Raw genomic sequence first — 42220 nt, 5'->3', positions numbered from 1 at the left:
CCTGCACTCAGGCGGCATAGCCATGCACGTCAACAAAGTTCATGCCGTCTTCACAATCGGTCGCGTCGCAAACGACCTCGGCGAAGACGAGGACTGGCTCTGGGACGTGGCCAACGGAATGGACACAGAGGACGGCGTTATCTGGGTTTATGGCATAGGTGACGACGGCGTCATGGCGTTCACCGACTTCGGCATCGAGAACCTGATCGAGCTCATCAGGATACACAAGGAAAACCCCGAGCCCCAATAGGTGATCCGCTCTCCGCGGCTTAGCTCGGATGGATACCCGCCGCCTGCGCCTTGTTCCTTTGCATTCAAAGAGCGCAATGCCCGCTACGGTTGAAGAACCGTGCTATCTGCCTAAAGAGGGCCGCGGCGTCGCGTCGGTACGTGTGGGCAATTTCGGATACTGAATCTTAGGCAGCTGACCAGTCAGCGAATTCAGAAACGCAACAATATCGTTCTTTTCCTTATCGCTGAGCTCGATGCCAAGCTGGGTTTCACCCATCACGCCAACCGCTTGCTTAAGGCTCCAAACCTGGCCTGAATGGAAGTATGGGGCCCGCAACGCGACGTTGCGCAACGGCGCGGCGCGGAAAACGTACTCGTCGCTGGCCGCCTTGGTGACCGCGTATCGGCCCTTGTCAGACGCCGGAAGCAGGGTTGCTCCCGGTCTTTCGATCACGCCGAACGGGAAGTAATCCTGTCCGCCGACGTTGATTCCGTTGTGACAAGAGGAGCACCCCGTTTGAATGAAGAGCTTCAATCCTGCCTTCTGCTGATCATTGAGAGCAGTCGTATCGCCTTCAAGGTACTGATCGAATGGAGCAGCGGGTGTAATCAGAGTCGCTTCAAAGGCCTCGATCGCCTTCGCGAAGTTGTCAAAGGTGACCGGCGACGCCTCGTTCGGGAACGCCTTCTTGAACATGACCACATAGTCACTCATCGAATTCAACGTATCGAGCACATGATCTGGGGTCGCGTTCATTTCGACACGCGCCTGCACGGGTCCCTTAGCTTGCGCCTTGAGGTCTGCGGCGCGTCCATCCCAGAACTGCGCCAGATTGAATACCGCGTTATAAACAGTTGGCGCCCGACGTGGACCCTGCTGCCAGCCGTGCCCGACCGAGGTCGGACCGGCATCGACTCCGCCCGTACCAAGATTATGGCAGCTATTGCAGCTGATGATCCCGCTGGCTGACAGCCGCGGATCGAAGAACAGCATCTTGCCGAGTTCGACTTTGTCGTGGGTGACCGGATTGTCCTTCACAGCAGGCACGATCGAGGGGATCGGTTTGAAAATCTGCCTAGCAGCTCTCATCCAATCATCTTCGGGGCTAGCCTGTGATGAGGCCAACATTGCAACGGCCGCAACGGATAGCTTGCGTACAAGGTGAAGCTCCCACGCTAACTTTTTCACAATACCTCTCATCGGCACCAAACAGGACGGCATCGTCCCTGTTCATGTCACGCACTCACGCTTGCCCGAGTGATGGCTGCATCTACTAGCAACCGCCGTGCCAGTGGCGCTCGGCAAAAACTAAGCTGCTGATTTAACCTTCAAAGCAATTGCACCAGCGGATAATGTTAAGCGTCTTGAACCTGACAGAAGCCGTGCGGTCCCAGAAATGCGACAGCCCACGAACCAGCGGCGGCCAATTCGTGGGCGATGGCGCAGGCCTTTTGTCATTATTATCGATGCGTCATCCAGCTCGCTGCTATTCTCAACGAGATTGGATCGTCATGCCATGGAGAAACCTGCGAGCGGACGCCATACGCTCAGGTCAGTTAGCATCCAATTGCCAGCGCTGGCGCCGCCTAGAATTCAAATGAGATTGAGGCTAATCGCCTTTACGGCGGCCTGGGTGCGATTCGTCGTACCCAGTTTGCGTATCGCGTTCTTAAGATGAAAATTGACTGTATTCTCGCTGACCTTCAGGATCTTCCCAATTTCCCAAGACGATTTTCCCTCTGCCACCCAGCGCAGGCAGTCTTTTTCGCGCTCAGACAGGGTAAGTTTCCCGTTACAGCCGCTATCGGAGGGCGGCGCGATCTCCGCAAGGGCATTATGAAAGTGCCAGGCCAGTGTTCTGAGGTGACTCATACGATACTGAGGATCGGCCTCGTCGAATGGGGATGCAAAAGATACCACCGATATTCGGCCCAATGCCCCAAACAATGGCACACTCATGCCATGCTTCAGACCTGCCTCTTTGGCCTCGTCTAGTACGCGCTTCTCGCCGGGTTCCAGTTTGGCGAGTTCGTCCCAAACAAACGGCCCCGGAAGCGTTGGTGTCCGCCTGACCACCGGGTCGATGATACGGTAATTGCGTTCAAAATAACGGCGGCACCAGTCTGGCGGGAAGTTCACGGTCCCCGTAGGCGGTAGGTACCACGGTAGACGAGGCGGCTCCGCGAAGGTAAGCGCTCCGTAAGCGACTTCACTGAAGCCTTCCTCGCTCGCACAGGTCACAAGAAGATCGAACAGCGCTTTAATAGAGCGCGTTTGCTTCGCGCATTCGATGAAGCTGAATAAGTCCATGTGGCGACTCACGAGGGCAGCCAAGAGGCCGCTATTGCGCCGTTCGATTGAGTGTCTTAAGCGGAGTCTAGTTTTATTCGCTCAGCGAAGCCATTGCTCCGCTCTTCATCCAGCCTGAACACTCGCGCGCTTCGGCAAATGCTATTCCCGAATTCGTTGACCTCTCCCAGCAGGCTCCCAGAAGGGACAGGTCAATCCAAACCGTCAGCTGCAGCGCCACTCTCACTTAAGTTAGAACAGCACACCATAACCGTGGCACTGATAGCTCCACTTCATGTCGCCAGAGGGCTCGCCAACGACGCGGTGGGTATCGCATTCGATGCAGCCGTTGAGGGTGATCTCCACGTCGCACTTGGCCTTCGGCTCGAAGCGACGCGCGGGGCCGACTTTCACGAGCGTAAGCAGCTGCGGTGACGGCATTGTGCGCGCGGACCCCGGTATGGGAACGACCGAGATCGATGTGATTGCGGTTGTAGAACAGCTTCTCTTCGAGGCTCACTGAGGGCTCGATATGCATCTTTCAGTCTCCGTAGTTGGTGTCCACGATTAGAGCGCAAGGCTTCAGTCTCTTGCTTATGCATGATCCCCTTCGAAAACCGGTGGCCACGGATCGTGCAGCGGCACTGGGCGCTGGCGAATATTCGCCGCGCTTGGGCCGAAACGCCTTCATGTCCAACTTGGCCATAGGTAGCCAGGCATGCCGGCTATCCCGGCGCCGACCACGATGGCGTCGAACCTTACCTCGATCGCGACAGCTTCCTCTAGCTCGCGATCTGAACGCACGAATACGGCCGCAGACGCGCGCGAAGGCGGCCATCATCGGCGCTCCCAGCAGCCGGTTCGCGTCACTACCAACATGGGCGAGTTCGAAGATCGGCGCGTTCTTCTCGATGCTAATGGCGACGATCAGGTCGGCGCCCTTAACGTCGACCCGATGCAGGATCGCGCCGGAAAAGCCGGCCGCGATAAAGAGCTTTGGCCGGATGATCTTGCCGGCGTGACCGATCTGCCGGGCGGAGGTGATCCAGGCCTTCTGCGCCAGCGGACCTGAGCAGCCATATTCGGCGCGAAGGAAAGCGGCAAACTGGCGCACCATTTGAAACTTTTTGGCCGATCGGAGCCCAAGACCCTCGGCGACCACGACATCGGCATACGCGAGATTGACGTTTGCGGATTCGCAGTCCGGCACGAATGGAGTGCTGCTCCGCCTTAATGGTGGGTATAGCGACGCAAGTGAGCTGCAGCAGGCCGGGCCGCTTCGCAATGCCGAATTCGACCTTTGCGGTGTCGCCGTCGATCGTCTGCTTGTCAGTGAAAGTGACACCAGCCGGACCATCCTCCCTCCCAGTCTTGCGGATTGCGGTCGCCAACGCATAACTGCCCGCCAGTGTGCCGTCCTGGCGAATACGCAATCAATGACCGCACGATGTAGTCGCCGTCGAAGGTCAGTGCCTTGCGTAGGGCTCGGCGGCCATCGATGAGCACGGTTATCTCGCCGCCGCACTCGGCGCTTAGCTCCGGCACTGCTCGCCGCGCGAACAGATCGTAGACGTTGATAATGGTCGGCCTCCCGGTGGCACATGGAGTCGTTGGCCACGACGCGCACGCGGATCTGAGCGAAATTGGAAGCCTGCTTAATGCAGACGATACCGTGCATGCCCTACTCCACAAGTTCCGAGAACCTGGGATCGGAACAGCAAGGCTCGTACCAGTTGCGGCGCTCGCGAGAATCTGGCGTTGAGACAAATGCTTGAGAGAATTGGCGATCGATTGGGCACGATAGGCGATCAGATGCAATTACGACATGGTCGCAAATGCGACATCGCCGTTTGCAGCAGCCGCGACATTAGTTGATGTAGATCAAGAAGACCGCGGGCTACGATGCGATAGTTCTTCCCTTATCTGCGTGAGAGCGTGGCGCGTAACACAAGGTGAGCGGCCGCAGCGTTCACGAGGACCAAAACCATTTCCCCACTCGCCTTGGATAACGCTTCGCATCGCCAGGAGCAGGTGGAGATGGAGATGTCGGATCGTACTCGACGTCGAGCAGCCAAGAAGTGCTGATCTGATGAGGTTTGCCGATGGTTTAGCGAGTGCGCTTTGAATTTCCGCCACCAACGATCGAACATCTTGTGATTGTTAAGGCTTAGCTTAGCCTCGACTCCCGCGGCATCCTATTGCGACGTGCAACACGTTGCGACCCCAGTCAACTACCAACGCTAGTAGTTGATCGAGATGACAGAAGCATGTCACCTATCGGTTGGGCTGCGGATTGCCGGAGCGGCTTGCCTCGATCAAGAACTGAACGAAGCAGCCCTGAACGTCCGGCCGGTCCAACGCACCTGCAAGGAGTGGCATGCAAGATCAATCACAATCTTTTCTCGCCAACGGCCCTGATCGATGCGCTGCCTCCTCACTTGCGGAAATGCTGCGCCATGAGATTTGCTCCAACCGCGAGCTCTCCTTCCTCATGGAAGCTCATGATGCGCTCTCCGGCGTAATCGCCAAGCGGGCAGGCTTTAAAGGTCTGTGGGCGTCGGGCCTGTCGATTGCCTGCTCTCTCGGCTACCGCGATGCCAACGAAGCGTCTTGGAACCAACTCGTCGACGTGGTTGAGCGCATCGTGGACTCGACGGAGCTGCCCGTGCTCGTTGATGGCGATGGCGGCTTCGGGAATTTCAACAATGCGCGTCTCTTGGCGCGCAAACTCCGTCAGCGTGGCGCTGCCGGGATTGCGCTGGAGGACAGCTGTTTTCCGAAGATGAACTCGTTTGTTGGCGATCGACATCCCCTAGCCGATATCGACGAATTCTCCGGCCGTCTGCGGGCAGTGAAGGATACAGTCGCGGACGACTTGGTTCTCGTAGCCCGAATCGAAGCGCTGATCGCCGGCCATGGAATGGACGAAGCAGTTTTACGCGCTAGCGCGTACGCGGCCGCGGGTGCCGACGCGATCCTCATTCACTCACGCAAGAGCACCGCGGACGAGATCCTCTCGTTCGCGAGTTCCTGGCAGAACTGCCTGCCTGTCGTAATCGTTCCAACGAAATACTATCGAACACCGGTCTCTGCATATCGTGATGCCGGCATCTCCACAGTGATTTGGGCCAACCACTCCATGCGAGCTGCAATAGCGGCAATGCGGCACGTCTGCGGCCGCATTATCGCCGAGGACGGCGTTGCTGGCATTGAGCCAGATATCGCGCCCCTCGACGAAGTCTTCGATTTATTGAGGTACGACGAACTCGCCCGTGCGGAAGCGCGCTATCTCCACCTCCCTGACCCATGGCAATAGTGTCACCCACACAACAACATAGTCGTTCTCGAAGGACTGCTGCGATGCGACCGCCTGCGCTATCGTCACGCTCCACTGCAATCTATCGAGGCATTCTTTGCTTCGCTACTATTGGAACGTCGTCAAATGGCGTAACAGACCTTACGCGGCCGCACTGTGTAGTCCTGCCCTCTCTTGGCTCGATCTGTTCATCTATCCCTATGACCAGGCACCGAAGAACAACCACGAGCTCATTTCTTTTTCAGAACGACCGACGAACACCATGATTTATGTCCTTTGAACCGTAGGCTCGCATTTCCAAGGACTCCGGCAGCCTTCACGCCACCGCAGCAACCATAGAGACGGCCTGAGGCTGCTCATCGACTCCTCAGCGCCTCGGAATGACTTGGCGGGAATCCCGCGACGATGGAAGGGAATGAAATGACTACCAATGCTCCCAAGAATGCCGTTATTCTCGCGGCCGGCTTGGGCTCCCGCCTGCGTCCGCTGACCAATCTGCGCCCGAAGCCGCTGGTCAAAGTCAACGGCACTCCGATCCTTCACAACGCTCTGCGCAATCTGCAAGCCGTCGGAGTGGAAGAGGTGACGATCGTCGTCGGTTACCGGAAGGACGCGATTCAATATGCCTGCGGCAGCCGCTTTGGCGAGCTCGAAATCAAGTATGTCGAGTCGACCGTCTTCGGCAGGACCGGCAGCGCCTATTCCCTGTGGCTGGCGCGCGACGCGCTTCTTTCCGGAGACTGCTTTCTTCTCGAGGGCGATGTTTTTTTCGAGAGGGATGTGTTGCGCTATCTGATGATCGGAGAGGCCACCGATGTGGCTGCAGTAGCTCCCTTCAATGAATCGATGGAAGGCTCAGCAGTTCTGTTGTCGGATAGCGGTTTGATCTCAGGTTTCCGCATGAAGCAAACCGCAGCAAACCTTGTTGGGGATGATCCTAGACTATTCAAGACGATGAACCTGCTACGATTCTCGGCGCGGACTCTCAGGGCAACGATCGTTCCAGGGCTGGACGATATCATCGGCTCCGGAGCTACTCAGGCCTACATCGAGGAGCTTCTTGCATATCTGGTGGAAAGGCGCGGCCTAAAGCTCGCAGCGGCGCGTTGCGACGCTCTCAGATGGTACGAGATCGACAGCCCCGAAGATCTGCGCATCGCAGAGCGCATTTTGGCAAGATGAATGCCTTCGGCGGGCCGTATGACCTGCAGAGTAGTTGAGGCTCCAATGCTGAAATACCTTTGGTACTCAGCGAACGCCCGGAGTTCTTCATTCCTCACCGCACGTATTCCTCTCTCTTCAAGGGACCTGGGCTGGCCGCGGCGGCGGCCCTTTCGGCTGTCTATTCGATCCCTCGACGGGTTGCTGCAGCTCGCACAACGAACTTCACTGCAATGAACACTGCATATAGGCGCAATTGACTGCGCGAACGCGCGTTCTTGTGCATTTGTGACAGCAACGGCCAAACCGTCCCCTATTGGCGCCTAGCAGCACCGCCGCCTCAATTCTATAGCGGCACGCAGTTGGCGCCCGGCCAACTACCAACGTTGGTAATTGATCTAGGTGATAGAAGCATGCCACCTATCGCTTGATGAAGGTCGGGCTGGCACACCGCACCTGCAAGGAGTTCGGCATGCGTTTTCCGAAGATGAACTCATTTGTTGGCGATCGGCATCCCCTCGCCGAGATAGGTGAATTCTCCGGCAGACTGCGAGCAGCAGGGGTGGACTCTCCTGCGGCATCAATCTCGAATACGGGCCGCATTCAATCGGAAGAAGACATTGCCGGTGTTGAGAAAGGGGTCTCCGGTCTCGGTGAACTCTTCACCTCCTCGGCTAGGATGGGCTTTCCCAGGCGGAAGAGCGATATCTGCCGAAGCAGATCGCATACCGACGGCCACGCGGCGCGGATCACCTCCACAAACCCGACAATCAACTCAGGATGAGCGCACATGTTGGCGCAACGAATTTCTTTAGTTTCAAGTTCGGGCACTGCCGCCGCCCGTGAGGCAGCCAAGAAAGCTTCCGCGGCCGGCCATCAGATCATCGACTTGGCGGCCGGCGAAATCATCACGGAGCCACCATCATCCGTGCGCGAGGGAGCGATTGCCGCCATCAATGCGGGGATGAACCGATACACCGATTCCATCGGCCTAACGCCGCTTCGCACGGCTGTCGCCGAAAAGCTGTCGGCGGAAACAGGGATCCGTTGGAATATGGATGACATCGTAATCACTGCGGGTGCAAAGCAAGGACTGCTCGACGCTGCCTTGGCCGTACTCGATCCAGGTGACGAGGTTATTATTATTCGCCCCTGCTGGCCGACATTCCCGTCCCAGGTTCTTCTCGCCGGCGCAACGCCCGTGTTCGTTGATGCTGGCCCCCCGACATATATTCCCGATATCGGCGCAATCCGCGCCGCCGTCACGCCGCATACCAAAGCCATTATCATCAACTCGCCAAACAATCCTACCGGCGCAGTCTATGACCGAACGACTCTTCAAGCTATCGGCGATCTCGCAATCAACTATCAGCTCTGGATCGTTTCCGACGAATGTTACTCTACCTTCGTATTCACCGGTTCGCGCCACGAGTCGATCGTCATGGCGCATCCGGACGTACGTTCACGGACGATCCTGGTTAACGCCTTCTCAAAAGAGCTGGCGATCACGGGTTGGCGACTGGGCTATTTCGCGGCACCGCCGGAGATCGTTTCTGCGGCCAAGAAGCTGCAGAGCCATACGACCTCGAATGCCAATGTGATCGCGCAGTACGCGATCCTGCACCACCTTCAAGTCAGCGATGGCAGCTTTGAACGGGAGATGCATCAGCGCCTGGCACAGGCTCGTAACGCTGGTCTTCTCATTCTCTCTGGTCTGCACGACGTCGCCACGCCGGGAGCAAAGGGCTCATTCTTCTTCTATCTTGATTTGAGTAGGCTTGTCTCCGCTCTGCCCGATCGAAGCCCCATTCGATCAACCGACGATATTGCACGAGTGCTCCTGGAGGAAACCGATGTGGCATCCGTTGCCGGTAGCACCTTTGGCGACGTGAACGGCCTGCGTCTCTCCTTCGGCGCTCCACCAGACCTGCTGGAGTCGGGGCTGAGACGTGTCGTTGACGCACTGAACAGCCTGAAGATCAAGTACGCAGCGGCCTAACCAGAAGGAAATGTTGGATGCTCAATGGTACACGGGCCGCGATTCTTGCTGCAGGAATCGCCTCAAGGCTGCGCCCCCTATACGGTATTCGTCCAAAACAATTGGTGGAGGTGAACGGAAGCGCGATGCTGCACTACGCGCGGCATCAGCTCTCCGCACTTGGAATCGTGAAGCAACCATCGTCGTGGGTCATCGCAAGTAAGCCCTCGAGCAGTCCTGTGGCCACCATTTCGCGAATGTCGCCATCGAATATGCCCACAATCCGATGTCCGATTGAACCGGCAGCGGCTATTTTCTATGGCTAGCGCGATTCCAATGCTTGCCGGCGATACCGCCTTTTTCGAAGGCGATGTGCTCTCCGTGCGCAAAGTCCTCAAAAGAACACTTGAACCCACCTCATCTACCAAGCGGAGCGTGGCGACGGTTGCGATGTTCAAAGCATCGATGAGCGGTTCGGCGGTCGAGCTGGAAGAAGGTTCTTCCAAGTCCGTCATGAACGAGACCCCTGTTGAGGCGCAGGCTAGGCATTTCTTCAATACGATCGACCTAAAGCGTTTTTTGGCAGACGCGTTCCGCGAACAGCTCGTGCCGGCACTGCACCGGCCTGTGAAGAGCGGGCTTCCCGCAGCGCATGTCCTGGTGCCCCCTCGTTGGCAGCCGAGAGCTCCAGCTTTCGACGACGGATTGCAGCAATACACGCCGGTTCAAACTCGACAGCAAAGGTGCTTGGCGGAAAGGACATTCGCACTGACGGTGGGTCGCGCACTTCCCACCGCAACTTACATGTCACCGGCACCGGGAGCGAGGCGGTGATCGGGTATCTGCGAGACTATGCAAATGCCATCACCGCCCTCGCCTATCTGTTTGCCGTCGTCGGGTTGTTCCTGGCCCTCAACGGTAGGATCGAGCTTGGCAGCGCAGCAATGCTCTGGACTTGGTTTTTGGATCATTGGGATGGGCATGTCGCTCGCATAACGAGCCACCTTCGCCATCCAGGCGTCGCGGAATTCGGAAAAAGCTTTGATGGCTTTGCTGACCTCATTCATGGTGTGATTTTCCCGGCTACGGTGATCATGCTTATCAATCAAGGCACTGCCCTGTCGCTCGTCGCAAGTATACTTCTCATTTTAGCAGGTGCCATCAGGCTCAGCTACTTCGAGAACGTCGGTCTTACTGCCGACGCTAGGTTCACGGGCGTCCCCGTCTCGTATGATACCCCACTTCTTGCGATCCTGCTGCTCGCACGGCCGCAATTCGCTGACGATGTCTTTCCGACAATCCTGGCGATCGCCTTTATGATATTGGCACTGCTTCATGTGACGACTTCGATCCGGGTTCCGGCTATTCGGGGGGCAGCAGTGCCGATCGCCACCGGCTTCGCGCTCGCGGGATCTATTGCTTTGGTGATGATCTCCCAATCCGGCGTTCAACCATAGGCTCAGTGGCAAACCCTAAGATTGTGGCTGGGGAGAACGAAATGAACGATGTGAGCAAGATTACCCAAACGTACCCCGTACCACCCAAAGCTACGCCGATCGATTTTGGGCGGAATTTTCCACCTCCCAGCCCTATGGTTCAACGCGCTTTAACGGACACATTCGCCGACCTTGGAGGTGCAAAAATTGCCGATGCCATTCGCTTTCCGCGCTTCATGGGAACGGTAAGCGATAGAGAGGCGGGAGCAACTTGGCTTAGTCAACGGCTTGGGCGGAAGCCGGACATGGAGCGTGTCGTACTCGCAAACGGCTCACAGAGTATTTTGGCAATGTTGATGGCTCGCTTCGTCAAACCCGGCGGTGTCCTTCTAACTGAAGAGCTGACTTATCCAGCAATCAAGCCACTTTCAGCGTTGTTCGGAATCGAGCTCCGCGCTGTGTCGATGGATGCTGAGGGCATTGATCCGGCAAGTCTTGATAGAGCCTGCGTCGAGCAGGGCGACAATGCTCGGGCCCTCTATTGTATGCCCACACTGCATAACCCAACGTCCGCAACAATGTCTGAGGCAAGGCGCGCGGACATTGCGACGGTGGCTCGCCGATACGGCATTTGGCTCTTTGAAGACGACATATACGGCGTCCTGCCGGAAGAGGCTCCTCCCCCACTTGCTCTCTATGCGCCCGAGCGCAGCTGGTACATTTTAGGGCTGAGCAAATCTCTCGCTGCGCAACTTCGGGTAGCGTATGTCGTCGGACCCAATCCGAACATCTCGCGAGATGCTTTTTGGCCTGGAGTGCGGACCACGAATTGGATGGTGGCACCGCTGGTGGCGGAGGTTGCATCGCGTTGGCTCGCAAATGGGATCGGCTCGGCAATACTGCAATCGGTACGAGCAGAAACCTTGAGACGCCGGGCCCTTGCTGCGTCGATTCTGCCCTACATTCAGACATCCCCAAGCGCGTTCAACTATCATCTTTGGATCGAGTTGCCGAAAGGATGGCAGCTCAACGCCTTTGTCAAGGCGGCCCTTGATGCTGGAGTGGTTGTTGGATCCGGCGATTCATTTGCCATTAACAGTCAAGAGGGCGACCGGAAGTTTCGGATTGGCCTGGGCGTGCCGCCGGATCACGATGAACTTGTTCGCGGGTTGAAGACAATTGCATCTCTTCTTGATGCAGCCAGCGGGTCCGGGATTGGACCAATGGAGAGGCGGTCACTGCGTAGTGCAGCAATAGATCAGTCCCCGACGAGCGATACCGACTTACACGTTCGTTTTATTTCCGAAGCAGCAGGCCTTGACCTTCGCACTTCGGAATTGGCACCCGCACCTGCGAAACCAGTCCCGGCCTATCCTTACGCCAAGGTCTTATTTCACGTTGGCGCCTACTGTGGATCGATCCTGGCTTCCGTCGCTACGTTTATTCTCGAAGATATGGAGCCTGATCAAGAAAGTCAGTCATCAGGGCGCAGCTGGCGAATTCGTGGAATGGCAACGGCCAAAGATTTCCGCCGCCTAGGTTTTGCCAGTGCCGTACTCGACCATGGTCTACGTGAAATCCGTAGGCGTGGTGGGCTCCTGGTGTGGTGTAACGGGCGAAGAACGGCTGGCTCGTTCTATCGACATCATAGGTTCGAACAGATTGGCGACGAGCGGCATGTGCCCGGCCTTCTACCCCATTACCGTTTTAGGAGAGCTATCGAACGGCCGCATCACTCTTAGGCCTTAACGCTAACTCCGGCCTCGCTTCTAAAGTTAGCTCAACTCAAAAGGTATGCCTAAACTCTGCCCAACACCTCTTTGTCTCGATGTGGAGTCGAAGCTTTGGAGAAATCTCATGTCGACACAGATTTCGGCGAAATCCGTTGGATGGGAGCATTATCAGACGCTTGGTGAACACTACGACAAGGAACGACCCGGATATCCCATCAGAGTAGTTCATGAGATTGCGTGGCGGGCTTTGTCTTTGCCTCACTCCTCCCGCCGAGTAGTCGACGTAGGCTGCGGGACGGGTATCTTCACGCGAATGTTGGCCGATGCTCTTGATCGCTCGTTTGAAGTCCGTGGTCTAGAGCCAAGTCCGAAGATGATTGAACGGGGAATTGAAGCGACAAAGACGCTTCGGCCAATTCGCTTCGTCCAATCTCCGGCGGAGACACTTCCGTTCAGCGATCGAACCATCGGGGTAATAACGGCCGCTGGTGCCGCACAACTCTTCAACCGGCTACTTTTCTACGCAGAAGCGCACCGCGTCCTGGTAGATAATGGTCTTCTCGCGATATTGCAGAATAAGCGCCGGCATGAGAGCGGCTTCTTCCAATCATTCGAGCTATTCCTCGAGAAGTTCGTTCCCGGCTATCGAACAGGCACCTACGCGGATGCTCGGGGCGCACATTCGCCCGCCAACTTCGAGGCTGAGCTTGCCTCAGACGATCGATTTTCGAACGTGATGGTCCAGAGATACGACTGGCCAAGAACGTTTACTATCGAGAGCTTTGAGGCGTTCGCCTTGTCAACAATCCAACTCAAAATGGCGATAACAGCGCACGGCAATGACATAACCATGAAAGAGTTACGGTCGATCCTGTCCGAGCACTGTGACGCTGCTGGCAGTATCAATGTGACCTACAGCACCGAACTGACAACTGCAGTGCGGACCGTGCAGTAATTAGTCCTATAGGTGAGGTGGAAACACCATGCAGCCGTCAAGAATCTGGTCGGAACTCGACTTTCAGAAGGAAGGCAAGGCCACCGGCTATCTCCGTGTGCCGATCTCAAGTAATGCCTCAGCATACGGATGGATCCCAGTTCCCATTGCCAGCATCAAAAATGGATCGGGCCCTCGGGTATTGTTGATTGCGGGTAGCCACGGCGATGAGTGGGAAGGCCAGATCATGCTCATAAAGCTGATCCAGTCCCTACAGGCACAGGATGTTACGGGGCATTTGATAATCCTACCCGGGGCGAATGCGCCAGCGGTTGAAGCTGGCCAAAGAGTCTCTCCTTTGGATGGCGGAAACCTGACTCGCAGCTTTCCGGGGGATCCGAATGGGACCCCGACGATGATGATCGCCCATTTCATCGAAACGGTCCTGTTGCCGGGCTGCGATCTGGTTTGTGATTTTCATTCGGGAGGCAGTTCGCTGGAATACCTGCCATCTACTGTGATTATTGCTCCGAAGTCCGCTTCACATCTCCGCCAAGGTCTAGCTCTCCTTCGAATTTTCGGCTTACCTGTTGGGTTCGCAACAGATGCATCCACAGGCGGCGATCGCAGCTTGACCGGTGCTTGCGATCGGCTTGGGAGCGTCCCTTGTCTTTCGACCGAGCTGGGCGGTGGGGGCACCGCTTCACGCACTCTGCTACGCGCTGCAGAGGATGGTCTTGCGCGCGTTTTGCATCATATCGGTGTCCTGAACGCTGCTCCGAAGGAGCCCAATTCTTGTTCGACCCAACTCCTCTATCGCGTTCGACCAAACGACTTCGTTTACTCCCCTGCAAAGGGCCTATTCGAGCCCTTTGTAAATCTCGGAGATACCGTCAGCGATGGTCAGGAGGCGGGGCGCATTCACTTTACCGAAGAGCCTTGGCGGAAGCCTGTCACAGTTCACTTTGGGGTGGGTGGCATTATTTTGTGCCGGCGTTTTCTGGCGCGAGCAAACCTTGGTGATTGTCTGTTTAATGTTGGGACAATATGGACCCCGGAATAGCACAATTGACCTGGCAGCCATGACTTCAAGCCCTCAATTTCATTCGTTGGGCGATCAACTTGGGTCCAACGGGAAGCACCGCCGTGGCTGGATCTACGACGCGTTGGGCGTTCAACCGATCATCAATTGCGCTGGAACGAGGTCGAGCTTTGGCGGCAGCAATCCGATGCCGATAGTGGAGCAAGCCATGAAAGCTGCCGGCGAAGCTTTCGTCGACATGGATGAACTCGCCGAAGGGGTCGGTAGATACATCGCTCAGCTCACTGGGGCGGAATGGGGCGTCGTTACGGCCGGCAGCGTCGCGGCGCTTGCGCTGGCAACCGCCGCATGCATTGCCGGCAACGAACCGATTGCAATGACCCGGTTGCCCAAATCCGACGGTTTGAAAAACCGGGTCCTAATTCCGCGTGCGCATCGGTTCCCCTACGACTCAGTCATAGGCGCTGTCGGGGCCGAACTTATTCCGTTCGATAGTCTTGAAGACCTCACCGCGCTGGCTGAATCAGCTTGCATGATCTGTTTGCTCGGAAGGGCGGAGAGCGCTGACAGCGAGATATCCTTGGAGGCGATACGTGAACGCGTTGGGCATATCCCGATTGTGGTGGATGCAGCTGGACTGTCCCCCGGCAAGCCTGACCCCTGGTTGTCACGGGGCGCAACATTAGCTATCTACTCAGGGGGAAAATATCTGCGCGGCCCACAATCAACCGGCCTGTTGATCGGGTCAGAACAACTGGCGCGGGCGGCCTGGGCGAATGGTCCACCCCACCTTTCGTTTGGCCGCGCGATGAAAGTCGGCAAAGAGGAGATTGTAGGCGCGGTCGTTGCCCTCGAGGCTTGGCTTACTCCGTCTTTACGTACGAAAGATGAAAACCAATGGCTTCAGCTCTTAAGGACGATCGCGTCAAACCTTTCTCCCGATCTGTTCCGTGTTTCAATGCAGCCATCAACTTGGTCGGTCCTCACGCCACGCCTGAGGGTTCATTGGGTTGACGAGCGGATATTCGCGGACGAAATCATTGCCCGGATGCTCCGCGATTTTCGGATTCAACTTCCGGACTTTTGCTCAGGCGAGAACGTTGTCCTTATTGATCCTTTCAACATTCTCGATGATGAGCAGGCCCGCCTAGTTGCTCGATCACTCAATACCCTACTGAGAGAGCTGCAATCTGAGATTGAGAACGCCCCTGACGGTCCAAACGTTAACGAATTTTTCTCGGGACTCTGGAGTAGTGTTATGAATTTCGCCGGTCGGGTGGAAGAGCATGCCATGGAGCTAATGCAAGAGGGGGCTACCATTTCGGGTCACTACCGAGGCAATGTCTTTGACGGTTCGATAACTGGATTTGCCATAGGCAATGAACTTTGCCTCGTTGCAAAGCACCAAGCTGACCAAATAGAAGTCTATTATTGCTTTGAAGGCCGGCTCCGCGAGGGCGTCATTGCAGGGCTTGCTCGCTTAGGAGCCGCGACACCGGAGCTGCGAAGTCCGTCTCTTTGTAAGCAGTTCGGAAATGCGGCGTGGACCGCAAGGAGCCGGTCGAAGCCGCAGCGCTCAGCCTGAATGGGCTGCCGGAGGGCTACCTCGTCCATGTGCTGGGCAACCCGGCGCGGACCTATCGTGGACCCCTTGCGAAACAATCCGGCGCGGCACATTCGGTGCATGCGGCGGCGCCGGGACAATGGTTTATCGTCGGGATGCGCCGCTAGATCCGGGATAGTGGCCCCCCCAAACAAAGTCCCCATACGCCGTTCCTGCCTTCCTGCCGCATGCGTTTTGACGAAGCCGTTCCATTGAATGCTCAGACACGAGAGGCCTCCACTGAGTCCGCTTTTTTCGTACTCTTTTCCCGGGTATCGCCACTGCACTCGCTAGGCGCTTCCTTGATGTCGATGATTAGATTGAGATAGCTGTCGACCTCGACAGTGCTGCCAGGGCCGATGACTGTCGTGGACTCGCGCTCTTCCACGACGGCAGGCCCCTCGAACCTGCTTCCTGCGCGCAGACGATAGCGATCAAAAACATTCGTTGTCACAAAGCCGACCTCGGGGAAATAGACGCTTCTGGAGCCCTTTAGAGGTCCGCCTTCGGCGCCTTGGGATCTCGAGAACCTGAGGGGCACGTCGGGGGCGGGACCTATGGCCGAGAGCCGCCACGTCAGCGCTTCGATCGGCACCCCGGGAATGCTGCGTCCAAAGCGCCGTTCATAGGCAGCCCCGAACCGCTGCGCTAGTTCTTCCCGCGCACCGGCATCTAACGATCCATTGGGAATTTCGACTGGTATCTCGAATCCCTGACCTAGATAGCGCATATCTACACTGCGCCGGAGGATGACGGCTTCAGATGAAATGCCGGCCTTTGCGAGAAATTGTCCGGCCTCTTGCTCCATCGCCTTCAGCAACTCATCGACGCGTTGCCAATCGAGGTCCGCAAGGCGCCCGCCATGGCTTTTTGCGAGATCGATTGCCGGCGCTGCGACCAGAAAGCCCAGCGCGGATATCACGCCAGCGCCAAGTGGAACGATCAGCCGTCTCAGTCCGAGCAGCTGAGCCAAGGAATGCGCATGCACTGGTCCGGCTCCGCCGAACGCCAGCATGGCGTATTGACGGGGATCGCGCCCTTTCTCCGCGATATACATCCGTGTTGCCGCCGCCATGTTTTCATCAACGATCCGGCGAATTCCAATCGCAGCCTTGACAACATCGATGCCCAGGGGCCCGGCGACATGCTCCTGGAGCGCGCGCCGCACCACTGCCATGTCCAGCTCCATTTCTCCGCCAAGGAAGTAGGTGGGCGAGAGGTACCCGAGGATTAGGTCCGCGTCGGTCACCGTTGGCCGGCTGCCGCCACGTCCATAGCACACCGGCCCCGGCTCGGACCCCGCGCTCTGAGGACCGACCTTGAGCAGGCCCATCTGATCGATCCGCGCAATTGATCCACCTCCGGCTCCAATTTCGATCAAGTCAATCACTGGTATCTTCAGTGGCAGCCCGGATCCCTTCTGGAAACGGCTCACTCTGGCAGCCTCGAACTGGTTTGATCGTTCCGGTTGGCCACCCTCTATCAGGCACATCTTGGCGGTCGTGCCGCCCATGTCGAACGAAATCAGATCCGGTGTTTTAGTTATCCGGCTATACAAGGTAGCAGCAGTTGCACCCGCGGCGGGCCCTGATTCGATGAGGTGGATAGGGTGCGATTGCGCCGCATCGACGGTTGTGAGGCCGCCTCCGGACAGCATTACATAAAGCGCCCCACGAAAACCTGTGCGACGCAGCTTGTCGTCGAGACGCGTCAGGTAGCGGTTCATCATTGGTTGAACGTAGGCGTTGGCGCATGCAGTGTTGCCTCGTTCATACTCGCGTATCTCCGGAGCGATCTCGTGCGAAAGTGTAATGGGTACTCCCGGTAGTTCGGACTGTAGAATCTCCCGAGCATGCCATTCATGTGTCCCGTTTGCGTAGCTGTGGAGGAAGCAAACGGCGACCGCTTCAACACCCTCAGCCCTGAGTTGCCGCGCGGCAGCACGAACGTCGGCCTCAGCGAGTTCTATGAGAATGTCGCCCACAGCGTTGATTCGCTCGCCAAGCTCATGGCGAAAGCGTCGTGCGACCAGCGGTTCCGGCCGGCGCAGAAACAAATCGTGACGATCGTGGCGAATTTCCTTGCCGAGTTCAAGTGAGTCACGGAAACCTCGTGTGGTCAGAAGACCAATCTTGGCACCATTTCTTTCGATTATCGTATTTGTGACAAGCGTCGTACCGTGCACGATATCATTTACGTCCTCGATCGCGCAGCCGGACTCCTGCAGAAGTCGCTCGACGCCTTCGAAAATCGCTCGACTTGGGTCCGCATGCGTCGTCAGGCGTTTGCCTAGAAAAATCTTGCCGCTCGAACCATCAATGAGAACGACATCAGTGAACGTACCGCCTACATCGACCCCTATCCTGACGACGCGGTTTCCTGCTGCCAGTTTGCTCACTTCCCCATCCCTTCCAATTGTGCTCCATAGTCGCGCTGCAATCCGGAGGCTGTCACGTAACCGTCCATTAGATCGCGAAGCATGTCCTCGCGCCTGCGCTTTGAAGGATCTCCAAAGCCCCCAGCTCCCGCGTACCGTAAGATCAGTTTCTGTCCTGGCGAGAGCAGACTGCGCGATTTCGGATGCGGCTTCGATCCATCGCTCAAATGGATCGCGACCGGTGCTCCGGCCTTTCCCTCGATGAGGCCCTCGGGTGGGTTCTTCTGTCGGTCGGCCATGAGCGAAAGCTGAACATCCCGATCGGAAACCACCTCGACCTCAATCTCTTGCCCCAGGCCCCCTCGGAACTGTCCAGCTCCTCCGGAGTCCGGAACAAGCTCCTTGCGCCAGACGATCAGCGGCGCTGCCGCCTCGAATGCCTCGATGCTTCCCGAACCGGTATTGGTCGGAAACGGCGTGCAAGAATGGCCGTCAGATGATGCGCTTGCTCCCATTCCGCCGCTCCCAAACAGGACTTGCGAGAAGCGGTTTCCACAGCGATCGGTACCACTGTAGACACTGCGCAAGGTTGGCGCCGTCCCAGACTCAGCGATGACCTTCTCCGGTACGATCTGCGCCAGACACTTGTAGATCGCTCCGGCAAGGAGGTGACCAGTGAGCTGTCGCGCATTGCAAGCTGCGGGCTGAATGGGATTGAGGATGCTTCCTTCGGGGGCTGTGACTGTGATCGATCGGTACGACCCTTCATTGCGCGGAGTGGTTGGATCAAGAGCGCATTTCAGCGGATAAACCGAGAGCGCGTAGGTGAAATTCATCACAGAGTTCAGCCCGCGCCCGATCTGCTTTGAGCTACCGGTATAGTCCACGTGAAGCTTCGAACCAACGACCGTGACGGCACAGACGATCCGCGTCTCCTCGTCATCGTAGCCGTCGGCGACCAGAACTGAGCTATATGTACCGTCCGGGATCGCCTCGATGGCGAACCTCATCGCCTTGTCAGCGCGATCCTGCAGTGCTGCCGATAGGTCGGTCAGATCTTGAAGGCCTGAGGCCTCGAGAAATTCGCCAAGCTTGCGTGCGCAAACCGCGTGCGCGGTCACTTGCGCATAGACATCACCCAGCACCTGCTCTGGCACCCTCACATTGGCGCGGATAAGGGCGGCAAGGTCTCGATTCTCCCGTCCACCTTCAAGGAACTTGGTTGGGGGGATGCGTATCCCTTCCTCAAACACCTCTTGGCAGTCAGCTGAAAATAGGGCGCCACCGATATCCGGAAGATGCGCAATGGATCCGGAGAATCCGACCAGTTGTCCATGATGGAAAACGGGCGCAAGCATCGCCAGGTCCAAGAGGTGCCCAGCGGTCATCCACGGATCATTGGTGACTATGCAATCACCCGGCTGCCATTCCTCAATCGGTATCTTGACCAAGCATTGGCTGAGGGTCCTGGGGAGGATGCCGACAAAGGACGGAGTACCGACGTTGGTGTCCGCAATACTAGCGCCGTCGGCGTCCATGAGGACCATCGTGAAATCGTTGGATTCGCGGACAACCGTAGAGAACGCAGTCCGAAGAAGCGCGACGGCCGCCTCATCCACCACCGAGACAAGTCGGTTCCAAAGAATTTCGAGTTCGATTGGATCGAAGTCGCTGTGGACTTTCATGATGAACTCCCGGTGCAATTGAGTGTGCCGAAGAAGGCTTCAAGACGTTGCACCTCGTCACGAAGCTCAATGAGGTGAGCCACGGTTGCTCTCGCACCACGGGCGCCGAGAAAGAAGAAATGCCCGCCCGGCAGATGTCTGGTCAGACGTCGCGGTGCGTCGAGAACGCAGGCGCGCAAACGTACCCAGTCATGAGTAGGGAGTTGCGATGATGCCAACTTGGGCATGACCGTGTGCAGCAGGCCCTTGACCGTGATGCCTCCCCAGATCGCCTCATCCGCCAAAGCGTGTCGATAGTCCCGCGCATCCAGCGGAACGATTGCCGCGCATATCGGATAGTCGTCACCCGAAAAGACACGTGCCGCGCGAAGCGCACGAGAAAGGTCTTGCGGCTGTTCGCCTTCGAAATAAGGGTCGAGCTCGGGTCCCCACAATCCCGGGGGCGCATTCGTGCGATAAAGATTCCGGAAGGCTTCAGGCTCGATGATGCTGCGCCCTTCCAGTCCTGCGATCGCGAAAAGTTCTTCCAGCCAGCGCTCATCCCTCGTGGAACCATCCCGCTTTCCAGCCGAAAGATTCCAAAGCCCATTGGACAGAAGGCTCTCGGGTGGCGTCAACCCGCCGTCGATCCGCGGGAATGGCGGCGTTGCGCAGAAGGAGACGAAGCATTCAAGCGCGTGACCGCGAAGGCGCAGCGCGCGGCTCAGGGCAAAAACCAGCTTGCCGCCCATGCTCCAACCACAGGCGATAATCGGACGCTTGCCGCCTTCGCCCACCGTCTCTGTTACAAGTTCTGCGAGCGCCGATGCCCATTCCTCTAGTTTGAGGTCCGGCTTAGGTGCCGCGAACACGGGATGATCGCCGGGATAGGTTGCGGTGAGCAGCCCCCAACCTCGTTTGTCGAGCCAGTAGTCGAGGAAATCGCTCGCCTCGCCTTGTGGATGACCGTACGCAATGCGCGCCACGATGCCGCCGCCTGTGAGGAAAAGCACGAGCGGCTTCTTGAGATCTCCCGGTCTGCAATACGCCAAGAGCTGAACGTCTTGGATCTTCAAGCAACGCTCACCTGCGAAAAGAGCGGATCGATCCTGTATAGACTGGTGCTGGGCATTCATGCAGTGCGCCCCAGCGGCGGGTCGATATCCTTGGACGCTGCATCGAGGTATTGCTCCAGGGGAATTCCTGTATGAGTCATTGTTTGTTGCAGCGTCGTTCGAGGAGAGGCGGACCTATTTAAGGCCGGGTCTAGCTTCGACCGAGAGCGAAGACGCAGTTCCGAGCCGATTCGCGCGGGGATCCGGCGACATATGATGCCTTCCGCCGCTGCCGTAACTGGCTCCGCCTCTTTCCAAGGCGCGGTCGGGAAAATTGATCGAGCCGACGATCTGTCCGGCGGTGATCTCCCGCCGACGGGAATGCCTTCCCACCTGTAGGCCGCATCCTCGCCGGATCTGTCGTGCGTAGCCAAAGCTAGACGCACATAGCCGATTACCCTGCCGTTAGAGTCCAAGGCGACGTCAGTCCAGATGTTGCACCGGTTGCCTCGCCTTGGAGGGCTGGTCTTATGCATCGAATGCCCTAACGATGGCATCAAGCCCGCACTCGAACGCCTCACGATCCGGCGCCGTGCCGGTGCCGAACCGGATAGCGTTCGGCGGCTCATCCTTGCCAAAAAAGTAGGTGTCGCTCGCGCTGATCTCCACGCCGCGGGAGCGAACCCGTGCAACGAACTCTGCACGCGGTTGGCTGGCTGGAAGCTTCAACCAGACATGCAACCCCTCCGCTATGGCATTGAACTCGCGGTGCCGCAGCCGCTCCATCACAAGAGCCTGACGAGCCTGTGTTTCTCGGCGTACAGCAGCAATGATCCTGTCGGCAGCATCGTTCTCGATAAGCGCCGTTACAGTGGCGGCGTTGATGGGCGCGCACATCCAATAGGTGGCTCGCACGCCCGGCCAAAACCGAGACTGAGCCGCCTCGGCGGACGGCGCCACCAAGTAGGCGACTTTCAATGCCGCCGCCATGCTTTTTGCTGTACCCAGGATGTACCAGGATATTTCTGGCGCGAACGCCGAAAGCGGTGGTGGGAGATCAAAGGGAAGGAGGCTATATATGTCGTCCTCGATGATTGCGACGCCGTATTTGCGGGAAATCTCCGCAATATTCCGACGGCGATCGACGCTCATGATTGCGGTCGTCGGGTTCTGCAGCGTCGGCAGGGCATAGACGGCGGCAGGACTCTTGATCCTACACGCCGCCTCGTAGGCATCGGGCAGCATACCCTCCTTGTCCATTGGAATGCTGCAAAGGCCTATGCCCAACATGTCCGCGAACTGCCGCATCGTCGGGTAGCTGAGTTCTTCGATCGCCAAGGTCCCTCCCCGGCCAATGAGGCCGGCCATCAGCATGGTGATCGCACCTTGCGTGCCGTTGGTGACTATCAGCTGATCTGGATTAGGCGCGACAGGCAGGCGCCTGCCGACAAAGTGTGCCCCTGCTATCCTGTCACGCCGCTCCCCTCGGAACTGATGCGCCCCGATCAAGTCGTTGGGCGACTGCCTCGATAACACGGTCTGAACTGCTGCGAGATATTCGGCATCAAAGGCATGGGGAACTTTTGGCGGTAGATTGCCGCTCATGTTGAGCAGCGAAAGGGCGGTGGTATGTCTGTCAGCGGAATAGGCTGCAGTTGTTGTTGCCTGGGCGGCCATGATCTATTTCCCGTGGATGGCGTTGTCGCGGATAGCTGGGCTCTAGAGCAGCCTTCGAGTCTGTTCGGCTATTTCAGCCAGTGCTCGTTTCGGTTCTGACCGTTGGGTGACGACCTTACGCATCTCATCCGCCATCATATCTGCGATCTTCACCGTGTTATCGGTTGGAAAAGAAAACTGATCGCCGGTGATGGGGAGCCGCTCCACGACTGAGCGGTGATACGGATTGGCAGCGAAATACTGCTCAAGGAACTTCGGGTCATTCAGGGTGATCATGTTGATGGGCAGATAACCGGTATGCTTGGCTAGGATTGCCTGACCATCGGCACCCGACGCGAAACTGATGAAGTCCCAGACACGCTTCTGGCGCTCTGGATCTTTGGCAAACATGAAGAAGCCGTGACCTGCTCCGACAAGCCGCCCATTGGGATTCGGAACGGGTAATTGGCCCACCTGCAATTCGAATTTGCCTAACGCCGCCTTCGCCACCGAGCTGATGCCACTAGCTGTTCTAATATGCACACCGGTAATTCCGGAATTGAACGCTTGGCGAGCTTGGTCCAGCGTCATATCGAAATTGCTGGTCTGGCCGAACTTGGATAGTATCTCGAGCGTCTGCAGTCCTTCCAGCCCATCAAAAGCAATATGGGTCTGCTGGGGGTTCATCATATGCCCGCCAAGCGTTCCAAGAATGTTCTGAAACATCCACGCGTTTGTAGACGTATACTCGATGTATCCGCCGTTGACGTTTCCGCCGAGGGCGGCCACCTTCTTTCCAATCTCGACAATCTCGTCCCACGATTTCGGCAGTTTAGTGTCCGAAAAGCCCGCCTGTTTTAGAAGGTTCATATTGTAAAAGACGACCGGAATCGTTGTTCCGAACGGCAGCGAATAGTTCTTTCGGTCTACTAGAGTTGCATCGATCAACGGGCGGGAAAGTCCCATCGTCGCAAGCTTTTCGGCGCCCCCGGAAAATTCATCGAGCGGTTGCGAGATTCCGCGCCTGGCAAGTAGCTGGGCATAAGTAAGTGACTGCCACGTAGCATCCGGCAAATCGCCGACGAGCGCGCCACGGAAGGTTTTTTGCAAAAGCGGATCCCAGTTGTCGCCGTTTGCGACGAATTCGACTTGCGTCTCCGGATGCTTGCCGGTGAATTTCTGGCCCAGATCGGCCAGCATCTTCGCATAGCTCGGCGCACCATGGCTGATCGTCAGCTTGATAATGTTGGCGGTGCGGCCGATTGCTGGGATTGCAAATGCCCCGATTGCGGAAGCACCGGTCAGAAGCAGCCTTCTACGTGTGGTGTGCATCGAGTGATCTCCTGAGAGTTTACTTAATCGTACCGACGGTCAGCCCAGGATTGGCTTGTGAGTGCCAGTCCAGGAGGGCTTGTGTTACCAGTGTCAGCTTTCTGCCATTCCGCTTTCAACGTAGCTGGTGTCGCCTACCGCCACCCGTCGAAGAACCTGTCGATAGCTGCCAAGTCGCGCCTCGAAGATTTCGCCACGGATGGTGACCTCTGCAGACGATGCTGGCCGTAGTACCTCACCAAGCACCCGTCCACCCATCGTGGGTGGTGCGTCAACGCCAAGCAGGTGGAGGATCGTCGGCGCCACATCGCAAATGCCCGACGACAAAAAAGATGCGGATCCAATGTTCGGAAAAGCTGATCCCGCGACGATGCCCAATGCGGCGAGTTCCTTCGGATGCAGTCCGCCGTGAAGGCCGAGACCGGCCCGGCGATCATTGTCATAGAAGGTGCCGCCGACAAGGCCGAAGGGGTCGATGGTATCGTCGGCGCGGAAGCAAAAGGCGACATCTGGCGCACGGACATGATCGGCGAAGACGAGACGGTTCGAGAGGCTTCCGGGGGCAATCCCGTTGACCTCGTCCTTCGCACGCGTGAACACTGTCCCGCACCATGACTCGGACGTAATAGTTGCAACCAACCGGGCAACCTTCGCCTCATTCGGATCGGCAAGATAAAGCGCGCCGACCTGGCCCGGCACCACCACCACGTCAACATCTGGAGCAGGCACAACGCCGGGGCTAAAGCCGGCCGCACGCAGGCTATCGGCCACCGAGATGCGCGTATGGCCGGTGATATGGCCGTGATCCGAGATCGCGAAAATCTGAACGCCAGCCTGCCTTCCCTCCGCTTCCCACCAGTCGATCACACGGCCGAACTGTCGGTCGCAATGGGCAATGATGGAGCGCGTCGCCTCCGCCCCGGTGCCGTGGAAATGCGAGGTGACGTCCGGCTCGCCATAGGAAAGGATCGTTACATCGGGACGATATTTCGGCCAGACGACGTCGAGGAAAGCCGAGGTGATCCAGTCTTGTCCGATACGGTCCGGCTCCGTTTTGGGCGGCGCCGGCGTCAATGGACTGGTACGTGCTTCAATCTCGGCGAGCACACCGTCCGGCGTGCAGGCTTCGCGGAAATGGCCGGAGAGGCGCACATGGCCGAAATCCTCAGCCTTATGGTGGAAAAGCCGGGTGGTGCCCGGCGTGTTGGTGGCGAGCACGGCGAGGCTGCAACCGGCTGACGCCAGGATCTCGCCGAGGGAGGGCGCTGAATAGAGGCGCCCCCCGCTTTCGAGGTCGAGGCGGCGCAGGAGAAGCGCGTCGGAAGTGTCGATGTAGCAAGGCGGCATTACGGAGCGGTCGACATATTTGTTGCCGACCATGCCGTGGCGGTCGGTCGTCGCGCCGGTGACGAGGCTCGGGAAGGCTGAGCGGGTCTCGGTCGGATAGACGGTGCGGTGGCTGGCGAGCGTCACACCAGCGGCCTTCAAGCGGCAGAGATTGGGCGTCAGCGTGGGACCGATGAGGTCGGGGCGCAGGCCGTCGAAGCTGACGATGAGGAAGCGAAACTCTTGCTGAAGCATCGGACCTTCCAGAGCGATCGCGTCAGAACGTTCGATTTCAAGAGAGTTCACAGGTACCGTCCCGCGCCAAACGCCTGGAGCGCCCGGGTCTGGGTGATGCCGGCCATCGTCGCTGTTGGTCGGTGTGCCTTCAGGAAGGTTATGGTCGCGGTGCCGACCTCGGTGAACATCTGGGTGGCGCTCGCGATCAGCGCGTTGAAGGCGCTGGTGGCGTAGGAAGACCGCAGATTGATCGGCGACTGCGCGTGCACCGATGATGTTGCTGCCATCAGGATCGGGGCAACAAGAAGCACTTTCAGTGAATTGCGCCGGATAACCAGGTTCATTGGACTTAGGGACACTGGCAATTGATTTTTGAGCTTCTTCACTTGACTGCCCCACCCGTTAGTCCTTCGACGAACCATTTTTGTGCGGCAAGGAATGCAATGAGGAGAGGAAGGACGACGAGGGTTGAGGCGGCCATGAGTGGGCCGTAGTCGTTGCCGGCCTCTTCGTTCTTGAAGGCCATGATGCCGAGTGGGGGCGGCATGAGGGACTGGTCGCGCACGGCGATGAGGGGCCAGAACAGGTCGTTCCAGTGCGAGACGACCGAGAAGATCGAGAACGCGACGACGGCCGGCAGCGCCATTGGCACCATGATCTTCCAGACGATCGCGATTTCGGAGAGCCCGTCGAGCCGCGCGGCGTGGACCACGTCATCAGGAATGGTCTTGAAGAACTGCCGGAACAGGAAGATGCCGAAGGGCGAGACCACATAAGGGAAGACGAGCGCCGCGTAAGTGTTGAGGATGCCGAGCTGATAGCCGAGAATGAAAAGCGGCAGCGAGAGCACCTGATGCGGCAACAGCAGGCCAACGAGCACGAGGCCGAAGAGTAGGTCGCGACCGAGAAAGTGGAGCTTGGCGAGCGCATAGGCGCAAGGGGCGCAGACGAGGATCTGAACGCCGAGGATCAGAACACAGACGACAAGACCATTGCCCATATAGCGCGGCAGCGGCACTTCGGTCATCGCTTTGGTATAGTTCTCAACACCGTAAAATTGCGCAGGCCAGAAGGAGAAGGACGCGCGGAAGATCTCGCCCGGCGGCTTGACCGACAGCGACGCCATCCACACGAAGGGAACGAGAATGAGCGCTCCGGTGGCGAGTAGCACGGCATGTCGAAGAATGGCGGCGGGCGGCGACAGGCGGCTGGTGGAGGTGGTAGCGCTCATTGGTAGTGCACCTTCCTGTCCATGAAGCGGACCTGGACGAGGGTGAGCGTCACGACGATGGCGAGAAAGACGACAGCAACGGCGGCGCCATATCCGGTGCGCAGATATTCGAAGCTCTCCCGATAAAGCGTGTAGAGCAGAACTTCGGAGGCGTGGCCGGGCCCGCCTTGGGTAAGCACTTTCACGGTATCGAAAGACTCGAACGCCCTCAGCGCCACAACGATGACAACGAACATAGAGACCGGCCCGAGCATGGGCAGGGTGACGGTGCGCAGCCGGTCAAGCCAAAGGTCCGCACCATCGACATCGGCGGCATCATATAAATCTTGCGGGATGCCCTTCAGGCCGGCCAGGAACAGCACCATGGCGTAGCCGAGATTCTGCCAAATGCCGATGACGGCCAGCACCGGCAGGGCTGTATTCTCGTCGCGAAGCCAGTTGGCGGTCGGCAAGCCGAGACCAGCGAGCGCCTGGTTAACCAGGCCAATCGTGGGATGCAGCAGCGCCTCCCAGGCGATCGCCATGGCCGTGAGCGTCGCCATGAAGGGCAGAAAGTGCACGGCGCGGTAAAAGGAGCGGCAGGACTTTCCGCTTTCGATCAGCAACGCGATCAGAAGAGCTAGGATGACGGTGCCCGGCACAACGATAAGAACGTAGACCACGGTGTTGAGGAGCGACGCCCTGAAGACCGCATCGGCGAAGACCTGGCGAAAGTTGGCGAGGCCAATGAAGGAAAGCGAACGCGCCCCGAACTGCCAGTCGGTGAGCGCGATAACGAAGACCCCGAGCACCGGCAGGAAGAATAGGACGAGCAGAAAGAAGACTGCCGGCCCTGCCAGCGTCCAGGCCGCCAGCGCTTCCGCAAGGGCACGCCGGCGGGCCGGTGAGGCAGCGGAGGATATTCGAACGCCACGGGTCGCGGACTCCTCCTCGGAGGTGTCGGAAAGAGAAAGAGGCGCGCTCATCAGGCGCCCTCCCGGATCGGCGTGACCGATGCCCGCCCGGATTCCGCTTGCCGGTGCAAACGCCGCCCATCACGAGCAAAGAGAAGGACGCGGTCCGGCCTGACGCCGACATGCAAGGTCTGGCCGGGAGCGATATGAGGCGCCCGTTCGGCCAGCAGTCTTGCGATCAACGGCTGATCGATGCCCGCCAGATCGAGATGGACGAAGAGATCGGAGCCCATGTGTTCGATCATGCGCACGGAACCGGTCAGTACGCCCTGCCCGCCGTGATCGGCGAGATGAAAAGCCTCCGGACGAATGCCGAGGGTGAGATGCGCGCCGGCAGGTGCATCGGCCTCGATCGTGATCGTCGCTCCGGCCACATCGATCAGGCCGCGCTCTCGCACCACGCCCTCAAGCATATTGATCTTGGGCGAACCAATGAATTCGGCGACGCGCCGGTCGTCTGGATCGGCATAGATGTCCTGCGGCGGAGCGACCTGCAGCAACTCGCCGTCGAGCATCACCGCCACCCGGTCCGACAGCGTCATGGCTTCGGCCTGGTCATGGGTGACATAGAGGAAGGTGACCCCGAGCCGCTGGTGCAGTTCCTTGATCTCGGCACGCATCTGCACACGCAGCTTCGCGTCGAGGTTTGACAGCGGTTCGTCCATCAGGAAAACAGCCGGATGGCGCACCATCGCACGGCCGACGGCCACGCGCTGGCGCTGCCCGCCGGAGAGCTGTCCCGGTTTGCGGGCCAGCAGGTGGCCGATGCCGAGGGACTTGGCCGTGCGGGTGACTTCCACGTCGATCTCGGCAGCGATCCGTGCCGTTGCTGGCAGCAGGTGGCCGAGAAGAGGAAGCCTCTGGAAGACTGAGAGCCGGCGCATCCGGAGCGGCAGCGCCATGTTGGAGGCGACCGTCATATGAGGATAGAGCGCATAGGACTGGAATACCATTGCCACGTCCCGCAGCTTCGGCCTGAGGCCTTCCACCGCCCGCCCGCCGATCGAGAGCGAACCTGCATCCTGCGCCTCGAGCCCTGCCAGGATGCGTAGCAGCGTCGACTTCCCACACCCCGATGGCCCCAACAACGTCAGGAACTCACCATCTGCTATCGACAGCGAAACACCTCGCAAGACAGACGCCGTGCCGTAATTCTTTCGAATGCTATCAATCAGTACGGATGCCATCGCCGTTACTTTCACATCGTCATAAAAAATTGCGGAGCACGGCAATGAGATCGTCTATCATTTTCGACTGGTCCGCTGATGTGTAAGAACTTCAAGACCGGTATTGCTACACCCGGATGACATTCATCGAATAATTCGATGCGAACTTCGCAACATGCGATGACGAAGGGTTAGAATGTCGGAAGACAAAGACCCGTCGCTCAATGCGATGCGCGTTCGTGGAGATCGCCCGCGAACAGAGCGTGCCACGCGCTGGGTACAAGCCTCAGCATTACCCAGAGGTCCGTCAACCGCATCTCGCTGTCCTGGAAAACTATCTTAGCTCGAAGCTGATCGAGTGGCACGGCCGAAACAGCGAACCGGCGGACTCCGTCGGCTCTTCGCCGACGCGTCGCCGACCCTGGACACGAGACCGCCCAGGACCGGGACGCCACGAGCCGGAGGCGAACTGCCTGTCGTGAGCACTTCACTCACAACTTTGCCTGGGTGTGCTCGTTTCAAATCTTCATACATTCTAATCCAGGATGGGAGGCGCCGTGATCGACGTGCTCATCTTGATGTCCATGTCCTCGACCAGGACAGCTTCGACGCGCTGGTAACGCGCGAACTTGTGCTATGGGATCCTTCGGACTCTTGCGAAATCGCCCGGGGCGTCCTCGCCGTGCTGCCGCACACTGCAAACGAGATGCAGATACCTCGCCTATGCAGTCGATCCCGCCGCAACGCCTATCTGCCCGCCCCTTCTGCTGGTCGATTACGCGTCTGCAAGAAGTCCGCTTTTTATATGCAACGACATATCGCAACTTTCGATGATTTCATTCAAAAACGCGATGGCCTGAATAGTTAGGCCGTCTGAGAGCGAGTAGAAGGCCTCCAAATGCTCCTCCTAAGCTCACAGGTATTCTATATTGTCTCTCGTTGCAGAACGGCTCAACGTCGTCCGCCCCTCTGAGACCAAGGCGATGACGGCTCGTGCCGCCGAGTTGCGTGATCAGGGCGTTGATGTGATCACGCTCAGTCAGGGCGAACCGGATTTCGACACGCCATCCGCTATCTGCGAAGCCGGCATCCGGGCCATCAGCGACGGGCGGACGAAATACACGGCGGTCGCCGGGATCAAGCCGCTTCGCGAGGCGATCCGCGACAGCTTCGGCCGCGAACACGGGCTCGATTACAGCATCGACCAGATCACGGTGGGCTGCGGCGCCAAGCAGGTCGTCTTCAACGCACTCTTCGCCACCCTCGATCCGGGCGATGAGGTGGTGATCCCGACGCCGTGCTGGGTCTCGTATCCCGATATGGTGGTGCTCGCCGGCGGCAAACCTACTCTCGTCGCCTGCGATGAATTCCATAGATTCAAGCTGCGTCCCGAGGCGTTGGAGGCGGCGATCACGCCGCGCACCAAGTGGCTGATGCTGAACTCGCCCTGCAATCCGACCGGTGCGGTCTATAGCCGAGGCGAGTTGCTCGCGCTCGCCACGGTGCTGCGCCGCCATGCCCATGTCCATGTGCTGTCTGATGACATCTATGAAAAGCTCACCTATACCGGTGACTTCGCTACCATGGCAGCGGTCGCGCCGGACCTCTACCAGCGCACGCTGACAGTCAACGGCATGTCCAAGGCCGACGCCATGACCGGCTGGCGCGTCGGTTATGGCGCGGGGCCTCTGGCGCTGATCAAGGCCATGAACCTCATCCAAGGCCAAACCTCCTCCCACACCAGCTCGATTTCACAATATGCCGCCATCGAAGCGCTGTCTGGCGGCCGGGACCACATCGAGGAATTCGCGAGCGCCTTTCTGCAGCGCCGCGACATTGTCGTTGCGAAGCTGAACAAAGCCGAGGGGCTTTCGTGCCGCGTGCCGGACGGCGCCTTCTACGTTTTCCCCGCCTGCGCGGGTGTTATCGGCAAGCGCACGCCGGAGGGCAAGGTGATCGAAACCGACACCGATTTCGCCATGTATCTGCTCGAGGATTTCGCCGTGGCCGTCGTGCCCGGCAGCGGCTTCATGGCCTCGCCCTATATCCGCATTTCCTATGCCTCCTCGCTCGAGGACCTCACCCGTGCCTGCGACCGCATCATCGCCGCCTGCGCTGCCCTGTCCTGAAAGACCTCTCGATGTCCCCTGCCAAACGCCTCCGCGCCCGCACGGCCGAGACCAAGCTTGCCCACATCATGGCCGCCCATAGCCCGCTTTCGGCGCTCCTCGCAGAAGAAGCCGGATTCGACGGCCTGTGGGCCTCCGGCTTCGAGCTGTCGGCGCTTTACGGCCTGCCGGACATGAGCCTGATCTCGATGACACAGCATCTCGACATGCTGCGAGCGATCGCCGGACGCACGAGGCTGCCGATCGTTGCCGATATCGATACAGGTTATGGCAACGCGATCAATGTCATCCATGCCCTCCGCGAATACGAGCGGGCCGGCGCCAGCGCCGTTGTTATCGAGGACAAGACTTTTCCGAAAGTGACGAGCCTTGTGGCCGGCGGCCGCCAGGAACTGCTGCGAATTGAGGAGTTTCAGGGCAAGATCAAGGCCGCCGTTGCGACAAAACAGGACCCGGATTTTCTGGTCATCGCCCGCACGGAAGCCCTCATCGCAGACCTCGGCGAAGCGGAGGCCCTGCATCGCGCGCAAGCCTATGTGGAGGCTGGCGCCGACATGATCTTGATCCATTCGAAAAAGAAAGATCCCTCGGAGATCGAAAGCTTTTCGCGCGCGTGGACTGGATTTGCGCCGCTGGTGATCGTGCCGAACGCCTACCCTGACCTCAACGCCGAGCGCGTCAAGGCGCTCGGCAATATCCGCATAATGATTTACGGCAATTACGGCATCCGCGCTGCTGCAACTGCCATGCAGGAGACCTTCCGCCGGATCGTCGCTGATGGCGGCGTCCAAAACGTCCACAAGGACATTCTGCCGGTTGAGGAGATATTCAGACTCCAGAAGATGAACGAGATCAAAACAGCTGAGGCTCGCTTCCTTTGCTGAGGGCTCATTCCGGCCGCGCAGTGACTATTGAGATTTTAACACGATAGGTAGCGGCCGAGCTCCCGCTCAGGCGCTATGCCTGCCCCGCCATCGATCAGAAATTAGAGGCTTTCTCCTCCGGAAAATCGCGGCGTGTCGACTGCGACAAGACGATCAAGCGATCGCGTCTACTCCTACGGCGCGTTTGAGATGCACCCTGTGGGAACGCGGCGGAAATCAGCTTAGCCATTAAGGCCGCCGACCGATCTTAGCATTTTTGAGCGCGATATATCGTCCAGACGCAGTAATCCGGCTCTGAACATTGAATAATGTGATGGAATATTTGGCAATGGGCCTGCCAGTGAAAGCTGGCAAGATCCCAGAACCTATCGGAATAAAGATGGCTCTCGAAGATGATGAAGTGCCCCTTAACGCGATCCGCGTATTCGTGGCGATCGCGCGAGAAGGAAGCGTAACGCGTGCGGCTAGCGCTTTGGGAGCGACACAGAGCTCCGTCAGCCGCTACCTGGCCGTGCTTCAAGAATATCTGGGTACAGGCCTCATCGAACGGCGCGGTAGGCGGAGCGAATTGACGGAATTCGGAAGGCTTTTTGCGAACACAGTCGCAGAACCGCTAGATACGGTGTGCTTCACCGCCAAGAGAATGCGCCGGCGGACTCGTCCGGAACGTAATCGGCTTGTGGTTCGTACGTCGCTCTCGACCTTCGCCTATTCTTTTCTCATTCCGAATCTCCAAGCATTCTCTGCTGAAATGGGCGGTGTAATCGTGGATGTGATAAGCTCTCTGTCCCCGCCCACATCTTCCGACGATTTCGACATCCTGATTACACGGGACCTTTCCCTCATCGAACCGGCCGACGATTGGGAAATCTACAACGAGCAACTCGTCTGTGTGGGCTCTCCAAATCACGTAAATGGCAAAAGCTTATCAGTCATTCGCTCACTGCCGATTCTGAACATCACATCCCGGCCCGACATATTGCCCACATGGCTGAGGGCGATGAACCTGAACTCAAACGACATAAAATCGGGGGCGAGATATGATCACAATTATCTTGCTCTGCCGGCAGTGATGACGGGAAAATGCCTTCTGGTGGCACCCGAAATCATCGTCGGCGATCTCGTGCGCGGGGGCGTTCTGCATGTGATACCAGGATCACGTACTCCCAGCGGCATGCAATATCGGGCTTACGCCGTCGACCGCAGCGACAGTCCCGAAATCGCTCGTGCTTTTTGCCGATGGCTAGTCCGCCTTTGTAAAAAGGCCGCCCTTCCGGAAGCCGCTTAGTATCGCACAGCGATCGACGGCACCTCTAAACGGCGTCGCACGATGCTGGTCTTTTTGAAACAGGGGTCTGATAGATCGACGCCAAACGAACACCGCCCTTCCCAGAGCACACAGTTATTGCAATGGCCGCCTCAAGCTGCTCATCGAATATCAGCTTGCTGCAAGGAGCGGACGTTTAGTCTTATTCCTCTTTCTGGACGACGCTGCACTCGTTGCTCCTCGGCGCCTTCTCCAGACCTGTCATTGCCATCCCATTGCTTATCATTGTTAACGACGCCCTCTCGTAATAAAGCGTTTCTGTTGTGCACACAGCCAGCCATGCTCAAGCGCTCTTGTAGCTAGAACCGAACGAGCACCATGCTTTGAATACGGTTGGTTGTTCCACCGACAACCCCGTTCACGTCGGGACCCAACAGCGCGCGCGATCCATGTAAATACTCAATACCGAGGTCAATCGATGGCACGGGGCTATAGATCAGATTGACACTTGTGGCCCATAAGCTCCTATTGATCGCACTGGAAGTTGTCGTGAATTGGTTGACATAATTGGGGTACTTGAGGTTGCCGGCTGCAATAAGGGCATTGCTCTGGAGATTTGGAAGGAACTTGTACTGCAGGCCAACGACGCCAGCCGTCGCCGTTACCGCATCAATCGTGGCTGTTCGGGCAGTTACACCCGGCAAGCCAAAGTTGGTTACGGCACCAAATCCTGGACTGACCATGCTGAGATAACGACCGATACCGGGTCCATAGTTTGCCGTCGCAAACAGTGCCAGACGACCGTCCAAAAGGTAGAGCGACCCGCTCGCACCAATGCCATAGCCCAAAGTCGACGCGTCATATCGTTGGGCAGGAATCCCAGCCCCATTGTTGATTTCAATATTCCGCATCATGCCCCTCAAAGCGAAAGACGCGCTTTCGCCACGCCAGAGGACTCTCGCTGTAAGATCTGGCATCCCACTTGGGGTAAAGCCCGCGCCACCGTTCGAATCGGGATAGCTCGTTCCAACGGTGCTGGTGACGTCGCTATATGTGTTCTCTACACCCACACTAAACGTCGTCGATCCAACGCTCTTGTTGTATTGAATCGCTCCTTGGCGTACAATCGTCGTTGCCGGCGTCGACCAATCAGAGACGCTACGAAGCGGGTTAAGTGTGGCATCGTCGTACAGCGACCAGGCCTGCCCTGCAATTATGGACCCCCAACCATCAGTCTTGCCGAATTCTGCAAACGCCAGCCGAAGTCTTGTAGTGTAGCTCGATGCAATTGCCTGCGTCGTAGCATCAGACAACTGCCCCGCAAAATCGACCTCGAGAACGTTGCGAATAGTTCCAAAGCTTTCGCTAATCTGGGTCCGCACATCAAGACCCAATCGAGAATACCGACCGTTAACAGCAACATCTCCTGGCGTTCGGGCGCCCAGCGCTCCACGTGATAGCGGAATAGACGGAACCGTAATCGTATCAGATCTGTTGCGGGGCCCGAGATCTCCGTAGACATTGAGCTTTGCATGGCCATACAGCTTAAAGGATGTATCAGTTCCCGGAACTCGCATGCTGCCAGGGAAGCTTCCTTGCAGCGGATCTGCTCCCTTCTGCGCTGCTTGCGCCTTCGCACGAGCAGCCTCCGCGTGAACTCGCGCCTCCTCCGCGCGTGCCCTCGCCTCTTCTGCTTCCTTTTGCGCTAGTCTCGCCGCCTTAGCCGCTGCGCGATCGGCGCGCGAGCCAGTTTGCTCGTTCGCTTCAAGTGAATGAACGCGAGCCTGAAGACGTTTCAGCTCTCGCCTTAGATCGTCCGATGAATCGGCATGACTGACGGAGGGTGAATACGAGATTGCACAACCAACCAAGGCGCCCGTCGCGATCCATCTCGATACCATCAATCTATCGTATGGCCGCTGCCGCGCAAAATTAGATTCATCTCGGCTAGATATTGGTCCGATCGACTTTTTTCGCACTGAAACCTCACATAAGTACGCAAACATAGACCCCTATGTTTTTCACGTAGGACGAGAGAAGTCGTTGTGTTAGGCCGTAACGCGTCGTGCCCAGCTAACGAGGGAGCGACGCGTTCCTCTCAAGCTGATTCCGGGATCGGCCTGACAGACGGCGCCCGTTCCTGGCTGGTTGTGGTGGCAACTGATTGGTCTCGCGCGTGGAGAAACGCACGTGTTCAGGCCTGATGCCGACGTGCGGCGATCCGCTCAACAACGAGGCGAGCGCGTGAAATTACCGTCCGCCTTCTGCACGGTCGGTTCGCACGGGGATCAATCAGTGTACTCGCAATTCGATGAGGACGAATAACGCTGGCGGTCAATTCAGTCTGCACGAAGCCGCAACGACGTAAGCCAACGCACTTAGTTCGAAATGCCATGCCCTCTCCTTAGTCCGGAACTTGTTTGTGCCGACGCAGTATCGGAGGGAAACAATAGGCCGGTGACAGACATCAACTAATGCGATGGACCGTTTTGATTTGGCGATGGATTTGTTCGAACGGCTCTGCAGGTCGTTGAGAGCCACGGAGTGGCGCCATTACCTGATCAAGACGCGCGAAAAGCGTCGAGACGATACTGGCTGGTCGCCAGTTCGCCAGCGTGAGAGGAATGTTGGTATCGTCGGGGGTTTTAGAACGACATATCGTCCAGCAGAATCAGCGTCACCGAACCGGCCTGACGTAAAGCCAAAGGAATAGGTCTGCAAGTATCGTACGGAATGCGTTCTTAATTTCCGTCGCTGTATTTCGAGACGTTGTCCAAAGATTACCAACGACTTGATCTGCTTCCTCCGGCGGCCTTGTCGCAATTTTAGTTTGCGCTAAGGGAAACCAAGCCAAGGATACGAAGCCAAGGATGGAAACCCTGACATACCACGCCGATGGATTGGCCTAGCCCAGCACGAGGGATCGGCAGTAGCCCTGCTGAGAGTCAGGACACCAAGTTCGCTAGCGGTAGGACCCCTGGAATAAAAGTCAGGTCACGGAAAGAAGGTAGTGGCGTGAGCACCACCCTCATGACGATCCGCACCACGAGCACGCGGCATCATCACGGTCACGATAAACATCCCCACCATCGGTCGCCTCCCGAGCTAACGCCGATGCTTCCGGGGCCACCAGAAACTGCGAAGCCGCCGCCGCGCCGTGAGTTCTTGATCAGTTTAGCTCAACCCTCCTCGGACAAGAGATCTAGGAACTCGGCGACTTTCGCCAGGTTGCCTCGATCGCGAGGCTCTGCCGCTCGGTGTTTTCTTGGCGAAGACCTCTTCGATCGGGGCGTGTTGATGATTAGGACAACAAATCGCGCCGCAGCGCCTCGGCGACGCATTGGGCAATAGATGCTGCACCGAGTTTGCGGCGCGCGTTCTCAAGATGAAACACGACAGTTCGCGGTGCAATCTGGACCAGCACCGCGATATCCGCGATAGTTTTTCCGCGCACGGTCCATGCAAGGCATTGGCGCTCGCGCTGAGTGAGTTCAGTTTCCGCGATTTTACCGGTAGAGGGTACGTCAAGTCTGGCGGCGACCTGACTATGGAAATACAACCCGACGAGTTGTACCAGATCCTTCCATTCGGCCACGAGCCGCTTCGGGTGAACGTCGCGCTCGCCCGTCGCCAGCGTAAATGCAGCCATCCGCCCAAATCCACCCCTGATTGGCACAGTGATGCCTGATCTAATCCCGAAGGTTGTCGCTTCATCGAAGAACCGGCGCTGCTCGCGATTTCCGGCCAGAGCTGACGCCTCGCCTCCCCAGCTGAACAGCGCGTGCTCGGCACGCGCGCGGCGCACCACAGGATCGAGCTGCTGATATCCAAGTTGGAAGTACCGGCTGGTCCAGGATTTGGGATAGGACGAGATCAACATCGGCGTCTCGCCGGTCAGGCGCAGATAGGCAAATCGCTGGAAGCCAAGCCTCTGTGTTAGCCGCGTTGCGACGCGCTCGAATTCATCCGCGTTGGTTGCGGTTTGGATCGCATCAATAAATTCCTGGAAGATGCTTTCGACCGGGCTCATTCCGGCTCTCCCACCTTGAACATAATGGCCGACTTCCCAATGACCTCACGCTTCGCCTTTGACGAAGAAGCCGTCCGGCCCTCGTAGGTCGCGCGAGCTCCCGATACATATAGACACGCCCACCTGGCCGCGCGGCCGAGCTGGAGGAGCGCAGGAAGACCCTGCCCGTCCGCCAACGCACTCAGTTGGAAATGCCATGCCTCCTGTCCTAGACGGAACTCGTTTGTGCCGCCCCAGTATCGTTGGGAAGCAATACGCCGGCGACAGATCAATTAATGTGATGGACCGTTCTGATATGGCGATGGACTTGTTCGCACGGCTCTCCGGGTCGTTGAGTGCCACGTGGTGGCCCTTACCTGATCAAGACGTGCGAAACGTTAGCCCCCGATTCGATATCGGCCGAGCCTGAAGCGAAAGGAATATGTCTGTACGCAACGTGCAGAACGCGTCTTTATTCCGTCGCTGTATCCGTGACACTTCACTTTTGTCCGAAGCGTACCAACGATTTTGATCTGCTTCCTCCGGCGACATTGTCCCTATCGTCAGTTAGCGCTAAGGAGAACAACGATGCCGCCGGATTCGCGAACGATACGGTGCGCTCAGAGTTGATCAGTTAAGCGAAGCAACGAAAGGAATGAGGCATGGCTAAGCCGCCAAAGCCACCACATCCGGAGCATCCCGACGTGCCGCCCGGACCGCCGAGCGAGACGCCGGGCAAGGGTCCGCCGCGCCCCAGCACGCCGCCTGGACATCGTCCTGTGGGCTAAGTTTGGCTAAGCACAATCATCCCGCTGCCAACCAGGGTTGGTGGACGATCTGGCCGGAGATCTTCAATGCCGAGCTGGCGGCTTTCGCACGGCTGGGCATTAGGCCGCGAACTATTCATAAGGGGAACGGGGTCCTGATTCTGGAAGCGGACTGGCCGGTGGATAGGCAGTCCGCACCGATGCTGTTGCGCATCGGGTACTCTCCGCTGCACCCTTTTTTCCGCCCCGCGGTGGCTGCGCCGAACGAGAGCTTCGAGCGGCATCAAAACCCCCTCAGTCGCGAGCTGTGCCTGCTGACGCAGGAATCGGGGCAATGGGACTCCAACCAGCTGGGCGCCGACTTCGTCCAGGAGCGACTGGATCATCTCCTGCGCGCCCTCGCGGCCAGAAAAGACGGGCGCTGGGAGGATGCGGCCGAGCTTGAGGAGCAGGTCGCCGACCAGTTGATGCCCTACTTCGCGGGAGCCTCGGAAGAGGACTCCGTCATCCTTTTTGACGGTCAGGCGGGGCTACCCTCAGGCCAGCATGGTTTGATGGAGGTGGCCTGCGCCAGTCGACCCACTAAGAGAAACGGCGCTGCTTTCGAAGGGGTCCTGCGGCAGCTGAAAACCAGCACCGGCACGGCGATCGGCAAGCGGTTCGGGTTTCCGGCCGAGCCCGAAGGTGCTCAGGTGATTACCGCGCGGTGGGTGAAGTTTACGCCCCCCGCAAACGTGGACGCCGGAGAACTGCTTCGCTTTGCCGAAGAAGAGCTTGCCCGACAGGCGGTGCTGCAGCCGACCAGCGTGCAGAAGGTCAATGACGCTGCGCGTGGCCCCTTTTCCGTCACCGGCATCGTGTTCCCGGAGGAATCCGAATATGGTTTGCAGAAGAACGGCGCGGGGTGGCTGTTCCTGGCGACAAGGCGCGGCCTCGCGGACGAAAAAACCGGTGCAGACGAAACAAGGCTCATACGCGGAGAACGCGCCGCCAAGGATGACACATTTTCGCGGCTGCCCGTCGCACGATCTCTTCTCACGAAGAAGGCCCTTGTCATCGGCTGCGGGGCGATCGGAAGCTTCGCGGGCCTCGAAATGGCTCGCGCCGGCGTGGGCGAGATTGCGCTTCTTGATTTCGACACGGTCCAGCCCGGCAACAGCTTGCGGTGGCCTTTGGGCCGAACCGTTTGGGGAAGCAGCAAGGCAATTGCTCTCGCGAACTTCATCGCGTCAAACTATTCGTGGACGAAGGCGAGCACCGTAGAGGGGCGCCTCGGCACGGCCGTTACCGAACCGGTCGGCATTCCGCGCCACCTGCGCAACGTCCTTACCCCAGTCTTCGATGAGCTGCGTTCCGCCGATGTCGTGATCGACGCCACGGCCTCACCAGAGGTGCAGCTTGCGCTATCGCACTGCTGTCGGCAATTCCGGGTGCCATACGTGATGGGCTATGCGACGCTCGGCGTCGCAGGCGGCGTGGTCGCGCGATTCCTTCCGGCTTCCGCAGGTTGCTTCGTGTGCCTCAACGAGCATTGGAAGGACAAGCAGCACATACCAGAACCACGCGTCGATGATGTCGGCGTCGTCATCCCAGTCGGCTGCAACGCTCCTACGTTTACGGGCGGTGGCTTCGATCTGCAGGAGATCTCTCTGGAAATGGTGCGCACGGCCGTGGGGCTCCTCTCGGAGGGGAATTACGATCCTGGCGATTGGGACGTGGCTATACTGGCGCTCAAGGATGATCGAGACGCACGGATGCTGCCCCAGTGGGAGGCATTTCAATGCCCGCCCCATCCCAAATGCTGCGGAGCCGCCCGGTGATCGTCTGGCTCTCCTCACACGTGCTACGGCTAATGTGCAGGCACGCACGAGAGCTGTCCCCACTCGAGAATGGCGGCATCCTTCTTGGCTGGCGGTCCGGCGAGTACGATATCGTCGTCGATTTGCGGGGCCCCGGCCCGTGCGCGCTTCACGGGCGGCATTCTTTCATTCCGGATCACGCTTGGCAGGTGAGTGAAATCAACCGCGCCTTCGAGGCAAGTTGCGGCGACCTCGACTACCTCGGTGATTGGCATTCGCATCCGGACGGGATTGCCGAAATGAGTGATCTCGATTCGGCGACGCTCTTGCGTATAGCCCGACGGGTTAACGCACCGCTGATGCTAATCGTGGCCGGTAGCGGAGCGGATTGGTCGCCCCAGTGCTGGAAAGGACAGCTTGCGGGCCCGCTACTTTGGCGTCGATTGGTAGCAGCGCCGCAGGAACTCAAAGTCTTTGACCCGTCCGCCGCCTGGCCTGGCTCGAGCACAGTGATCGGCGCCGCCAGCGATCCGCATAAGATCTCTTAGACCTGACGCTGTAGCGCGTGAGGATTGTTCCTGGTCAGGCCGAAGTGATTCAACTGAGCGGCCCATCACTTTCGATCCGAGTAGCCATTCTTTGCACTGGTCGCGAGCGAGTAGCTTCTGACGCCTTCGATGAACGGTGACAGGTAATTCTCCGCCATTGTTCTTTGTATCCGTGTGCAAGGTCGCGGCGGCTCGGGCAGGTCTTGTGAAGCACCATCACTGGCGTGCCGGTGCAGTTCGCATCGCACTGGGCCCACAAACCAAGTCATGGTCCGGTTAGCTGATTTGGAGTCTTGCTTGTTGATCGAATTTGCCTTCATAGCGCCGCTCCCGCAGCGATCACCGGGTATTCGAGCCCGCTTTCCGGCCGCTGTAATCCGAGGCCAAGGAACGATCCCAGATGGAGCATCGCAGCTTCGAACTTCTTGCTGCTTTCTTCGCCCGACGGTAGCATCCTTTCTTACACTCGCGAATGCGCTCGCACTGCACCGCTTCAGTCGTTGGCCATCGAACGTAAGCCGCATCCCTTCCCGAGCCAATCTTCGTAGCTCACCGCCCCGCGAATTACGTTTAATGCTTCAGCTGCTTTTGAGAAGCTTTGGAAACTCGCTCACGGCATCGAAGAGATCGGCCGGCTGGCGTCGCTTGGAAGGCGCAGAACGCGTTCCCTCACGCCTGATTATCGCGTCGACGTTACAGTTCGAACGCTGCCCATCGAACATCTTGTTATCGTCAGAGCTTAAGCCCGCTGTTCCTGCGTCACTCCTATAGCGATCGGCAACAATTTTCCGCATAGGTCAACGACCAATGCTAGGAGTTGATCTAGATGACAGAGCATGTCACTGATTGGTTGATGAACATCGTGCTGGTCAAACGTCACTTGCAGGTCTTCGGCATGCAACATCAATCACAATCTGTGCTCGCCAACGGCCCTGATCGACGCGCTGACACGTCGCTCGCAGAAATTCTGTGCACTCACCTCTACAGTGATCTAGGCGGCATTGCCAAAAATGAGATCGCCTAGCAAGGCCAAGCGGTTCGGATCACCTTCACTCAGCTCAGGAGGAGCGCGCATGTTGGCGCAGCGGGTGTCTTTGCTTTCTGGTTCTGGCACTGCCGCCGCCCGTGAGGCGGCTAAGCTAGCTATGTTCGAAGTCCAAGCCCACATAGTAGATGCCGAGGTCGTCGATTGTCCCGAACCGCTCCGTCGCCCTGCGACACATTGAAGTCAGCCAGATCCTTTCGATCACGCCTCGCAGTTCGAGTCGATGCGTCCACGTCACGCTCGACGCGCACGCGACACTCGCCCAGTTCGGCTTCTATTCCTGCCCTTGCGCGCTGTCGCTAGGCGTTATGGAGCCGAACGCATCAATGCAACGCCGCCCCTAGAGAATCCAGAATGCGTCAAATGGCGATGATTACTACGGCAGCGATCGAGGCAATGGCAATTGCGCTGATACGGTCCCTCAGCGCAAAAATAATAGGATCATCGTCCATTAGACGCCGGTGCGCCATCATGAGCGCCCTGCCTATCCAATAGAGAAGAATTGGACAGATGAGCCATAGTGCCTTTGTCGATAGAGTTTCTGCACATCGGGCGATGTAACATAGAGTGCGAAGATCGTGATGGCGTTCAAGCCAGCCGCAGCAGCTAGAGCGGCAACGACATCAAGGTCGGCGATCCTGTAGTCACGGTCTGAACGATCCGGAAGGCCGCAGTCGAGCCGCGTCGCCAGTTCAACGTAGCGTTTGACTAGCGCAAGTGATGTGAAGATGAACATAGAGAAGATGAAGAGCCACTGCGAAATTTGAATTTCACTTGCCACACCACCTGCTCTGACCTGCCACTGAGTATTTCCGCCAGAAGGAGTTAGAGTCCGCCCCGAAGAGGACGGACAATGAAGCGAGCAAGGTTCACTGAAGAGCAGATTATCGGTGTGTTGAAGGAGCATGAGGCCGGGGCGAAGACGGCCGACCTAGCTCGCAAGCACGGGATATCGGAAGCGACGATCTACAACTGGAAGGCCAAGTTCGGCGGCCTGGATGTCTCCGAGGCCAAGCGGCTGAAGGCGCTGGAGGACGAGAACGCGAAGCTG

34 protein-coding genes and 2 pseudogenes are annotated in these 42220 nt (G+C 58.1%); 20 read left to right on the top strand and 16 right to left on the bottom strand.

Annotation, left to right across the window (positions count from 1 at the left end; all coding sequences use genetic code 11):
- The first annotated feature begins 22 nt into the window (after positions 1-22).
- Positions 23-250, top strand: a complete 228-nt coding sequence (locus tag YUO_RS0135245) for a hypothetical protein (protein ID WP_028350619.1) — start codon at positions 23-25, stop codon at positions 248-250.
- A gap of 102 nt (positions 251-352) precedes the next feature.
- Here YUO_RS0135245 and YUO_RS0135240 read toward each other — a convergent pair whose 3' ends face one another.
- The 4 genes and pseudogenes from YUO_RS0135240 to YUO_RS48245 all read right to left on the bottom strand — a co-directional run.
- A complete protein-coding gene (locus YUO_RS0135240) occupies positions 353-1360 on the bottom strand; it encodes a cytochrome-c peroxidase (protein WP_235782935.1) in 1008 nt (335 codons plus the stop codon).
- Positions 1361-1825: 465 nt separating this feature from the next.
- A complete protein-coding gene (locus tag YUO_RS0135235; protein WP_028351394.1) occupies positions 1826-2542 on the bottom strand; it encodes a LuxR family transcriptional regulator in 717 nt (238 codons plus the stop codon).
- 231 nt (positions 2543-2773) lie between these two features.
- Positions 2774-3059: pseudogene (locus YUO_RS42835) on the bottom strand (ferredoxin family protein).
- Positions 3060-3303: 244 nt separating this feature from the next.
- A pseudogene (locus YUO_RS48245) lies at positions 3304-3734 on the bottom strand (FAD-binding protein); the annotation flags it as partial.
- Positions 3735-4967: 1233 nt separating this feature from the next.
- Between YUO_RS48245 and aepX the strand changes: the two are divergent.
- The 11 genes from aepX (at position 4968) to YUO_RS0135175 (ending at position 15852) form a co-directional block, all read left to right on the top strand.
- Positions 4968-5837: a phosphoenolpyruvate mutase gene (gene aepX / locus YUO_RS0135220; protein ID WP_028351393.1), complete on the top strand. Its 870-nt coding sequence runs from the start codon at positions 4968-4970 to the stop codon at positions 5835-5837.
- A gap of 420 nt (positions 5838-6257) precedes the next feature.
- Complete coding sequence (locus YUO_RS0135215) at positions 6258-7019, top strand: phosphocholine cytidylyltransferase family protein (RefSeq protein WP_028351392.1); 762 nt, start codon at positions 6258-6260, stop codon at positions 7017-7019.
- Positions 7020-7470: 451 nt separating this feature from the next.
- Positions 7471-7782: a hypothetical protein gene (locus tag YUO_RS0135210; protein WP_156908906.1), complete on the top strand. Its 312-nt coding sequence runs from the start codon at positions 7471-7473 to the stop codon at positions 7780-7782.
- Positions 7783-7788: 6 nt separating this feature from the next.
- Positions 7789-8997, top strand: a complete 1209-nt coding sequence (locus YUO_RS0135205) for a pyridoxal phosphate-dependent aminotransferase (protein ID WP_028351390.1) — start codon at positions 7789-7791, stop codon at positions 8995-8997.
- 315 nt (positions 8998-9312) lie between these two features.
- Positions 9313-9810, top strand: a complete 498-nt coding sequence (locus YUO_RS44175; RefSeq protein ID WP_156908905.1) for a hypothetical protein — start codon at positions 9313-9315, stop codon at positions 9808-9810.
- Positions 9807-10433, top strand: a complete 627-nt coding sequence (locus tag YUO_RS0135195) for a CDP-alcohol phosphatidyltransferase family protein (RefSeq protein ID WP_028351389.1) — start codon at positions 9807-9809, stop codon at positions 10431-10433. Before YUO_RS44175 ends, YUO_RS0135195 begins: the two co-directional genes overlap by 4 nt.
- Positions 10434-10474: 41 nt before the next feature.
- Entirely contained in the window at positions 10475-12154 is a 1680-nt protein-coding gene (locus YUO_RS44170) for an aminotransferase class I/II-fold pyridoxal phosphate-dependent enzyme (RefSeq protein WP_083754855.1), read from the top strand.
- 115 nt (positions 12155-12269) lie between these two features.
- Positions 12270-13100, top strand: a complete 831-nt coding sequence (locus YUO_RS0135185; protein ID WP_198028162.1) for a class I SAM-dependent methyltransferase — start codon at positions 12270-12272, stop codon at positions 13098-13100.
- A 28-nt stretch (positions 13101-13128) separates the two neighbouring features.
- Entirely contained in the window at positions 13129-14142 is a 1014-nt protein-coding gene (locus tag YUO_RS45595) for a succinylglutamate desuccinylase/aspartoacylase family protein (protein WP_083754853.1), read from the top strand.
- A gap of 187 nt (positions 14143-14329) precedes the next feature.
- Positions 14330-15706, top strand: coding sequence for a hypothetical protein (locus YUO_RS42815; RefSeq protein WP_156908904.1), 1377 nt, complete (start codon positions 14330-14332; stop codon positions 15704-15706).
- Positions 15664-15852 carry a hypothetical protein gene (locus tag YUO_RS0135175; RefSeq protein ID WP_028351387.1) on the top strand — a complete coding sequence of 63 codons (189 nt, stop codon included), beginning with the start codon at positions 15664-15666 and terminating at the stop codon, positions 15850-15852. The genes YUO_RS42815 and YUO_RS0135175 overlap by 43 nt, the downstream gene beginning before the upstream one ends.
- A 92-nt stretch (positions 15853-15944) precedes the next feature.
- On the opposite strand, the gene YUO_RS42810 is transcribed toward YUO_RS0135175, so the two are convergent.
- The 9 genes from YUO_RS42810 to YUO_RS0135125 form a co-directional block, all read right to left on the bottom strand.
- The gene (locus tag YUO_RS42810; protein ID WP_235782934.1) at positions 15945-18122 is read right to left on the bottom strand and encodes a hydantoinase/oxoprolinase family protein; all 2178 of its coding nucleotides are present in this window, start codon (positions 18120-18122) and stop codon (positions 15945-15947) included.
- Positions 18119-19786, bottom strand: a complete 1668-nt coding sequence (locus YUO_RS0135165) for a hydantoinase B/oxoprolinase family protein (protein WP_035728318.1) — start codon at positions 19784-19786, stop codon at positions 18119-18121. Before YUO_RS0135165 ends, YUO_RS42810 begins: the two co-directional genes overlap by 4 nt.
- The gene (locus YUO_RS0135160; protein WP_083754851.1) at positions 19783-20901 is read right to left on the bottom strand and encodes an alpha/beta hydrolase family protein; all 1119 of its coding nucleotides are present in this window, start codon (positions 20899-20901) and stop codon (positions 19783-19785) included. Before YUO_RS0135160 ends, YUO_RS0135165 begins: the two co-directional genes overlap by 4 nt.
- Before the next feature lie 447 nt (positions 20902-21348).
- Positions 21349-22497 (bottom strand): aminotransferase-like domain-containing protein, encoded by a 1149-nt coding sequence (locus YUO_RS42805; RefSeq protein WP_051379819.1) that lies wholly within the window; start codon positions 22495-22497, stop codon positions 21349-21351.
- A 42-nt stretch (positions 22498-22539) separates the two neighbouring features.
- Positions 22540-23808, bottom strand: coding sequence for an extracellular solute-binding protein (locus tag YUO_RS0135150; RefSeq protein ID WP_028351384.1), 1269 nt, complete (start codon positions 23806-23808; stop codon positions 22540-22542).
- 93 nt (positions 23809-23901) lie between these two features.
- Positions 23902-25770, bottom strand: a complete 1869-nt coding sequence (locus tag YUO_RS0135145) for an alkaline phosphatase family protein (RefSeq protein WP_235782933.1) — start codon at positions 25768-25770, stop codon at positions 23902-23904.
- On the bottom strand, positions 25754-26602 hold the full coding sequence (locus tag YUO_RS0135135) for a carbohydrate ABC transporter permease (RefSeq protein WP_051379818.1): 849 nt from the start codon (positions 26600-26602) through the stop codon (positions 25754-25756). The genes YUO_RS0135145 and YUO_RS0135135 overlap by 17 nt, the downstream gene beginning before the upstream one ends.
- The gene (locus tag YUO_RS0135130; RefSeq protein ID WP_028351380.1) at positions 26599-27567 is read right to left on the bottom strand and encodes a carbohydrate ABC transporter permease; all 969 of its coding nucleotides are present in this window, start codon (positions 27565-27567) and stop codon (positions 26599-26601) included. The genes YUO_RS0135135 and YUO_RS0135130 overlap by 4 nt, the downstream gene beginning before the upstream one ends.
- A complete protein-coding gene (locus tag YUO_RS0135125) occupies positions 27567-28742 on the bottom strand; it encodes an ABC transporter ATP-binding protein (protein ID WP_028351379.1) in 1176 nt (391 codons plus the stop codon). The genes YUO_RS0135130 and YUO_RS0135125 overlap by 1 nt, the downstream gene beginning before the upstream one ends.
- Positions 28743-29650: 908 nt before the next feature.
- Here YUO_RS0135125 and YUO_RS0135120 point away from each other — a divergent pair.
- The 3 genes from YUO_RS0135120 to YUO_RS0135110 all read left to right on the top strand — a co-directional run bounded on the left by YUO_RS0135120 (position 29651) and on the right by YUO_RS0135110 (position 33022).
- On the top strand, positions 29651-30850 hold the full coding sequence (locus tag YUO_RS0135120; RefSeq protein ID WP_028351378.1) for a pyridoxal phosphate-dependent aminotransferase: 1200 nt from the start codon (positions 29651-29653) through the stop codon (positions 30848-30850).
- 11 nt (positions 30851-30861) lie between these two features.
- A complete protein-coding gene (locus YUO_RS0135115) occupies positions 30862-31734 on the top strand; it encodes an isocitrate lyase/phosphoenolpyruvate mutase family protein (RefSeq protein ID WP_028351377.1) in 873 nt (290 codons plus the stop codon).
- Positions 31735-32113: 379 nt separating this feature from the next.
- Entirely contained in the window at positions 32114-33022 is a 909-nt protein-coding gene (locus YUO_RS0135110; protein WP_028351376.1) for a LysR family transcriptional regulator, read from the top strand.
- Positions 33023-33360: 338 nt separating this feature from the next.
- Here the strand turns inward: YUO_RS0135110 and YUO_RS0135105 are convergent, their stop codons facing one another.
- Complete coding sequence (locus YUO_RS0135105) at positions 33361-34902, bottom strand: porin (protein WP_156908903.1); 1542 nt, start codon at positions 34900-34902, stop codon at positions 33361-33363.
- Positions 34903-36302: 1400 nt separating this feature from the next.
- Positions 36303-37031, bottom strand: a complete 729-nt coding sequence (locus YUO_RS0135100; RefSeq protein WP_028351374.1) for an autoinducer binding domain-containing protein — start codon at positions 37029-37031, stop codon at positions 36303-36305.
- A gap of 641 nt (positions 37032-37672) precedes the next feature.
- Between YUO_RS0135100 and YUO_RS48580 the strand changes: the two genes are divergently transcribed.
- The 4 genes from YUO_RS48580 (at position 37673) to YUO_RS46765 (ending at position 41148) form a co-directional block, all read left to right on the top strand.
- Positions 37673-37798, top strand: a complete 126-nt coding sequence (locus YUO_RS48580; RefSeq protein WP_283806441.1) for a hypothetical protein — start codon at positions 37673-37675, stop codon at positions 37796-37798.
- Between the two features lie 2 nt (positions 37799-37800).
- On the top strand, positions 37801-39597 hold the full coding sequence (locus YUO_RS0135090) for a HesA/MoeB/ThiF family protein (protein ID WP_028351372.1): 1797 nt from the start codon (positions 37801-37803) through the stop codon (positions 39595-39597).
- Positions 39594-40124: a M67 family metallopeptidase gene (locus YUO_RS0135085; RefSeq protein ID WP_198028161.1), complete on the top strand. Its 531-nt coding sequence runs from the start codon at positions 39594-39596 to the stop codon at positions 40122-40124. Before YUO_RS0135090 ends, YUO_RS0135085 begins: the two co-directional genes overlap by 4 nt.
- A gap of 826 nt (positions 40125-40950) precedes the next feature.
- Positions 40951-41148: a hypothetical protein gene (locus YUO_RS46765; protein WP_156908902.1), complete on the top strand. Its 198-nt coding sequence runs from the start codon at positions 40951-40953 to the stop codon at positions 41146-41148.
- A 505-nt stretch (positions 41149-41653) separates the two neighbouring features.
- Here the strand turns inward: YUO_RS46765 and YUO_RS0135050 are convergent.
- Complete coding sequence (locus YUO_RS0135050; RefSeq protein ID WP_156908901.1) at positions 41654-41950, bottom strand: hypothetical protein; 297 nt, start codon at positions 41948-41950, stop codon at positions 41654-41656.
- A 72-nt stretch (positions 41951-42022) separates the two neighbouring features.
- Here YUO_RS0135050 and YUO_RS0135045 point away from each other — a divergent pair.
- The coding region (locus YUO_RS0135045; RefSeq protein ID WP_028351368.1) for a transposase at positions 42023-42220 on the top strand (198 nt) is incomplete at its 3' end.

It is taken from the genome of Bradyrhizobium murdochi (genome assembly GCF_000472965.1).
GTDB lineage: Bacteria > Pseudomonadota > Alphaproteobacteria > Rhizobiales > Xanthobacteraceae > Bradyrhizobium > Bradyrhizobium murdochi.
The sequence above is the reverse complement of the archived record's forward strand: the minus strand, read 5'-3'. Positions and strand labels throughout refer to the sequence as shown.

Bases quoted from the DNA above. Each gene is read 5' to 3' on its own strand.
- YUO_RS0135245 (WP_028350619.1), top strand. From the start codon at position 23: ATGCACGTCAACAAAGTTCATGCCGTCTTCACAATCGGTCGCGTCGCA.
- YUO_RS0135240 (WP_235782935.1), bottom strand. From the start codon at position 1,360: ATGTTGGCCTCATCACAGGCTAGCCCCGAAGATGATTGGATGAGAGCT.
- YUO_RS0135235 (WP_028351394.1), bottom strand. From the start codon at position 2,542: ATGGACTTATTCAGCTTCATCGAATGCGCGAAGCAAACGCGCTCTATT.
- aepX (WP_028351393.1), top strand. From the start codon at position 4,968: ATGCTGCGCCATGAGATTTGCTCCAACCGCGAGCTCTCCTTCCTCATG.
- YUO_RS0135215 (WP_028351392.1), top strand. From the start codon at position 6,258: ATGACTACCAATGCTCCCAAGAATGCCGTTATTCTCGCGGCCGGCTTG.
- YUO_RS0135210 (WP_156908906.1), top strand. From the start codon at position 7,471: ATGCGTTTTCCGAAGATGAACTCATTTGTTGGCGATCGGCATCCCCTC.
- YUO_RS0135205 (WP_028351390.1), top strand. From the start codon at position 7,789: ATGTTGGCGCAACGAATTTCTTTAGTTTCAAGTTCGGGCACTGCCGCC.
- YUO_RS44175 (WP_156908905.1), top strand. From the start codon at position 9,313: ATGCTTGCCGGCGATACCGCCTTTTTCGAAGGCGATGTGCTCTCCGTG.
- YUO_RS44170 (WP_083754855.1), top strand. From the start codon at position 10,475: ATGAACGATGTGAGCAAGATTACCCAAACGTACCCCGTACCACCCAAA.
- YUO_RS0135185 (WP_198028162.1), top strand. From the start codon at position 12,270: ATGTCGACACAGATTTCGGCGAAATCCGTTGGATGGGAGCATTATCAG.
- YUO_RS45595 (WP_083754853.1), top strand. From the start codon at position 13,129: ATGCAGCCGTCAAGAATCTGGTCGGAACTCGACTTTCAGAAGGAAGGC.
- YUO_RS42815 (WP_156908904.1), top strand. From the start codon at position 14,330: ATGAAAGCTGCCGGCGAAGCTTTCGTCGACATGGATGAACTCGCCGAA.
- YUO_RS0135165 (WP_035728318.1), bottom strand. From the start codon at position 19,786: ATGAAAGTCCACAGCGACTTCGATCCAATCGAACTCGAAATTCTTTGG.
- YUO_RS0135160 (WP_083754851.1), bottom strand. From the start codon at position 20,901: ATGAATGCCCAGCACCAGTCTATACAGGATCGATCCGCTCTTTTCGCA.
- YUO_RS42805 (WP_051379819.1), bottom strand. From the start codon at position 22,497: ATGGCCGCCCAGGCAACAACAACTGCAGCCTATTCCGCTGACAGACAT.
- YUO_RS0135150 (WP_028351384.1), bottom strand. From the start codon at position 23,808: ATGCACACCACACGTAGAAGGCTGCTTCTGACCGGTGCTTCCGCAATC.
- YUO_RS0135135 (WP_051379818.1), bottom strand. From the start codon at position 26,602: ATGAGCGCTACCACCTCCACCAGCCGCCTGTCGCCGCCCGCCGCCATT.
- YUO_RS0135130 (WP_028351380.1), bottom strand. From the start codon at position 27,567: ATGAGCGCGCCTCTTTCTCTTTCCGACACCTCCGAGGAGGAGTCCGCG.
- YUO_RS0135125 (WP_028351379.1), bottom strand. From the start codon at position 28,742: ATGGCATCCGTACTGATTGATAGCATTCGAAAGAATTACGGCACGGCG.
- YUO_RS0135115 (WP_028351377.1), top strand. From the start codon at position 30,862: ATGTCCCCTGCCAAACGCCTCCGCGCCCGCACGGCCGAGACCAAGCTT.
- YUO_RS0135110 (WP_028351376.1), top strand. From the start codon at position 32,114: ATGGCTCTCGAAGATGATGAAGTGCCCCTTAACGCGATCCGCGTATTC.
- YUO_RS0135105 (WP_156908903.1), bottom strand. From the start codon at position 34,902: ATGGTATCGAGATGGATCGCGACGGGCGCCTTGGTTGGTTGTGCAATC.
- YUO_RS0135100 (WP_028351374.1), bottom strand. From the start codon at position 37,031: ATGAGCCCGGTCGAAAGCATCTTCCAGGAATTTATTGATGCGATCCAA.
- YUO_RS48580 (WP_283806441.1), top strand. From the start codon at position 37,673: ATGGCTAAGCCGCCAAAGCCACCACATCCGGAGCATCCCGACGTGCCG.
- YUO_RS46765 (WP_156908902.1), top strand. From the start codon at position 40,951: ATGACAGAGCATGTCACTGATTGGTTGATGAACATCGTGCTGGTCAAA.